Below are 55,209 nucleotides of genomic sequence, written 5' to 3'. Positions count from 1 at the left end.
TGCCGCGGGTCTCGCCGACCCCGATCCAGCCGGCGACCGCGTTGCCGAGGACACCGCCCAGGATGCCGAACACCGTGGTGAGCCAGAGCGGCTGGTGCTGCTTGCCGGGCAGGATGGCCCTGGCAATCAGACCCAGCACGAATCCGACGATGATCGCCCACAACCAGCTCATGTCGCCTCCTCGCGCGCGCTGATGCGCATGTGCGGCCAGTCTCGTCCGGTCCGCCGAATGCCGCATGTCGGGCACGTCCGTCCGGGGGACGGCGGAGGGTGCCTGCGCCGTCGGCGGTACCCCCCTCTCCTCGTCCCCGCCGGCCCGGCGTACCGTGGAGGGGTGTCCGGACAAGGGAGTGTCCGGCGTGCGGAACGGGTGGTGCAACGATGCGGAAGCGGAACGGAGCCGAGGTCTTCCGGATCACCGGGGCCCGGCAGGGACTGGCCGAGGACGTGCGCGGCCGCCAGCGCCGTTACGTCATCTCCATGGGCATCCGGACCATCTCGGTGATCCTCACGGTGGTGCTCTGGAACGTGGAGCGGCACATCGCGGTCGTGACGCTGGTCGCGGGCGCGCTGCTCCCCTACGTGGCGGTGGTCATCGCCAACGCGGGCCGCGAGCGGGCGCCTTCGCTGCCCTCCCACTTCGTCCCGGCGCCGGTGCGCCCGGCGCTGGAGGCGGGAAACCTCAAGAAAAGCTCAGATCAATCATGAAGTTCCGGTGCACCGCACCGGGTCCTGCGTGACATACTGCCTACGCGCTCCGCATCCCCCGTCGGAGCGACAGACCGACGCCGGGCAGCTCCCCCCGTGGCTGCTCGGCGTCGTCGTTTCGTCTTCTAGGGTTGAGGCGTGATCTCCCCCACCGAATCCCCCTCCGAACCGATCTGCTCCGCCAAGGGCTGCCGCGCGCCGGCCGTCTGGGTGCTGGCCTGGAACAACCCGAAGCTGCACACGCCCGAGCGGCGCAAGACGTGGCTGGCCTGTGAGGAGCACCGCGAGCACCTGTCGCAGTTCCTCGGCGTGCGCGGCTTCCTGAAGGACGTGGTGGAGCTGTCGGAGTGGCGGGAGCCGGAGGCGCCGTAGCCGGTGGTCCCGGGTCAGCCGCCGATCGCCGACATCGGCCGGTCGGGCTGGAGGAAGGACGGGTCATCGAGTCCGGAGCCGGCCTTCTTCCCCCACATCGCCACCTTCCACAGGCGGGCGATCTCCTCGTCCGGGGCGCCCGAGCGCAGTGCGCCGCGCAGGTCCGACTCCTCGGTGGCGAACAGGCAGGTGCGCACCTGGCCGTCCGCGGTGAGCCGGGTCCGGTCGCAGGCCCCGCAGAAGGGCCGGGTGACGGAGGCGATGACGCCCACGGTCGCCGGGCCCCCGTCGACGATCCAGCGCTCGGCGGGGGCGGAGCCGCGCTCCTCGGAGCCTTCCTCGGTGAGGGTGAAGCGCGTGCGCAGCGAGGCGAGGATGTCCCCCGCGGTGATCATGCCGTCGCGCTTCCAGCCGTGCTGGGCGTCCAGCGGCATCTGCTCGATGAAGCGCAGCTCGTAGCCCTCGGCGACGGCCCAGGCCAGCAGGTCGGGGGCCTCGTCGTCGTTGAGGCCGGGCATCAGGACGGCGTTGACCTTGACGGGGGTGAGGCCGGCGTCGCGGGCGGCGGCCATGCCGTCGATCACGTCGTGGTGGCGGTCGCGGCGGGTGAGGGTCTTGAAGACCTCGGGGCGCAGGGTGTCGAGCGAAACGTTCACGCGGTCGAGGCCGGCGGTCTTGAGGGCCGTGGCGGTGCGCTTGAGGCCGATGCCGTTGGTGGTGAGGGACATCCTGGGGCGCGGCTCCAGGGCGGCGCACTGCTCCACGATGCCGACCAGGCCGGGGCGGAGCAGGGGCTCGCCGCCGGTGAAGCGGACCTCGGTGATGCCGAGGTGGGTGACCGCGATCCGGACCAGGCGGACGATCTCCTCGTCGGTCAGCAGGTCGGACTTGCCCAGCCACTGCAGGCCCTCTTCCGGCATGCAGTACGTACAGCGCAGGTTGCACCGGTCGGTGAGCGAGACACGCAGGTCAGTGGCCACTCGGCCGAAGGTGTCGATGAGCACTGTGGGCCCCCTCCCGTGTCCGGAATCTGTAGAGGATCACTACATGTTCGAGCCTACGCGACGCGTGTTACAGGGAGAGGTGCCCAAAGGAACGAGACGTGGCGCGACCGCGTCGTAGAGAAGTACGACGCGGTCACGCTGGGTGTGCGGGCGGTGTCAGTGGGCTCCGGTGCCGGTGAGGGAGCGCACCTCCAGCTCGGCGTACTTCTGCGGGTCGGCGGGTTCCTTGGAGAGGACGGTGCCGAGCCAGCCGAGCAGGAAGCCCAGGGGGATGGAGATGATGCCGGGGTTCTCCAGGGGGAACCAGGAGAAGTCGGCGTCCTTGAACATCGAGGTGGGCTTGCCGGAGACGACCGGGGAGAAGAGCACCAGGACGACCGACGAGATCAGGCCACCGTAAATCGACCAGAGAGCGCCCTGGGTCGTGAAGCGCTTCCAGAAGAGGCTGTAGAGGATCGTCGGCAGGTTGGCGGAGGCGGCCACGGCGAAGGCGAGCGCGACGAGGCCGGCGACGTTGAGGTCGCGGGCGAGCGCGCCGAGGCCGATCGCGACGGCGCCGATGCCGACGGTGGCCCAGCGGGCGGCCCGTACCTCTTCCTTCTCGGTGGCGTTGCCCTTGCGAATCACGTTGGCGTAGAGGTCGTGGGCGAAGGACGAGGAGGAGGCCAGGGTGAGGCCGGCGACCACGGCGAGGATGGTCGCGAAGGCCACGGCGGAGATGACGGCCAGCAGGACGGCGCCGCCGGTGGAGCCGGCCCCGCCGCCGACGGCCTCGGCGAGCATGGGCGCCGCGGTGTTGCCGGCCTTGTTGGAGGCGATGATCGCGTCCCGGTCGAGCAGGGCGGCGGCGCCGAAGCCGAGGGCGATGGTCATCAGGTAGAAGGCGCCGATGATGCCGATTGCCCAGTTCACCGACTTCCGGGCGGCCTTGGCCGTGGGGACGGTGTAGAAGCGGATCAGGATGTGGGGCAGGCCGGCGGTGCCGAGGACGAGGGCGATGCCGAGGGAGATGAAGTCGAGCTTGGAGAGCGCGGTGGCGCCGTACTTCAGGCCGGGCTCCAGGAAGGCGGCGCCCTTGCCGCTGTTCTCCGCGGCCTTGCCGAGCAGCTCGGAGACGCTGAAGTCGAACTTGAGCAGCACCAGGAAGGTGATGAGCAGGGCGCCGGCGATCAGCAGGACGGCCTTGACCATCTGGACCCAGGTGGTGCCCTTCATGCCGCCGATCGTCACGTAGACGATCATGAGTACGCCGACCAGCGCGACGATCGCGACCTTGCCGCCGTCGCTGGTGATGCCGAGCAGCAGGGAGACGAGCACGCCGGCGCCGGCCATCTGCGCGAGCAAATAGAAGATGGAGACGACGATGGTGGAGACGCCGGCGGCGGTGCGTACGGGCCGCTGGCGCATCCGGTAGGCGAGGACGTCGCCCATCGTGTAGCGGCCGGAGTTGCGCAGGGGCTCGGCGACCAGCAGCAGGGCCACGAGCCAGGCCACCAGGAAGCCGATGGAGTAGAGGAAGCCGTCGTAGCCGAAGAGCGCGATGGCTCCGGCGATGCCGAGGAACGAGGCGGCGGACATGTAGTCGCCGGAGATGGCCAGGCCGTTCTGGAAGCCGGTGAACTGGCGGCCGCCCGCGTAGAAGTCGGCGGCGTCGCGGGTCTGGCGGCCGGCCCAGACGGTGATGATCAGGGTGGCGACGACGAAGAGCCCGAAGAGCGTGATGATCAGGGGGCGGTGCTCGGTCGCCGATCCGGTCGCGAGCGGGACGGCCGGGGCGAGGAGGGGGTGGCTCATTCCGTGCCTTCCATGCGGGACTTGATGGCCTCGGACTTGGGGTCCAGGGCGGTCGCGGCGTGCCGGGAGTACCACCAGGCGATGAGGAAGGTGGTCGCGAACTGGGCGAGGCCGAGCACCAGGGCGACGTTCACGTTGCCGTAGATCTTGATGCCCATGAAGCCGCCCGCGTAGTTGGACAGCAGCACGTACAGCAGGTACCAGGCGATGAACGCCACGGTCAGGGGGAAGGCGAAGGACCGGTACGAGCGGCGCAGCTCGGCGAACTCCGGGCTCTCCTGGACGGCCGCGAACTCCTCGGGGGACGGGCCGGGCGGGCGGCCGTCCTCGGTGCTGCGGGGCGGGGGCGCTTCGGTGCTCACGGGTTCTCCCTGCGGGGCGGGTGCGGTGGGAACGGACAAAACGACCTCCGAGGGGGGACGGAATGGCGCCCTCCCCCTGTCAACGGCACGGCTGACGGGGCAGGACGGTTCAACACCCGATTTTTCTTTCGGAATTCATTGCTTGTGCGGGAAGATCGGCGCTAGCTTCACTCGTCATGTACCCGTCCAACGCGACCTGCGTGAGGACGGCTTTTTCACGGATGATGTGGAGAACCCATGGCTCATCTGGGATCCAGACGACGGCGCGCCCTCGCGCTGCCGGTCGGCCTGGCGCTCACGGCCTCGCTCGGTTTCCTGCCCTCGGTGTCGGCCTCCGCCGCCACCCTGGACGAGGTCACCGCGGCCGCCTCCGACACCACCGGTCCCAAGCTCTCGTACGTGGTGAACCTCGACCGCTACGGCCCCGGCACGTCGAAGCACGTACAGCGCGCGATCGAGCTGGCCGGCGGCACCGTGGTGACGGCGTATGAGCAGATCGGCGTCATCGTCGCGCACTCCCAGAACCCGGACTTCGCCCGGCAGGTCCGCGCCGTCAAGGGCGTGAGCTCCGCGGGCGCCACCCGTACGGCCCCGCTGTCGGTCGTGCAGACCACCGACGAGGGCGCCACCCAGGTGCTGAGCGCGGAGGACGCCGCCAAGGCGGCCGCCGAGGCCGCCCCGGGCGAGGAGCCGCTGGAGCCCAACCAGTGGGACCTGCGGACGATCAAGGCCGACGAGGCGCACAAGATCAACGATGGCAGCCAGTCGGTCACCGTCGGCGTCATCGACACGGGTGTCGACGACACCCACCCCGATCTGGCCCCGAACTTCTCCAAGGAGCAGTCGGCCAACTGTGTCGGCGGCGTCGCGGACACCACGGACGGCGCCTGGCGCCCGTACGCGGACGGCAGCGACCACGGCACGCACGTGGCGGGCACCATCGCCGCCGCGCGCAACGGCATCGGCATCAGCGGCGTCGCGCCGGGCGTGAAGGTCGCGGGCATCAAGGTCTCCGAGCCCGCCACCAGCCTGTTCTACACCGAGGCGGTCGTCTGCGGCTTCGTCTTCGCCGCCGACCACGGCATCGAGGTCACGAACAACAGCTACTACGTCGACCCGTGGTACTTCAACTGCAAGGACGACGCCGACCAGAAGGCCCTGGTCGAGGCGATCGGCCGCGCCACGAAGTACGCCGAGCGCAAGGGCACGCTCAACGTGGCCTCCGCCGGCAACTCGAACTGGGACCTGGCGGCGGACTCGATCGAGGACACCACCAGCCCGAACGACACCACCCCGGTGCCGCGCACGATCGACCCGAGCAAGTGCCTGGACCTGCCCACGCAGCTCCCGGGCGTCGTGTCGGTCTCGGCCACGGGCGTCCAGGGCCTGCGCTCGTACTACTCGTCGTACGGCCTCGGTGTCATCGACGTCGCCGGCCCCGGCGGCGACAAGTGGCAGATCCCGGACACCCCGGACAAGAACGGCCGCGTGCTGTCGACCCTCCCGGGCGGCGGCTACGGCTACAAGCAGGGCACCTCGATGGCCGGCCCGCACGTGGCCGCCGTCGCCGCGCTCATCAAGAGCAAGCGCCCCTGGCTGACGCCGGGCCAGGTGCAGGGTCTGATGAAGGCGCAGGCCGACCAGGCCGAGTGCCCGGACAAGATCTACAACGCCGCCGGCGTGCTGGTCGACGCGACCACCTGCGAGTCGTACGGCACCCAGACGGGCTACTACGGCGCGGGCATCGTCAACGCGCTGCGCGCCGTCGAGTAGCAGTCGGGCCACGGCCCCGGCGACGGGACCGGCACGACGGGACCACGGCTCTCTGGAGGGACGGCGCCGGCACACCGCCGGCGCCGGCACGAGCCGGGTGACGGAACACGAGGGGCCCGGGCGGGATGCGATCCCGCCCGGGCCCCTCGCCGTGCGTCGCCGTGTCCCGGGCCGGTCAGGGCTTGATGAGGACCTTCAGGGCGCTGCGGTCGTCCATCGCGCGGTAGCCGTCCGGCACCTCGTCGAGGGAGACGGCGCGGTCGAAGACCGGGGACGGGTCGATGGTGCCGTCGAGGACGTCCTTCAGCAGCTCGGGCAGGTAGGCGCGGACCGGTGCCACGCCGCCGCGCAGGGTGATGTTGCGGTCGAACATCACGCCGAGGTCCAGGCCGGTGCCGCTGCCGTGCGGGACGCCGACGTAGCCGACGGCCCCGCCGTCGCGGGTGATGTTCACGGCGGTCCGCATGGACTGCTCGGTGCCGACGGCCTCGATGACGCAGTGCGCGCCCTGGCCGCCCGTCAGCTCCCGCACGGCGGCCTCGGCGGCCTCGCCGCGCTCGGCGACGACGTCGGTCGCGCCGAACAGCTTGGCGATGTCGGTACGGGCGGCGTGCCGGCCCATGGCGATGATGCGCCCGGCGCCCAGCCGCTTGGCGGCGAGCACGCCGCACAGCCCGACCGCGCCGTCGCCGACCACGGCGACGGTGGCGCCCTCGCGGACCCCGGCGCCCAGCGCCGCGTGGTGGCCGGTGCCCATGACGTCGGAGAGGGCGAGCAGGGCGGTGAGCAGGTGGTCGTCGGAGGCGGCGTCGGCGGGCAGCTTCACGAGCGTGCCGTCGGCATGCGGGACGCGGACGGCCTCGCCCTGGCCGCCGTCGTAGCCGACCGAGCCCCAGAAGCCGCCGTGCACGCAGGAGGTGTGCAGGCCCTCGGTGCAGTAGTCGCACACGCCGTCGGACCACATGAAGGGCGCGACGACGAGGTCGCCGGCGCGGAAGCCCGAGACCTCGGAGCCGGTCTCCTCGACGATGCCGAGGAACTCGTGGCCGATGCGCTGCCCGGGCTGGCGCTGGGCCTCGCCGCGGTAGGCCCACAGGTCGCTGCCGCAGATGCAGGCGCGCAGGACGCGGACGACGGCGTCCTTCGGCTCGCGTACGGCTGCGTCCGGCACCTCCTCCACGCGGATGTCGTGCGGGGCGTGGATGACGGTGGCGCGCATGTTCGGCGTTCCTCGGGGTCGGTCGGGGTGTCGGGGTGTGACCTCCCTACCGTACGCCCCGCCGCGCGGTGAGGGTTCCGGCGGCCAGCAGGTACTGGGCCGCCAGGTACGTGGCCATGATCCAGACGCCGGTGCCGGGGAGCTGGGGCCACCCGGCGACGCCGGTCGCGATCAGGGTGTCGGAGAGCAGGAAGAGGGCTCCGCCCGCGGCGGCGGTGCGGCCGAGGGCGCCGGACCGCCAGGCCATGGCGGTGAGCAGCAGGCTGTACCCGGCGACGGGGCCGCGCAGCTCGGCGGGGAGGCCGGACCAGAGCAGGGCGACGGTGGTGACCAGCGCGACGGCGTACCCGGCGCCGACGAGCGGGTGGACGCGGCTCCTGCCGGGGCCGGTGCCGAAGAGGAAGAGGTAGCAGACGTGGCCGAGGGCGAAGGAGCCCATGCCGACGAGGAAGGCCGCGTCGGCGTCGAAGAGGAGGGCCACGTCGCCGCCCCAGCCGAACGCGAGGGCCGCGACCAGCAGGCGCGGGGCGCGGCGGGTGAGTACGTACGCCACGAGCAGCGGCATCAGCAGCGGCTTGGCGATCAGGTGCCCCGGGTGCCAGCCGGCCAGCAGTGCGGCCAGGTCGAGGGCGCTCGCGGCGCCGAAGGCGTACAGCAGGGCGCGGCCGACGCTCTCGCGCCGCCCGGCGAGCCGGGGCTGGGCCCAGGAGGGGATCCGGGGCCCGGCGGGGCGCGGGGCGGAGGGGGCTGGGGCGGTCATGCGGGGGACTCCGTGGGGGTGGGCGCGGGGGCGGGGGCGATGCGGGGCCCGGCGGTGGGGACGGGCTGGGCCGTGGGGACGGGCTCGGCGGTGAGGACGGGCCCGGCCGTGGGAACGGGCCCGGCGGTGGGGACGGGCTCGGCCGTGGGGACGGGCTGCGGCTGCCAGCCGGGGCCGGCGAAGAGGCGGCCGGCGCGCTCGCGCCAGGAGGCGGCGGTCCGTACGTCGCGGGCGATGGCGGCGTACTCGTGGGTGGCGACGCGCAGCGGGTTGTAGGTGGTGATGTTCTTGGTCAGGCCGTAGACGGGCTTGGCCGTCTCGCCCGTCCAGGTGCCGAAGACGCGGTCCCAGAGGATGAGGATCCCGCCGAAGTTCCGGTCCAGGTAGCCGCCCTGGGAGGCGTGGTGGACGCGGTGGTGCGAGGGGGTGTTGAAGAGGTACTCGACGGGGCGGGGCAGCTTCCCGATCCGCTCGGTGTGGATCCAGAACTGGTAGACGAGGTTGACCGAGTAGCAGAAGGCCAGGGCCGCCGGGTGCACGCCGAGGGCGATCAGCGGCAGGTAGAAGGGCCAGGAGGTGGCGCCGGTCCAGGGCTGCCGCAGAGCGGTGGAGAGGTTGAACTTCCGGCTGCTGTGGTGGACCACGTGAGAGGCCCACAGGAGGCGGACCACGTGGTGGCCGCGGTGCTGCCAGTAGTAGCAGAAGTCCTGCGCGAGGAGCATGAGCGGGACGGTCCACCAGAGGAACGGCACGCGCAGCGGGGTCAGTTCGTACACCGCGCCGTAGACGGCGACGACGGGGACCTTCCAGAGGAGGTCGAACCCGAGGCTGCCGAGCCCCATGGTGATGCTGGTGGCCGCGTCCCTGGCCTCGTAGCCGGCGGCCTCGTCGTCGGGACGGATCCGGTAGCTCACCACCTCGACGACCGTGAGCAGCACGAAGGCGGGTATGGACCACAGCACCACGTCGGGCAGGTTCGGCATGAGCGAAAGATAGAGCCGCCGCTGCGGGGGCGCCAGGGGTTGTTACCGATCGGTATCCGGCGGGGTTACCGGGGGTTCGGGATACGGGGGCACGGCCGGCCGCGGGGCGGGGCGCGTCCCGCGGGAGCGGCTCGGGTACGGGGCTCGGGCCGCTCCGCGCGGGACCCTCACCAGACCCGGACCGAGCCCCCCACTGCGAAGGCCGGGCTGGTGGCTTCCGGTGGGGTGCGGGTCAGCGGCTCGGCGATCTCCGCGACCGTCGGGCCGTGTTCGGCGGCCAGGGCGTCCAGCAGCGTGAGGTCGAAGCCGTAGACGCGGGCCGCGTTGCCGCCGGCCATGGCCGCGACCTCCTCCCGCGGGAGGCCCGCGTAGGCGATGCGGAGGCCTTCGCGGGAGTACGGCGTGGTGCCCTCGTCGTGCGGGTAGTCGCTGCCCCACATGATCTTGTCCAGGCCGATCCGCTCCCGCAGCGGCACCTCGTGCGGGCGCATGAAGCTCGCCCCCACGAAGCAGTTGTCCCGCCAGACCTCGCTCGGGCCCTTGCCCATCGCGTCCGCCAGGCCCGCGCCGAACTTGGACTCCGCGGTGGCGGCCCGGGTCGCGGCGGAGACCAGGCGGCCGTGGTAGTAGTCCAGCATGTCGAGCACGCCCGGGATCCAGCCGGAGCCCTGCTCGGTCAGCACCAGCCTGAGCTCCGGGTGGCGCCGGAAGGCGCCGCCGAAGACCAGGTGCCACAGGGCGCGGTGCGAGAACCAGGTGGTCTCCACCATGAAGACCGCGCGGGCCGCGGGTTCCGGGCCGAGGGGCGGCGAGGCGGAGCCGCCGTGGTGGTTGACGGGGACGTCCAGTTCGGCGCAGACCGCCCAGATCGGGTCGTAGACCTCGGAGTACAGCTCGGGGACGGCCGAGCCGGGCGGGACACCCGGCAGCAGGATGCCGCCGGTCAGGCCGGCCTCGCGGGTGCGGCGGATCTCCGCCACGGCCGCGTCCACGTCGTTCAGGAGGATCTGGACCACACCGGCGCGCCGGCCCGGCGCCTGCGCGCAGAAGTCGGCGAGCCAGCGGTTGTGGGCCTGCAGCCCGGCCCAGCGCTGCTCGTACTCGGCGCGGGTGGGCGGCTGCGCCATCAGGGAGGCGTTGGGGAAGAAGGGCGGGATGGTGTTGGGGAACACGACCTCCGCGACGATGCCGTCCGCCTCCAGTTCGGCGAGCCGGCGGTCGGAGTTCCAGTTGCGGTCGGCGGTGTCGGCGAGGAGGTCCTCGTACGGGTTGACGTACGTGGCAGCCCAGGCGTCGAAGTCGTCGTGGTGCTTCTTCTCCAGGTACGGCTTGTAGTCGAGGAGGTCGGCGCCGGCGTGGCAGTCCGCCGAGATGACCGTGTAGCGCTCGTCGCCGGTGCCGTCCGGGCGGGCGGCCGTCATCCGTTCACCCCCAGGACCGGGAAGTCGCCGCCGGTCAGCCAGTGGCGGCCGGTCTCGCGGGAGCGGGCCCAGGAGGCCTCGACGGCAGGCTGGTCGGGCGACTGGCCGAGGTCCGCCGGGGTGGGGCCGATGCGGCGGGCGAGGGGCGCGAGCTCGGCGGTGTCGAAGCCGAAGACCTCGGCGGCGGCGAGGCCGAGCATGCGCCGGGTCTCGGCGACCGGGATGTCGTGGAAGGTGTTGCGGAGCCACTGGCGGGTGGTGGGCCAGGTGCCCTCGGGGTGCGGGAAGTCCGAGCCCCAGAGGATGTTGTCGACGCCGATCTCGTAGCGCTGGGCGAGTTCGCGGCGCTTGGTGTTGGTGGCGCAGACGAACACCTGGCGGTCCAGGTATTCGCTCGGGGGGCGCTTCAGCTCGGCGAAGGGCGAGAGCTTCTTGCCGCCGTGGGCGCCGAGGTAGAGGCGGTCCATGAACCACAGCTGGTTGGGCAGCCACCAGCAGCCGGACTCGGCCACGCCGAACTTCAGGCCGGGGTGGCGCTCGAAGACGCCCGACCAGAGCAGGAACCACAGCGGGCGGGCGGGCCACCAGGTGACCTCGGAGACGTAGATGCCGAGGTGGTCGCCGTACTCGTGGCGGGGCGCGGCGCCGGAGTGGGTGACCACCGGCATGGCGGTCTCGGCGGCGGCGGCCCAGATCCGGTCGTAGCGGCGGTCGTGGTACGGGGCCTTGTCGACCCACATCGAGGGGATCATCAGGGCGCCGAGGCCGGACTCCTTGGCGCGGTGGATCTCGGCGACGACCGCGTCGGGGTCGCCGGTGACGGGGAGCAGGGCGACGCCGCAGTGGCGTTCGGGGTGCTCGGAGACGAACTCGGCGAGCCAGCGGTTGTGCGCCTGTGCGCCGGCCATGCCGAGGTCGGGGTCCTGGTCGCCGGAGAGGCCGAGGCCGACGCCGAAGGGGGCGGCGGTCTGGCTGTCGACGGCGTCCGCGTCGGGGAAGACGACCTCGCCGGCCACGCCGTCGCCGTCGAGCTCCTTCAGGCGCTGGGCGGTGTCCCAGCCGCCCCTGAGGCCCTCCTCGTTGTCCTGGAACCACTTCTCGGCGAAGGCCTCGTTGCGGATGCCCAGCCGGGTGGCCTCCTCGCGGCGGGCGTCGCGCTCGCCGAGGAACTCGTCGAACTGCGGGTGGAAGCGGGAGTCGAGGTACGGGCGGTACTGCTCGGTGGGCAGGCCCGCGTGGCAGTCGGAGGAGATGATCAGGTAGGGGTCTTCGTACGTGCCGTCGTGCGCGGTCTCGTCGTTCACGGGGGCCTCTCAGTCGAGGATGAAGCTCTCCAGGTACGCGGGGTTGGCGCGGTCGAGCATCGACTGCGACCGGGCGCGGATCTGCCGGTCGCTGTGCTCGCTGGCCGGGAGCATCCAGAAGCGGTCGGCGCGGATGCCGTCGACGACGTGCTCGGCGACCTCCTCGACCGGGGTGAAGTGGACCTCGTGGCCGGCCGCGCGCATGGCGGCCTCGTACTGGTCGAGGCTGCGGTACGGGGTCTTGCGCGGGCGCTGCTTCGCGTACCGCTCGGGGCGGTTGCGGTGGGACTCCCACAGGCCGGTGCGCAGCATGTGGGGTCCGGGGAAGAGGACGGAGGCCCCGATGCCCGCGCCCTCGGCCTTGAGGTGGGCGTACAGCGACTCGGTCATGGTCACGACGGCGGCCTTCGTGACGGCGTAGACGGAGGCGGTGGGCAGCGGGGCGATGCCGCCGTCACCGGAGGAGGTGTTGACGACGTGCCCGGGGGCGCCGCCGGCCAGCATGCGCGGGACGAAGGCCTGGATGCCGTGGAAGACGCCCCAGACGTTGACGGAGAAGGCCCACTTCCAGTCGTTGGGCTCGTGCTCCCACATGCGGCCCTCGGCGCCGGAGCCGACGCCGGCGTTGTTGCACAGGACGTGGACGGCGCCGAAGGTCTCGTACGCGGCGTCGGCGAGCGAGACGACGGAGTCGCGGTCGCTGACGTCGACCACGTTGGCGAGCACCTCCGCGCCGTCGGCGGCGAGTTCGCCGGCGGCCTTGGCGAGCGCGCCCTCCTCGACGTCTCCGAGGACGACCCGGAGGCCCTCGGCGGCGAAGCGGCGGGCCATGGCGAGTCCGATGCCGCCGGCGGCGCCGGTGACGACGGCGGTCTGGCCTGCTTCGAGGCGCATGTCACACGCTCCCTTCCGCACTTCCCGGAGGGGGTGCGTCGAATGCCTGCTGCGGGTCGTCGTAGCGCTGGTGGAGGTACGGCAGGAGGGCCTGGGCGCTGACCCGCTCGACGACGCGGCCCTGCTGGTCGGTGGTCTTCTCGCCGATGGTGATCTCGACGAGGCGGCGGACCGGGAGGTCGGCGACGGGGTCGTACATCGACTCGCGGAGCACCACGTCACCGGTGACGCTCTCCAGCCTGCGGACCTTCTCGTTGCGCGTGCAGTGCACGAGCACGGGGTCGGCGTCGAAGCCGGAGCCGTCGACGGCGGGCAGGAACTTGAAGTAGAAGTCGGTCTTCCGGACCGGCTCGGGGAGCGGCAGGGCGCCGCCGACGGCACCGCGCACCTCCACGAAGGCGATGCCGTGCCGGGCGAGTGAGGCGCGTACGACGAGGCCGTCGCGCTCGACGGTGACCTCGCCCAGCTTCTTCGGCTCGCCGAACACCTCGCGGCCGCCGGTCAGCGCGCGCTCGTGGGTCATCGGCATCACCAGCGGGTACCAGCCGTCGACGCCTCCGTGCCGGGCGGCGACGGCCACCGATCCGGCGCCGAGGGGGTAGCCGGGGAGGTCGACCTTGCTGATGTTGGCCCGCACCAGGGGGCGCTCGGCCGGCTTGAGGGGCGGCGGCAGGACGGCCGCCACCACGTCGGGGTCGGTCTCCCAGACGGCCACCACGCCGGTGGACCAGATGTCGGGGAGCTGGGAACTCTTGGCGCGTGACGCGGCGATCTCGGCCTCGGTGCGCGCTCCGTACCGTACGCGTGCCATGGGTGTACCACCCCTTCGTCGTCGGTTCTGTAACACAGTTACACCGGCACCGATGAAGGGTAAAGACCGCTGCACGCACCAAAACTGACGCTCCGCCAGATCCGGCCGCCGTCGCGGGCCGGAGCCACCGGGAGGCACGATGGCCAGAAGCTCGCTGACCCGCGACGAGGTCCTGGAGGCCGCCGCCGCGCTGGTCAAACAGCACGGTCCGGCCGCCCTGACGATGCGCAAGCTGGCCGCGGAACTGGGCACGGCCGTCACGTCGATCTACTGGCACGTCGGCAACCGCGAGTCGCTGCTCGACGCCCTGGTCGCACGCACGGTCCAGGACATGGGCGCCATCTCCCCCACCGGCCGCACCCCCGCCGAGCGCGTGGTCTCGGTGGCCCGGCGGCTGCGCCGCGAGCTGCGCGCGCGGCCCCACCTGATCGCGATGGTCCACGAACGCGGCCTGACGGAGCGGATGTTCCTGCCGGCCCAGCAGGCCCTGGTGCACGAGGTGCGGGCGGCCGGTCTGCACGGCACCCGCGCCGCGGACGCCGTACGGGCCATCCAGTTCCAGGTCGTCGGCTTCGTGCTGGTGGAGCGCAACCGCGAGCGGTCCCCGGTCCAGTCCCCCGCCGAGACCGACCTGTGGGAACCGGGCGCCCTCCCCGGCGACCCTGCCCTCTCCCGCGCCCTGTCCCGCCCGCCCGACCCCGAACGCCTCTTCCTCCTCTCGGTCGGAGCCCTGGCGACGGCCCTGCTCGGCCCGCCGTCCCGGTGAGCGCCGGGGGCTCGTCGCGGAACCCGGCTGCCTGATGCGGGCAGCGGGGTGTCGGTGGGGGCCCGTATCCTCTGTGACCATGCTCGACGACCGTACGACCGCAGAGACGACGTGGCCGGCCGCGTACCCGCAGGGGTACGCGGTCGTCGACGTGGAGACCACCGGGCTCGCTCGCGACGACCGGATAGTGTCCGCCGCCGTCTACCGGCTCGACGCGCAGGGCAACGTGGAGGACCACTGGTACACGCTGGTCAATCCCGAGCGGGACCCGGGACCGGTGTGGATCCACGGACTCACCAGTGAGGTGCTGGAGGGCGCGCCGCTCTTCCGGGACATCGCCGAGGAGTTCGCCGAGCGGCTGGCCGACCGCGTGCTCGTCGCGCACAACGCCATGTTCGACTGGCAGATGATCGCCCGCGAGTACGCGCGGGCCGCCGGGGCGGCACCGGTGCGGCAGCGGCTGTGCACCATCGCCCTGTCGAAGGAGCTGCGGCTGCCGCTGCCCAACCACAAGCTGGAGTCGCTGGCCGCCCACTTCGGCGTCGTCCAGCAGCGCGCGCACCACGCGCTGGACGACGCCCGGGTGCTGGCCGAGGCGTTCCGGCCGTCGCTGCACGCGGCCGCCCGGGACGGCGTGCGCCTGCCGCTGCTGGAGTGCCGGCCGCTGACGGAGTGGTCGGACACCCCGGTCACCCCCCGCATCGGCCACCAGGCCTCCTACCGGTCCGTCAGCTGGCGGCCCTCGCGCAAGCGGCCGCCGTGCCCGCACCCGAACCCGGGGCGGTACGAAGACGGCAAACCGCTCAAGCAGGGCATGCGCATCGCCTTCTCGGGTGACACCTCGGTGGACCGGGACCTGCTGGAGGACCGGACCGCCGAGGCCGGACTGCACGTGGCGACGAGTGTGTCGCGGCTCACCAGCCTGCTGGTGACGAACGACCCCGACTCGGCCACCTCCAAGATCCTCAAGGCCAGGTCCTTCGGCACGCCCGTCGTCGACGAGGCCGCCTACACCCAGCTGCTGCGGGACGTGGCTCCGGCAGACGGGTGACGGTCGGACGACTCGCCGCCGCGCGCCGGGCGGCCGCGACCCGCGGGTCCCACCCTGTGGCGCATGGCACGTTGTGAGGTCTGCGGAAACGATTACGGCATGTCCTTCGAGGTGCACGCGCAGGGCGCCGTGCACGTCTTCGACTGCTTCTCCTGCGCCATCCACCGCATGGCGCCCATCTGCGAGCACTGCCGGGTCCAGATCATCGGGCAGGGCGTCGAGGTCGAGGGCCACTGGTACTGCGGCGGGCACTGCGCCCGCGCGGAGGGGAAGGTGGGCATCGTCGACCACGTGTGACGGTCCCGGGCCGCCGCACGGGCACCCGATCGCGACCCCGGAGGACGGTCTCCCGCCCCACCGCCCAGCAGGTGTGGGTGGGGGCCGCTCGCCGGGGTCTTCCGCGCTCCGGGTACCGTCGGTGGCGTGTACCGCTTTGTACTGACCCGGCAGTGGGTGTGCCTCACCCTCCTCGCCCTCCTCCTCGTCCCGGTGATGATCGAGCTGGGCTTCTGGCAGTTCCACCGCCACGAGAACCGGGTCGCGCAGAACGGGCTGATCGCGCGGAACCTCGCCGCGCCGCCCGTTCCGGTCACCTCCCTCACCTCCCCCGGCCACACCGTGCCGCGCGCCGACCTCTGGCGCCGGGTCACCGCCACCGGCACGTACGACACCGCGCACGAGGTCGTCGTACGCCGCCGCACCTCCTCCGACGACCGGCTCGGCGTCCACGTGCTCACGCCCCTGGTCCTGACGGACGGCCGGGTGCTGCTCGTCAACCGCGGCTGGGTGCCGGCCGCGGACGACCAGCGGGCCTACCCGGCCGTACCGCCCGCCCCCCGGGGGCAGGTGACCGTGACCGGGCGGCTCAAGGCGGACGAGACCACCGGCGCCAGCGGCATCAAGGACCTCAAGGGCCTGCCCGACCGCCAGGTCATGCTCATCAACAGCGCCCAGCAGTCCGCGCTGCTGCACGAGCCGGTGCTCGGCGGGTACGTCGAACTCACCGACCCGGTGCCGGCCGCCGGCGGACCCGAGCCCATCGGGGAGCCGGACCACGACTCCATCGGCCCGCACATGGCCTACGCCGTGCAGTGGTGGCTGTTCACGGCGGGCGTGCCGCTGGGCTGGGTGATCCTGGTACGGCGTGAGAAGCGGGACCGCGAGCAGGCGGCGGCAGCTGCGGCCGGTGCCGGTGCGTCAGGTGCCGACCCGTCCGGCGGTGACCCGTCCGGTGGCGCGGAGCAGCCCGCCCCGGCGTGACGCCCGTCCGGCGTCCCCGGGTCACCCCCGTCCGGCGTCCCCGGTTCACCCCCGTCCGGCGTCCCGGGCGCCCGCGCCGCTCCCTTCGCGGAGGCGGACACGGCAGGATGGGGCCATGGATCTTGGACTGAAGGACCGTGTGTACGTCGTCACCGGGGCCTCGCGCGGCCTCGGCCTGGCCACCGCCCGCGAGCTGGTCGCGGAGGGCGCGAAGGTGGTCGTCACCGGGCGTGACGCCGAGGGGGTCGCGCAGGCCGCCGCCGGTCTCGGCGCGGACGTGGCCCTCGGCGTCGCGGCCGACAACGCCGACCCGGCCGCCGCCGGGCGCCTGATCGCCGCCGCCCGCGAGCGGTTCGGCCGCTTCGACGGGGTGCTCGTCAGCGTCGGCGGCCCGGCGCCGGGCTTCTCCGCCGACAACACCGACGAACAGTGGACGGCGGCCTTCGAGTCCGTCTTCCTCGGCGCGGTGCGCCTGGCCCGCGCGGCCGCCGCCGAGCTGGAGAAGGGCGGGGTCATCGGCTTCGTGCTGTCGTCCTCGGTGTACGAGCCGATCCCCGGGCTCGCCATCTCCAACGGCCTGCGCCCCGGGCTCGCCGGGTTCGCCAAGTCGCTGGCCGCCGACCTGGGGCCGCGCGGCATCCGGGTGGTGGGCCTGCTGCCCGGGCGGATCTCCACCGACCGGATGCGGGCGCTGGACGAGCTGTCCGGCGACGCCGAGGCCAGCCGCGCCCGGAACGAGGCCGGCATCCCGCTGCGCCGCTACGGCACCCCGGAGGAGTTCGGCCGTACGGCCGCCTTCCTGCTGTCCCCCGCCGCCTCGTACGTGACCGGCGTCATGCTGCCGGTGGACGGCGGAGCCCTGCGCGGCTTCTGACGGGGCGACCGGACACCGCGCCCGGCCGGTCAGGTGACGCGTCGGGCGTGGTGGGACTCCGCGTCGAAGCGGGCCTCCGCGGGCAGCTCCGCGAGGCCCGTCGCCTCGCGCGCGTGGGCGAGGGCCTGGTCGGCCAGCACGTCCAGGGCGTCCGCCGGCACGGCGTGCGGGGCGAGCAGCACCCGTACCCGCGCCGAGGGCGCGCTGCGCCGGCCGTGCAGGGTGACATGCGACCGTGCCACGCCGTCCACCGCGGCCAGTTCCGCCGACACCACCCGCTCCATGGCCTTCCCCCGCAGCAGGGCGAAGGCCCCGTCGCCGGTGTCGACCAGCAGCGCCGCCAGCCGGGACCGGCGCAGCTGGGACAGGAACCACCACAGGGCGAGCAGGACGCACAGCGCCAGTCCGCCCAGCACCGCCCACCACCACCAGCCCTCGGCCTGGTACCGCTCCCGCTCCGCCTGGCTCAGCACGACGTCGGCGCGGCCGGACCAGGGCCACAGCCCGCCCAGCAGCGCCGCGCCGAGGGCCACCAGGAGCAGGCCCAGCAGCCCGAGCACGATCCGGTTGACCACCCCGAGCCGCCGCATCCGCTCACCTCTTCCCCGCGGGACGGGTGACCCGTACGTGCAGCCGGGGGGCGTGCGCCAGCCCGAGCTCGGCCATGCCGACGGCCAGTACGTGGTCCAGGTCCTCGCGTACGTCGTCCAGTTCGCGGAAGTGCGAGGCGGCGCGCACCGTGACCCGCTTCCGGCCCACCGCCACCCGCGCCGACTGCACCCCGGACACCTCCATGGCCCGGTCCCGCAGCACCAGGGACGCGGCCTTGCGGGTGAGCCCGGCACGCACCCCCGGCAGCGAACGCATCGGCAGCAGGCGGCGCAGCCCCGGGGTGAGGGCCAGGACCAGCAGCAGCACGCCGGCCGCGACCAGCACCGCGGCGCCCGCCGTCACGGCCGTATCGTCGAGGGTGTGCCGCTCCAGGAAGTCGGCGAGGGAGTGCCGCCACTCCATGCCGGGGCGGTCGGCGCGTACCGCGGCCACGTCGTAGAGGAGGAGGGCGGACCCGCCGAGCAGGACCAGCGCGGTGAGGGCAGCCGGGATCCGGCGGGCGGACCAGAACCGCCGGGCGCGGGCCGGGGCCGGGGCCGCGGCGTCCTCCGCCGTCTCCGGCCCGCCGAGGGTCGGGACCGGGCCGGTCACCGGAGCCCGGCCCGCGGTGACGGCTGGGTGTGGACGGAGTGCAGGTGCTCGACGTCGATGTCCACCTCGGGCACGGCCATGCCGGCGAGCTCCTCGACGCGGGCGGCGACGTGCCGGCGTACGGCGGCGCACTGGGCACCGAGGTCGCCGGGGTACGGCAGTTCCAGGCTGATCCGTACGCGTGCGATGTCGTGGTGCACGGTGACGGTCGCGTGCGGTGCCGTGCCGACGCGCGCCGCCCTGGGCAGCGCCTCGCGCGCGGCCTGGGCGGCGATCTTGGCGACGACGCGGTCGGCGATCCGGGTGGACCCGCGCTCGGCGACCGGGACGGCGGCGGTGCGGGAGGGCCGGGGTGCGGGCGTGGACGTGGTCACCCCGTCACCTGCGCCGGTCGTCGCGGGGGCGGAAGAAGTCGCCCGGTTCCAGGTCCCCGTCGAGGAACCGGCCCAGTACGAAGCCGACGGCGCCCAGCGCCGCCACCAGCAGGAAGGCACCGAAGCCGCCGAAGTACCCGGCGAACCCCAGCCCCATCCCGGCCAACAGGCCGACCACGGCCATGCTCATCGCGAGAGCTCCTCTCGGCGGGTCACGCTCTTCGGCGGACGGCGTTCCGGCGGGTCAGGCCCGCCGCGATGTCGGTGCGCTACTGGAGCCGGGACTCCGGCTCCTCGTCTTCCTCGTCGGGCAGCTTGACGTCGGTGACGGCGATGTTGACCTCGACGACCTCCAGGCCGGTCATCCGCTCCACCGACGAGATGACGTTCTCACGGACGGCCCGGGCCACGTCCCTGATCGACACGCCGTAGTCGACGACGATCTCCAGGTCGAGCGCGGTCTGCACCTCGCCGACCTCGGCCTTGACGCCGCGCGAGACGGATTTCGCCGCCCCGGGGACGCGGTCCCGTACGGCGCCGAAGGTGCGGGACATCCCGCTGCCCATGGCGTGGACGCCGACCACCTCGCGGGCCGCCAGTCCGGCGATCTTCTCGACCACGCCGTCGGCGATGGTGGTGCGCCCGCGGCTGCCGGGCTCGGGGAGGCGCTTGCCCGTGTCGCTTTCGGTCATCGCGATCCCTCCTGGGTGTTCGGGGCTCCACCCACCGTAAGCGCGGTTGCCCGGACGCGCCTCGCGAAAACCTCGGACGGCCGCGAACGCGCGCGTGCCGGCGGACCGGCGGTGCGGTCCGCCGGCACGCGCGGCGGTGGTACGGGCGTCCGGCCCCGGACGCCCGTACGGCGGCCGGGACCGGGTCCGGGGTCAGTCCGAGAGGCCCGCCAGGTCGCGCAGGCGGCGGGCCTGTGCGGCACGCTCGGCGGCGCGCTGGTCCTCGTACGAGCGCGCGACGGCACCCCGCAGCAGGTTCTTGGTCTCGATCACCGCGTCCCGCGGGGCGGCGAGCAGCGCGGCGGCGAGGTCCTGGACCGCGGCGCCGAGCTCCTCCCCGGGGACGACCAGGTTGGCGAGGCCGATCCGCTCGGCCTCCTCCGCCTGGACGAAGCGGCCGGTGGCGCAGATCTCCAGGGCGCGGGCGTAGCCCACCAGGGAGACCAGCGGGTGCGTGCCGGTCAGGTCCGGCACGAGGCCCAGACTCGTCTCGCGCATGGCGAACTGCACGTCATCGGCGACGACGCGCAGATCGCAGGCGAGGGCCAGCTGGAAGCCCGCGCCGACGGCATGCCCCTGTACGGCGGCGATGGTGATGATGTCGTTCCGACGCCACCAGGTGAAAGCCTCCTGGTACTCGGCGATGGTCGCGTCGAGGCGCTCGTCCGAGCCCCGGGCCAGGTCGAGGAAGGACGGCTCTCCCTCGAAGCCCTCGGGCGTGAACCCCTGCCGGTCGAGTCCGGCGGAGAAGGACTTGCCCTCACCGCTCAGGACGACGACCCGCACGGTACCCGGCAGCAGCCGTCCGGCCTCCGTCAACGCCCGCCAGAGCGCGGGGGACTGAGCGTTTCGCTTGGCCGGATTGGTCAGTGTCACCGTGGCGACCGTGTCTTCGACGGTAAGCCGTACGCCGTCCTTGTCGAGCAGAGCCATCAGCGCCTCCGGGAGAGCAGCCACACGTATAAGTGACTGCACAGTAACCACCCAGCCGACCGTGGGGGCGGCCGGGGGTCACCGAAGGTCGTGACGGCGGGTTGTGATCCGCGGCTGGTCGCGGCCCGGTCAGGCCGTGGCAGCCTTCTTGCCGCGCGTGGCGCCACCGCGACCGCGCAGCGTGACTCCGGACTCGCTGAGCATCCGGTGGACGAAGCCGTAGGAACGGCCGGTCTCCTCGGCCAGCGCCCGGATGCTCGCACCGGAGTCGTACTTCTTCTTCAGGTCTGCCGCGAGCTTGTCGCGCGCGGCGCCGGTCACCCGGCTGCCCTTCTTCAGAGTCTCGGCCACCCGTGCCTCCTCATGGGAAGTGCGCTCTGGACTTCTCATGATCACCCCTCGTGGCCTTCCTGGCCACCCATTCGACAAGGTCCGTCGGGGGGCTTTTTCCGCGGGTGCTGCGGCCGTCACGAGCGGAATCAACTGCTCCGGATCTTTGACGGCCCTGACCTGGTGATTCTTTTCCCCGCCGGGAGGCGGGGAGCGACGCCGTGCACGCAGAGGTACCAGACGGTCTCACTCAGATGATGGATCACGCATGAGCCGAATGATCCAGAACGCTCTGGATCATTCGGCAGGGAGGCGGCACCGGCCGCAGCCGGGACCCGGGCGCCGGGACCCGGGGCCGCCGCCGGGACTCAGGCGAGGGCGACCAGGTCCTTGTAGTCCGGACCCCACAGGTCCTCGACGCCGTCCGGCAGCAGGATGATCCGCTCCGGCTCCAGGGCGTCCACGGCGCCCTCGTCGTGCGTGACGAGGATGACGGCGCCCTTGTACGTGCGCAGCGCGCCGAGGATCTCCTCGCGGCTGGCCGGGTCGAGGTTGTTGGTGGGCTCGTCGAGCAGCAGCACGTTGGCGGAGGAGACCACCAGCGTGGCCAGGGCCAGCCGGGTCTTCTCGCCGCCGGAGAGCACGCCGGCCGGCTTGTCCACGTCGTCGCCGGAGAACAGGAACGAGCCCAGCACCTTGCGGACCTCGACGAGGTCGAGGTCCGGCGCGGAGGAGCGCATGTTCTCCAGGACGCTCCGCTCGGGGTCGAGGGTCTCGTGCTCCTGGGCGTAGTACCCGAGCTTCAGGCCGTGACCGGGGGTGACCTGGCCGGTGTCCGGCTCCTCGACGCCCCCGAGGAGGCGCAGCAGCGTGGTCTTGCCGGCGCCGTTGAGGCCGAGGATGACGACGCGGGAGCCCTTGTCGATGGCCAGGTCGACGTCGGTGAAGATCTCCAGGGAGCCGTAGGACTTCGACAGGCCCTCGGCCGTCAGCGGGGTCTTGCCGCAGGGCGCCGGCTCGGGGAAGCGCAGCTTGGCGACCTTGTCGGAGACGCGTACGGCGTCCAGGCCGGCGAGCAGGCGGTCGGCGCGCTTGGCCATGTTCTGGGCGGCCACGGTCTTGGTGGCCTTGGCACGCATCTTGTCGGCCTGGGCGTTGAGGGCCGCGGCCTTCTTCTCGGCGTTCTGGCGCTCCCGCTTGCGGCGCTTCTCGTCGGCCTCGCGCTGCTGCTGGTAGAGCTTCCAGCCCATGTTGTAGACGTCGATCACCGAGCGGTTGGCGTCAAGGTAGAAGACCTTGTTGACCACCGTCTCGACCAGCTCGACGTCGTGGGAGATCACGATGAAGCCGCCGCGGTAGGTCTTGAGGTAGTCCCGCAGCCAGGTGATCGAGTCGGCGTCGAGGTGGTTGGTCGGCTCGTCGAGGAGCAGGGTGTCGGCGTCCGAGAACAGGATCCGGGCCAGCTCCACGCGGCGGCGCTGACCGCCGGAGAGCGTGTGCAGCGGCTGGCCGAGCACCCGGTCGGGCAGGCCGAGGGCGGCCGAGATGGTGGCGGCCTCGGACTCGGCCGCGTACCCGCCCTTGGTGAGGAACTCGGTCTCCTGGCGCTCGTACTGCTTGAGGGCCTTGTCTCGGGTGGCGCCGGTGCCGTTGGCGATGCGGTCCTCGTTGGCGCGCATCTTCTTGAGCAGCACGTCGAGGCCGCGCGCGGACAGGATCCGGTCGCGGGCGAGGACGTCGAGGTCGCCGGTGCGCGGGTCCTGCGGGAGGTAGCCGACCTCGCCGGAGCGGGAGATGGTGCCGCCGGCGGGCTGGCCCTCGCCGGCCAGGCACTTGGTGAGGGTGGTCTTGCCGGCTCCGTTGCGGCCGACCAGGCCGATGCGGTCGCCCTTGGCGACGCGGAACGAGGCGTTCTCGATGAGGATGCGGGCGCCGGCGCGCAGCTCGATGCCGGAAGCGGTGATCACGGAAATACTCCAGTGCGGACGGGACGGAAGGGGGCGGGAGCGAGCTTCGACGCCGCTAATCCGCGAGGAGATTTGCCATGGGGTTAAGTCTAACGGCGGTGCGCAACTGCTTTTCGGGGCTGTGAGTGGCCTCACGCGGGCGCTCGTTGCCGAGCGGGCGGCGGGTCGGGCTGACGCGGCCCAGCGCATCGACGGCGACCAGGCCCTCGGTCCAGGGGCGGGCCGGGTCCCGGCAGGGGCGCGGGACGAGCAGGACCCGGCCGAGACGCAGCAGGCCGCGGGGCCGGAAGGCGCAGTCGGCGGGGGCGGGGAAGGTCCACCGCAGGTCGCCGTCGTCGGTGCGGTACGCGGTGACGCGGCCGGGCGTGACCACGGCCAGCATCCGCGTGCCGGGGTCGAGGGCCCACAGGGCGCCCTCGGCGGCTCCGGGCACGACCCGGTGCCAGCGGACCGCCCCGCGCGGGTCGGTGTCGGTGACCATGCCGTCGTCCCAGAGGGCGAGGGCGTGGCCCGGGGCGGCGAGGACGGCCACCGGGGTCCTGGCCTCGCGCCGGTACGTCCACAGGGGGGTGCGGCCGGGCCCGGGCCCGTAGGCGCGTACGGCCGGGCCCTCGATGCGCAGCACGGGCGCCCCCGCCGCGGCGGCCGGGGCGGGGTGCCGGGTGAGCCGGTCCCCGTAGGGGGTGGCGCCGGAGCGGTGGACGGCACCGGCGACGGGGAGCGCGAGCAGGAGCGCGAGGAGCGCGGGGAACGCGGCCCTGGCGCCTCGGGGAAGGGCGGACACGGGCGCCGAGCCTAGTGGCGCCGGCGGGGCCGGGGCGCGCCCCGGCCGGGCCGTCCGGTGCGCGCGGGTCCGGGGTCCCCCGTTCGGGTGCCCGTCCGGGGCCGTGCGGCGCCGGGCGGCCCAGGATGAGGGGGTGGGTTACCCGAGCGAGGGCGGTGCGGGATGCAGTTCGACGACGACGCCGACCTGGACACGTCGGAGGTCCAGGATGTGCGCGGCAGCCGTATCCCCGGCGGGAAGGCGACGATCGGGGGCGGCATCGGCGCCCTGATCGCGCTGGTCCTGGGGATGATCTTCGGCGTGGGGCCGGAGCAGCTGGGCCTCTCGTCCGGCGACTCCGAGCCGCAGGCCACGGCGTCCACGGTCTCCGAGGTGCAGCAGGCCTGCCTCAAGGGGCGGGACGCGAACGCGCGGGAGGACTGCCGGATGGTCGCGGTGGTCAACAGCGCCCAGGACTTCTGGCGGCAGGAGTTCACCCGGCGCGGCGGGGAGTACAGCCCGGCGCGGACGGTGTTCTTCGCGAACCGGGTGGGCACCGCGTGCGGCGCGGCCACCTCGGCGGTGGGCCCCTTCTACTGCCCGGCGGACCGGAAGGTGTACCTCGACCTCGGGTTCTTCGAGGAGCTGCGGACCAAGTTCGGGGCGTCGGGCGGGCCGTTCGCGCAGGCGTACGTGGTGGCGCACGAGTACGGGCACCACATCCAGAACCTGACCGGCACGCTGGCCAAGGCGCAGGACGGGCGGCAGGGGGCGAACAGCAACGCGGTGCGGGTCGAGCTGCAGGCCGACTGCTACGCCGGCGTGTGGGCGCACCACGCGACGCGCACGCCGGACGAGAAGGGCCGGACGCTGATCACCAGGCTGACGGACGAGGACATCCAGGACGGGCTGAGCGCGGCGGCGGCCGTGGGCGACGACCGGATCCAGGAGAAGTTCCAGGGCCGGGTCATGCCGGAGGCGTGGACCCACGGCTCGGCAGAGCAGCGCCAGCGGTGGTTCTACCAGGGGTACCGGACGGGCGACATGGCCCAGTGCAACACCTTCCGCTGACTGTCACACCCGGCTGGCAGACTGTGCCGTGGGTCACGTTCACGAGAGGAAGTGACGTCATGGCAGGCAGTCCCTCCATCTGTCCGACGGTGCTGTACGCGGACGCCAAGGCCGCCCTCCAGCTGCTGACCGAGGCCTTCGGCTTCACCCGGGTCGCGGTGTACGAGGGGGACGACGGCGCGGTGGCGCACGCGGAGCTGTCGTACGGGAACGGCGTGGTGATGCTCGGCAGCAAGGGCACGGGCAGCGCCTTCGACAAGGCCATGGCCGGGGCCGGCCCGACGGGCGTGTACGTCGTGGTGGAGGACGTCGACGCGCACCACCGCCGGGCCGTGGAACACGGCGTGGAGATCCTCATGGAGCCCACGGACCAGGACTACGGCTCGCGGGACTACCTGGCCCGCGACAAAGAGGGCAACGTCTGGAGCTTCGGCACCTACGTGCCCTCCTTCTAGGGCTCCCTCGCCTCCGGGCGCCTGAATGCCCGGAAGGGGGTCCGGCCGTGCAGGCACGCCCGTTCCTCACGGGCCCGCGCGGCCGGCCCCCTCGCCGGGGCCCCTCCGGTCCACTCGCGGGGTGGCTCCGGCGCAGGACACGGAGCCGCCGCAGGGGGCGCGGCGGTGTCAGACTCCCCCGGTGTGGACCTGGAAGGCCGCGCGGCGGACCGCCTTGGCCAGGGCCGGGTCGGGGTGGGCGGCGGCGAGGGCGACCAGGACCTGCACGGTGCGGGGGTGGCCGACGGCCCGTACCTCGTCGAGCAGGTGGGGCACCGTGGTGCGCACCGCCGAGTCCAGGTGGCGGACCAGGAGTTCGTTCTCGCCGTGGTCGGCGACGGCCGCGGCGGTGTCCACCCAGAGCCAGGTCTGCTCCTCGCGCGTGAGCACGTCCTGCGCGTCCTCGGGGTCGGCGCCCTCGTGCTCGGCGAGCCAGAGCAGCGCGTACGGGCGGAGCGCCGGCTCCCCCAGCGCGGCCCGCACCTCGGGTTCGGCGGGGGCGCCGACCACGCGCAGGGCCTCGAAGGCCAGGCCGCGCAGCAGGGCGTCCTCGCCGCGGGCGGCCTGGAGGAGTTCGGCGATGGCGCTGCCGACCGGCCGGGCGGCGAGCCACGCGCGGTACTCGGCGCGGGCCGGGCCGGGGGTGAGCCGGGCGCAGCCCAGGAGCATGTTGGCGGCGGGCTGTTCGATGTTCCCGGCCGGGCTCTGGGCGGCGACGCAGATCTGCTCCAGCTTGACCCAGACCGCCCAGCTGCCGAGGGGGGTGAGGGTGGCGCGGGCGGGCCCGAGGGTGAGCGCGTCCACGGCCGCGAGGGCGCCGAGGGCCCAGCGCAGCAGGCGGGAGAGGGTGGCGGTGTCCGGGGCCGGCCCCGCGGCCTCGTCCTCGGGGCCCTCGTACGGGACCTCGCACCGCTCGTCGTGGAGTTCGGCGACGCGCTGGCCGAGGAGGTCCAGGAGCGCGGGGACGGTGACCGGCCCCGCGGAGAGCTGGAGGAGGGAGAGCAGCTGGGGCATCGCCTCGACCACCTCGGCGACCGCCGCGGGGGCGACGCCGTCGGGCGCGGGGTGGATGAGGGACCAGGCGTCGAACAGCGCGACCCAGCCGCGCAGTACGGCGGCGTCGTCGCTGTCCCAGGCGCGCAGCCGCCAGCCGGGGCGGGCGCTGGTGCCGTGGACCTCGACGAGTCCGGCGAGGCGGGCGCGGTCCCAGGCGGCGCGGATCTGGCCCGGGGTCAGGCGCAGCTCTCCGGCGGCGCGTTCGACCGCGTCGGAGGGGAGGGTGCCCGTGGTGCGCGGGTGGGGTGCGCCGGTGCCGCCGCCGAGGTGCTCGGCCGCCCAGCGGGTGAGGCGTACCTCGTCCGCGAGTGAGGCTCTGGCGCGGTTGGCGAGTTCGGCCGGGCCCGGGGTGCCCGCGGGCGGGCGGGGGGCCGGCCGGGTGCGCCGGTTCGTCACCGCCTTGCGGGCGGTGGCCACCGAGCGCGGGGAGACGAGTCGGAGTCTGGAGTCGCGCGCCAACTGCTCATCAGGCTTTCGGGACGTCACGGGGAGCAGTCTCGCCCTTCACCGGCCGAAAGCCCAAACGGAACCGGCCGTTACCACGGGCGTGTTCACGCCAACTGTGGCGGGCGGGGTCACATGAGGGGCGTGAGGAAGCGGCGCAGGGCCTCTTCGTAGCCGGCGGGGTCCGCGTTCCACATCGCCCCGTGGGGTGCGTCCCGGACGGTGTGGAGGGTGACGAGCGAGGGGCGGCGGTCGGCCAGGTTCCGCGACAGCTCGTAGGGGGCGAGGGCGTCGTCGGGGCCGTGGAGCACGAGGACGGGGACGCGCAGCCCCGCGGGGTCGGCGGCTTCCGGCAGCCGGTCGCCGCGCAGCCCGGTGCGGCCCTCGGCGGCGCGGACCGCGAGGGGAATCAGCGGGGCGGGGGTGCGGCGGGCGGCGGCGAGGTTGCGCAGGGTGCGGTGCCAGTCGAGCACGGGCGAGTCGAGGACCAGGCCGGCGATGCGGTCGCGGAGCGCGGAGCGGGCGGCGGCGTGCAGGGCCATCGAGGCCCCGGTGGACCAGCCGTGGAGGACCACGCGGTCGGCGCCGAAGCGGACGGCGTAGCGGATGGCCGCGTCGAGGTCCCGCCACTCGGACTCGCCGAGGTGGCCGAGGCCGTCCGGGGAGGCGGGGGCGCCGAGGTCGTTGCGGTAGGCGAGGTCGAGCACCGGGAGCCGTGCGGCGTTCAGGAACGGCATCAGGTTCATCGGGTGCTCGCGGGTGGCGCCCAGGCCGTGCACCGTGATCACCCAGGTGCGGCGGGGGGCGGGCACGAACCAGGCGGGCAGCGCGCCGAGCTCCCCGGGCACGTCGACGTCGGCGTACTCCAGGCCGAGCGCGGAGCCGGGGTCGCCGACGTGGAGCGCGGGGGTGAAGTGGACCCGGCTGCCGGTGGCGAGGCTGCCGTGGGTGACGCGTTCGAGGTGGCGGACGACCGTGTCGGGGTCGTGCGGGGCCTCCGCGAGCACCTGGCCGACGACGGCGTGCACGCCGGGCGCGACCAGTCCGTACCGGCCGGGACGCAGGGCGGCCAGGGAGCGGGTCAGGGACACCTGCCCGTCGGCCGCGCCGTGGACGCTGAGCCGGGGGCCGCCGGGGAGGGGGCGGCCGGGGGCGGGGCGGAGGGCCGCGTCGCCGACGTACCTGCCGACGGCGACCGCGGCCGCTCCGGCACCTATGAGCGTGGTGACGGCCGCTGCCGTCGCTGTAGCGGTGCGCACGGCTCCAGTGTCGGCGGGCGGGGGCCGGGCGGCCAGCGGAGCGGCTCGGGAGGGTGGGGCGGAAGGGAGGCGCCGCATGACGGTCACCGGCCGGAGCGGTCCGGTTACGGCTGGTCGGAGGGCCGCCGGCAGCCGCGTGATCTGCGTCTCCCGCGGGCCTCGCGGCGGCCCTCCGATGGTTCCGTTTCCATCACGGGAGCGGGCCGCTCACCTCGCCCTGACGTGCATATTTACGGACATCGACCAGACAATCGGCACAAAATGTCCCGTGGGGCGCCGATCCGGTACACCGGTCCGCCCGCCTCAGTTCATCTTCCGTTCACTCAGGTTGCCTACGTTCAACGAAGCCACTGACCTCAAACAGAAGCCTGGGTAAATGGAGCACATAACGCTTCTCCTCGGGATCGTGATCGTTACCGCTCTCGTCTTCGACTTCACGAACGGTTTCCACGACACCGCCAACGCGATGGCCACCACCATCTCGACTGGCGCTCTCAAGCCCAAGACGGCGGTGGCCATGTCCGCCGTGCTCAACCTCGTCGGCGCGTTCATGTCCGTGGAGGTCGCCAAGACGATCTCCAAGGGCCTGGTCAACGAGGAGGGCATCCAGCCCGAAGTGATCTTCGCCGCCCTGGTCGGCGCGATCCTCTGGAACCTGCTGACCTGGCTGGTCGGACTGCCGTCCAGCTCCTCCCACGCCCTGATGGGCGGTCTGATCGGTGCCGCGGTCGCGTCCGCGGGCATCGGCGCCGTCAATGGCGGCGTCGTCGTCACCAAGGTCCTCATCCCCGCCGTCGCCGCCCCGATCGTGGCCGGCGTGGCAGCGATGCTGGCCACCAAGGTCACGTACAAGCTGGGCAGCCAGGTCGGCGAGAAGACCTCCGCGAAGGGCTACCGCGCCGGGCAGATCGCCTCCGCGGGCCTGGTCTCCCTGGCGCACGGCACCAACGACGCGCAGAAGACGATGGGCATCATCACCCTGGCCCTGATCGCCGGCGGCGCCATCGCGCCCGACGCGAACCCGCCGGTCTGGGTCATCGTCTCCGCCGGTCTGGCCATCGCCCTCGGCACCTACCTCGGCGGCTGGCGCATCATCCGCACCATGGGCAAGGGCCTGACCGACCTCCAGCCGCAGCAGGGCTTCGCCGCCCAGACCTCGGCCGCGAGCGTCATCCTGGCCTCCTCCAACCTGGGCTTCTCCCTCTCCACCACCCACTCGTGCTCCGGTGCGGTCATGGGCGCCGGCCTCGGCCGCAAGGGCGGCGTGGTCCGCTGGTCCACCGCCACCCGCATGTTCGTGGCGTGGGGCCTGACCCTGCCGGCCGCCGCGCTGGTCAGCGCCGGCGCCGAGCTGGTCACCCGCCAGGGCGACTGGGGCGTCGCCGCCGTCGCGGTCTTCCTCGTCGGCTCCTGCCTCGCCATCTGGCTGGTCTCCCGCCGCCAGGTCGTCGACCACAACAACGTCAACGACGTGGACGCCGAGGAGCCCGGTGTGGTCACCACCGCCATCGCGGCCGTGACCCCGCCGCCGGCCGGCACCACCGCCGCCGTCGCGGACGAAGACCTCAAGGCCACCATCCCGGCCCCCTCCCAGCACCCCGAGTCCCCGGCGGCCCCGGCCGCCGCGGTCTGAACCACAGAGGATCAAGCGGTATGGACATCGACTGGGCAGCCCTCGGCTCCGTCTTCGGCGTGAGCCTGTCGGCCACCGTGCTCCTGGTGACGCTGTTCACCCTCGGCATCGTCGGCCTCTCGAAGCACGAGGCGGCCACCGAGCAGGGCGATGGGGGTACCTCCCAGGCCGAAGGCCGAGGGGGAGCAGCTCTGGCCCGCACGGGCGCGTACGCCTCCTTCGCGCTCTGCGCGGCGGCCGTGGCGTACGGCATCTACCTCATCGTCAGCTGACCTGACGGCCCGAACTCCCCCGCGGGACACCCGCGGGGGAGTTCTTTTGCGTGCCGCGGCGCGTCGTCCCGGTCGGGCCCGCACTCCCCCGGGCGTTCCCTTAAGGGCAGGTCAACGGCAAGTTGACGGGCTGTCGCGGTGCGTGGTGGACTGCCCGAGCCATCACGGCGGCAGGAGAGGAAGTCCGGTGCGAATCCGGCGCGGTCCCGCCACTGTCACCGGGGAGCACACCAGCCCCGGGAGCCAGGAACTCTCACCGCCGGTTTACGTCGAACCAGGGCGCGGACCCTGAGTGAGGACATACCTGCCATGCGTGCCGACCGCGTGTTCGCGTACGGCGCGGCGGCGGGCCTGATCGGCGACCGGATCCTCGGTGATCCGCGCCGCGGGCACCCCGTCGCCGCCTTCGGTCGCGCCGCCGCCGCAGTGGAACGCGCCCTCTGGCGCGACCACCGGGGCCGCGGCGCACTCCACACACTCCTCTGCGCCGGTGGTGCGGCGGCCCTGGGCGCGCTCGGCGCCCGCGCCGTGCGCTCCCGGCCCGCCCCCCTCCGTATCGCGCTGACCGCCACCGCCACCTGGGCGGTGGTCGGCGGCACCTCGCTGGCCCGCGAGGCGCGGGCCATCGGCGGGGCGCTGGCCGCCGGCGACACCGACGTGGCCCGCGAACGCCTGCCCCACCTGTGCGGGCGCGACCCGCACGCGCTGGACGAGCAGCAGATCGCGCGGGCGGTCGTGGAGTCGGTCGCCGAGAACACCTCGGACGCCGTGGTCGGGGCCCTGGTCTGGGGCGCGGTCGCGGGCGTGCCGGGACTCGCCGCCTTCCGCGCGGTGAACACCCTGGACGCCATGGTGGGCCACAAGTCGCCCCGTTACCTGCGCTACGGCTGGGCCTCGGCCCGGCTGGACGACCTCGCGGGCTGGCCGGGAGCCCGGCTCACGGCCGCCGCGGCGGTGCTGGCGGGCCCGGATCGTCGGGGGGCGGTCCGGGCCTGGCGGCAGGACGCCGCCAAGCACCCCAGTCCCAACGCCGGACCGGTCGAGTCCGCCTTCGCGGGGGCGCTCGGCGTACGGATGGGCGGCACCCTCGCGTACGGCGGACGCGTCGAGCACCGGCCGGTGCTCAACGGCGCGGCCGGCCGCCCGGTCGCCGTCCCGGACATCGAACGGGCGGTACGGCTCTCCCGGCGGGTCACCTGGCTGGCGCTGGGCGCCTGCGTGGCCGGCCGGACCCTCGCGGCGCGCGTCGCGCGCACCCACCAGGAAGGCAGGGCATGAGCGGCTCCTCGGCACGGCTCGGCGGCGGACTGCTGGTCGCCGGCACCACCTCGGACGCGGGCAAGAGCGTCGTCACGGCCGGCATCTGCCGCTGGCTCGCCCGGCAGGGCGTGAAGGTCGCGCCCTTCAAGGCGCAGAACATGTCCCTCAACTCCTTCGTCACGCGCGAGGGCGCCGAGATCGGCCGCGCCCAGGCCATGCAGGCCCAGGCGGCCCGGGTGGAGCCGACCGCGCTGATGAACCCGGTGCTGCTCAAGCCGGGCAGCGACCGCTCCAGCCAGGTCGTGCTGCTGGGCCGCCCGGTGGGCGAGATGAGCGCGCGCGGCTACCACGGCGGCCGCCAGGAGCAGCTGCTCGGCGTGGTGACGGACTGCCTGGAGCAGCTGCGGGGCACGTATGACGCCGTGATCTGCGAGGGGGCCGGCAGTCCGGCGGAGATCAACCTGCGGCGCACGGACATCGTCAACATGGGCATCGCGCGGGCCGCCCGGTTCCCGGTCGTCGTGGTCGGCGACATCGACCGGGGCGGGGTGTTCGCGTCGTTCTTCGGCACCACCGCCCTGCTCGGCGCCGAGGACCAGGAGCTGGTGGCCGGCTACCTGGTCAACAAGTTCCGGGGCGACGTCTCGCTGCTGGAGCCTGGCCTGGAGATGCTGCGCGGGCTCACCGGCCGGGCGACGTACGGCGTGCTGCCGTTCCGGCACGGGCTGGGCATCGACGAGGAGGACGGGCTGCGCGTGTCGCTGCGCGGCGCGGTCCGCGAGTCGGTGGTGGCCCCGCCGGTCGGCGAGGACGTTCTGCGGGTCGCGGTCTGCGCGGTGCCGCTGATGTCGAACTTCACGGACGTGGACGCGCTGGCCGCCGAGCCGGGCGTGGTGGTGCGGTTCGTGGACCGTCCCGAGGAGCTGGCGGACGCCGACCTGGCCGTCGTACCGGGCACCCGCGGGACGGTGAAGGCGCTCCAGTGGCTGCGCGAGCGCGGGCTGGCCGACGCCCTGCTGCGGCGGGCCGCCGAGGGCCGGCCGGTGCTCGGGATCTGCGGCGGCTTCCAGGCGCTGGGCGAGCACATCGAGGACGAGGTGGAATCCCGGGCCGGCTCGGTCCAGGGGCTCGGGCTGCTGCCCGTACGGGTGCGCTTCGAGCGGGAGAAGACCCTGGCGCGGCCGGTCGGCGAGGCGCTGGGCGAGGCCGTCGAGGGGTACGAGATCCACCACGGCGTGGCCGACGTGCGGGGCGGCGAGCCGTTCCTGGACGGGTGCCGGGTGGGTGCGGTGTGGGGCACGCACTGGCACGGCTCGCTGGAGTCGGACGGCTTCCGCCGGGCGTTCCTGCGGGAGGTCGCGGCCCAGGCCGGGCGGCGGTTCGTGCCGTCCCCCGACACGTCCTTCGGGGCGCTGCGCGAAGAACAGCTCGACCTCCTCGGCGACCTGGTCGAGGAGCACGCCGACACCGCCGCGCTGCTGCGGCTCATCGAGACCGGCGCTCCGGCCGGTCTCCCGTTCATCGCTCCGGGGGCGCCCTGATGACCGTCCAGACCCACTACCCCTTCACCGCGGTCGTCGGGATGGACGACCTGCGGCTGGCGCTGCTGCTGAACGCCGTCAGCCCGGCGGTCGGCGGCGTGCTCGTCCGGGGCGAGAAGGGCACCGCCAAGTCCACCGCCGTGCGCGCGCTGTCGGCGCTGCTGCCCGAGGTGGCCGTGGTGGGCGGCTGCCGGTTCAGCTGCGATCCCGCGGCGCCCGACCCGGGCTGCCCGGACGGACCGCACGGCGACGCGGCCGGCGAGGCGCGCCCCGCGCGGATGGTCGAACTGCCCGTCGGCGCCTCCGAGGACCGTCTGGTCGGCGCCCTGGACATCGAACGGGCCCTGGCGGACGGCGTGAAGTCCTTCGAGCCGGGCCTGCTGGCCGACGCCCACCGCGGGATCCTGTACGTCGACGAGGTCAACCTGCTCCACGACCACCTGATCGACCTGCTGCTCGACGCGGCGGCGATGGGTGCCTCGTACGTGGAGCGGGAGGGCGTGTCCGTGCGGCACGCGGCCCGCTTCCTGCTGGTCGGCACGATGAACCCGGAGGAGGGCGAGCTGCGGCCGCAGCTGCTCGACCGGTTCGGGCTGACCGTGGAGGTGGCCGCCTCCCGGGAGCCGGAGCTGCGCGTCGAGGTGGTGCGCCGCCGGCTGGCGTACGACGAGGACCCGGCCGGTTTCGCGGTGCGCTGGGCCGGCGCGGAGGCGGAGCTGCGCGCCCGGGTGGTGGCCGCGCGGGCGCTCGTACCGCGGGTGCGGCTGGGCGACGGGGCGCTGCTGATGATCGCGGCGACCTGTGCGGGCTTCGAGGTGGACGGCATGCGCGCCGACATCGTGATGGCGCGCACCGCGACGGCGCTCGCCGCGTGGGCGGGGCGGACCGACGTGCGCAAGGAGGACGTGCGGCAGGCGGCGCTGCTGGCGCTGCCGCACCGGCGGCGCCGCAACCCCTTCGACGCGCCGGGGCTGGACGAGGAGAAGCTCGACCGGATCCTGGACGGCTTCCCCGACGACGAGCCGGAGCCCGAGCCGGAGCCGGAGGGGCCGGGGGACGGTGACGGCGGCGGCGACGGTCCGGAGGGCGGTCCCGGGGGTCCCGGTGACGGCGGTCCGGACGGCGGCGGCGTGCCGCCCCAGGGCGGCGGTCCCGAGGAGACGGGCGCCGACGGTGCGCCGGAGCCGCCCGCGACCGGCGAGCCGGCCCCCGGCGAGACCGCCCCCGCCCCCGCGGCGGCCGGCGCGCCCGAGCAGGCGGCCGTGGGGGCCGCCGAGCCCTTCCGCACCCGGATGCTGAGCGTGCCGGGGCTCGGGGAGGGCGCGGCCGGGCGGCGGTCCAGGGCGCGTACGGCGCACGGGCGGACCACCGGGTCCCAGCGCCCCCGGGGCCAGCTGACGAAGCTCCACCTGGCGGCCACCGTACGGGCCGCGGCCCCGCACCAGCGGGCCCGCGGGCGGTCCGGGCCCGGCCTGGTGGTGCGCCGGGACGACCTGCGGCAGGCGACGCGGGAGGGCCGCGAGGGCAACCTCGTGCTGTTCGCGGTCGACGCGTCGGGGTCGATGGCGGCCCGGCAGCGGATGGGCGCGGTCAAGGGCGCGGTGCTGTCGCTGCTGCTGGACGCCTACCAGCGGCGCGACAAGGTGGGGCTGATCACGTTCCGGGGTGCCGGGGCCGAACTCGCCCTGCCGCCCACCTCGTCGGTGGACGCGGCGGCGGCCCGGCTGGAACTGCTGCCGACGGGCGGCCGCACCCCGCTCGCCGCGGGGCTGCTGAAGGCCCACGAGACGCTGCGGATCGAGCGGCTGCGCGACCCGTCCCGGCGGCCGCTGCTGGTGGTCGTCACCGACGGGCGGGCCACCGCCGGCCCGGACGCGGTGGGACTGGCCGCGCGCGCCGCACGGCTGCTGGCCGGCGAGGGGACCGCCTCGGTGGTCGTGGACTGCGAGACCGGCCCGGTGCGGCTGGGCCTGGCCGGGCGGCTGGCCGCCGACCTGGGCGGGACGGCCGTGACCCTGGAGGGGCTGCGGGCCGACGCCCTCGCGGGCCTGGTGAAGGACATGCGTACGGACGGGCGCGCCGACAGGCGGGCGCCCGGTTTCCACCACACGGACAGGAGGGCCGCGTAATGCCCCAGGGACAGCCGACCGTCATCCCGGACGACGGTCTGACCACGCGCCAGCGCCGCAACCGCCCGCTGGTCTTCGTGCACACCGGCCCCGGCAAGGGCAAGTCCACCGCGGCCTTCGGCCTGGCGCTGCGGGCCTGGAACCAGGGCTGGCCGATCGGGGTGTTCCAGTTCGTCAAGTCCGCGAAGTGGAAGGTCGGCGAGGAGAACGCCCTCAAGGCCCTCGGCGAGACGGGCAAGGGCGGCACGGTCGTCTGGCACAAGATGGGCGAGGGCTGGTCCTGGGTGCAGCGCGACGCGCAGCTCGACAACGAGCAGGCGGCGCGGGAGGGCTGGGAGCAGGTCAAGCGCGACCTGGCCGCGGAGACCCACCGGCTGTACGTGCTGGACGAGTTCGCGTACCCGCTGCACTGGGGCTGGATCGACGTGGACGAGGTCATCGAGGTGCTGCGGGACCGGCCGGGGCAGCAGCACGTGGTGATCACGGGCCGCAACGCGCCGGAGAAGCTGGTGGAGTTCGCGGACCTGGTCACCGAGATGACCAAGGTCAAGCACCCGATGGACGCCGGCCAGAAGGGCCAGAAGGGCATCGAGTGGTGAGGATCCCGCGTCTGGTCGTCGCCGCTCCCTCGTCGGGGAGCGGCAAGACCACCGTCGCGACGGGGCTGATGGCGGCCTTCGCCGAGCGCGGGCTCGCCGTCTCCCCGCACAAGGTGGGCCCCGACTACATCGACCCCGGCTACCACGCGCTGGCCACCGGCCGGCCGGGCCGGAACCTGGACGCCTTCATGTGCGGGACCGGCATGGTCGGCCCGCTGTTCGCGCACGGGGCGGCCGGCTGCGACCTGGCCGTGGTCGAGGGCGTGATGGGCCTGTACGACGGTGCGGCCGGGCAGGGCGAGCTGGCGTCCACCGCGCAGGTGGCGAAGCTGCTGCGGGCGCCGGTGGTCCTGGTCGTGGACGCGTCCTCGCAGTCCCGGTCGGTGGCGGCGCTGGTGCACGGTTTCGCGTCCTTCGACCCGCAGGTGCGGCTCGGGGGCGTGATCCTGAACAAGGTCGGTTCCGACCGGCACGAGGCGATGCTGCGGGAGGCCCTGGAGGAGGCGGGCGCCACGGTGCTGGGCGTGCTGCGGCGCGCTCCGCAGGTGGCGGCGCCGTCCCGGCACCTGGGTCTGGTGCCGGTGGCCGAGCGCCGTGCGGACGCCCTGGACTCCGTACGGGCCCTGGCGGACCAGGTGCGGGCGGGCTGCGACCTGGAGGCGCTGCTGGCGCTGGCCCGGTCCGCGCCGCCGCTGGCGGAGGAGGCGTGGTCGGCCGGGGAGGCGGTGGCGTCCGTCGCGGGTGCCGCGGATGGCGCTGGTGCCGCGGATGGCGCGGGCACCCCGGCCGGGCGGCCGGTCGTGGCCGTGGCCGGCGGGCCGGCGTTCACCTTCTCGTACGCCGAGCACACCGAGCTGCTGCGCGCCGCCGGGGCGGAGGTCGTCGCCTTCGACCCGCTCGGGGACGAGGCGCTGCCCGAGGGCACGAGCGGTCTGGTGATAGGCGGCGGCTTCCCCGAGGTGTACGCCCCCGAGCTGGCCGCCAACGAGCCCCTGCGGAAGGCCGTGGCCGAACTGGCGGCCTCCGGTGCTCCGGTGGCCGCGGAGTGCGCCGGCCTGCTCTACCTGGCCCGTTCCCTGGACGGCAAGCCGATGTGCGGGGTGCTCGACGCGGACGCGCGGATGTCGGAGCGCCTCACCCTGGGCTACCGCGAGGCCGTGGCCCTCACCGACAACGCCCTGGCCGCGGCCGGCAGCCGGCTGCGCGGGCACGAGTTCCACCGGACAGTGGTCGAGCCCGGCGCGGGTGCCGAGCCGGCGTGGGGGTTCACGCACCCGGAGCGGCGCGTCGAGGGCTTCGTACGGGGCGGGGTGCACGCCAGCTACCTGCACACGCACTGGGCCGCGGCGCCCTCGGTGGCGGTGCGGCTGGCCGCGGCGGCGGGCCGTGCCGCGGCGGACGGGCCCGGCCGGGCGAGACCGGCGGGATCCTGATGCCCGGTGGGGGGCCCGCGGCCGGAGGACCGCGGGCCGGCGGGGCGCTCCGGTCCGGCTCCGGCGTGACCCGCGGCGGGGCGCTCCGGTCCGGGGGCGGCGTGACCCGCGGCGGGGCGCTCCGGTCCACGGGCGAGGCGGTCGGGGCGATCCGCCCGTTCCGGTCATCCCACCCGTTCTGCCCCTCCCACCCGTTCCGCTCCTCCCGGTCGCTCCGCTCATTCCGCGATGCCGACCACCAGCCAGATGACGCCCACTCCCCCGGTCGTGCACAGCAGCGTGGAGAGGGCGGGGTGATCGTGGTGCGCCTCGGGCAGGATCTCGGCCGCCGCGAGGTAGAGCAGGGCGCCGCCGAAGAAGCCGAGGTACGCGCCGAGGGGTTCCTCCGGGAGGGTGAACAGCAGGGTGGACGCGGCGCCGACGACCGGCGCCAGCGCGTCCGCCACCAGCATGGCCGTGGCCTTGCGGCGGTCGTTCCCGTACAGGCTGGCCAGCGTGTACGTGTTGAAGCCGTCGGCGAAGTCGTGGGTGATGACGGCCAGCGCCACGGCCACGCCCATGCCGCCGCCGACCTGGAAGGCCGCGCCGAGCGCCACGCCGTCCATGAGGCTGTGGCCGACCATCGCGGCGGCAGCCGTGAGGCCGACCTGGGGCGCCCTGTCTCCCCTGCCGCCCCCGCCCCCGGTCCCGTCCTGGGCGCCGTGGGCGGCCTGGCGCACGGCCAGCAGGCGCTCCACGACGTGCGTCGTCAGGAAGCCCGCCACGAAGAGCAGCAGGGCGGCCGGCACGCCGAACACCTCGGTGCCGGCCGCGTCGAGCGCCTCCGGCAGCAGGTCGAGGCCGACCACGCCCAGCATCAGCCCGCCCGCGAGGCCGAGCACGAGGTGGCGGCGGTCGGTGACGCGCTGCGCCGTCCACCCGCCCGCCAGCGTCATCAGGAACGCGCCCAGCGCGACGATCACCGCCATGGGCCCCTGCTTACCGATCCGCGGCGATTCGCGCACCTCCGGGCGGCGACACGGCGGGGCACCCCGTTGACCGGCGGGTTGACGCCGGTGAATCATCGCTGAACCCGATCCCCCCCCACAGTTTCGAGAGGACCACTCGATTGATCGGTCTCATATCCCGCGCGGGCGCCGCGCGGGTCGTCGTCGGTGTCGGTGCCCGCGAGGGCGTGTCCGTGGACGAGGTCTGCGGTGTGGTCGAGGAGGCCCTGCGCGGGGTGGGGCTCACGCCCGCCGCCGTGACGGCGCTCGCCACGGTCGAGGGGAAGGCGGGCGAGGCGGGGATCGTCGGTGCGGCCGCCCGGTTCGGGGTGCCCGTGGTGGCGTACGACGCGCGGACCCTGGCCGGGGTGCCGGTGCCGCATCCGTCGGCCGCCGTGGAGTCGGCCGCGGGTACCCCGTCGGTGGCGGAGGCCGCCGCGCTGGCGGCGGGGGGCGAACTCCTCGTACCGAAGCAGCGGTCGGAGCGGGCCACCTGCGCGGTGGCGACCGCGGCCGGGTCCGGCGGGGACGGCGGGCCCGACCTGCGGCACCACGGGGACGCGGAGGTGCGCGGGATCGCGGGCCTGGTGGACCTGGCCGTGAACGTGCGGGCGGACACCCCGCCGGAATGGCTGAGACGTCACATCGCCCTGTCGCTGGACACCCTGGCCGCGTATCCCGACGGGCGCGAGGCGCGGGCCGCGGTGGCCGAGCGGCACGGGCTGCCGGTGGAGCGGGTGCTGCTGACTGCGGGCGCCGCGGAGGCGTTCGTGCTGCTGGCACGGGCGCTGCGGGTGCGGCGGCCGGTGGTGGTGCACCCGCAGTTCACCGAGCCCGAGGCCGCCCTGCTGGACGCCGGGCACCGGGTGGAGCGGGTGCTGCTGCGCGAGGAGGACGGCTTCCGGCTGGACCCGGCGGACGTGCCGGAGGAGGCGGATCTGGTGGTGGTCGGCAACCCCACCAACCCGACGTCGGTGCTGCACCCGGCCGCCACGCTGGTGAAGCTGGCGCGGCCGGGGCGGGTGCTGGTGGTGGACGAGGCGTTCATGGACGCGGTGCCGGGCGAGCGGGAGGCCCTGGCGGGCCGGACGGACGTGCCGGGTCTCGTGGTGCTGCGGAGCCTGACGAAGACCTGGGGGCTCGCGGGGCTGCGGATCGGCTACGTGCTGGCGGAGCCGGAGACGATCGCCCTGCTGGAGCGGGCGCAGCCGCTGTGGCCGGTCTCGACGCCGGCGCTGGCGGCGGCCGAGGCGTGCGTGTCGGAGCGGGCGCTCGCGGAGGCGGAGGAGGCGGCCCGGCAGATCGCGGTGGACCGTGACCACCTGCTGGCGGGGCTGGCGGAGTTCGAGGAGATCCGGGCGGTGCGGCCGGCCGAGGGCCCGTTCGTGCTGATCCGGGTGGACCGGGCGGACGAGGTGCGGGCGCGGCTGCGGACGCTGGGCTTCGCCGCCCGGCGCGGTGACACCTTCCCGGGACTGGGCCCCGACTGGCTGCGGCTGGCGGTGCGGGACCGGGCGACGACCGGGCGGTTCCTCCAGGCGCTGGACCAGGCGCTGACGCTGACGACGCGGTGACGCCGGCGGCCGGCGTGACGCCGGAAGCGCGGTGCCGCCGTGACGCCATGACGCCGTGAGCACCGTGCCGCCGTGACGCGGTGACGCGGTGACGCGGTGACGCGGTGACGCGGTGAACATGCCGAGGGGGAGGGCGCCCTGTACCGGCGCCCTCCCCCTCAGCTCCCCTGCGATCCCGTCACGGGATCCCCCCTCGGGCCGGTCAGGCGCCGCTGTTCCCCCGGCCGCGGCTCATGACGAGCGCCCCCGCGCCGACGCCGAGCAGGATGAGGGCGCCGCCGGCGACGTACGGCGTGACCGAACTGCCGCCGGTCTCGGCGAGGTTGGCCTTGCCGGGGCCGGTCTGCGGCTTCACGCCGGGCTTGGGCGGGGTGTGGGTCACGGTCGGGGTGGGCGAGGGGCTCGCCCCGCCGGCCGGGGTGGCGCAGGTGGCCTCGGCCAGCACCAGTTCGCCCTCCACCTCGGCGACGTTGAGCTTGAGCGGGTTCACGGAGACCTTGAGCTTCAGCGCGGTCGCGGCGGCCGTGCGGGAGGTGGTCTCGGTGCCGGACAGGTCGAGCCGTACCTCGCCGACGCCGGGCACCTCGACCTTGGTGGTGCCGCCCGCGGAGAGCGTGACCTTCTTGCCGAGCACGGTGACGGCGCCGAGCACGTTGGACTCGGCCGTGGGCTTGCGGCCCTTCACGCAGACGGCCTCGGCGGTGACCTTCTCGACCTGGATCACGGAGAGCAGCGGCAGGCCGGGGACGTGCACCCGGGCGTTGGCGAGGGTGACGGAACCCTCGGCGCGGCGCTTGTCCGCGGTCGCCCTGGCGCTGGCCACGTCGGCGCGCAGGACGCTGACCGGGCGGCCCTGGTCGACCCCGTCGAGGGTGACGGTGAGCGCGGTCTTCTCGGCACTGGCCGGGGCGGTGACCTCGTTCAGGGTGGCCTTGAGGGGCACGTGGACGGTCTTGTTGAGCAGTCCGACGTCGAGCCCGGTGCGCAGTACGACGGCGCTCGCCCGGCCGTCCCGTCCGGCCCCTCCGGTGGCGTGCGCGGGTGCGGCGGCCAGCAGCGCGGTGGGACCCGCGACGAGGGCCGCGGCGGCCAGGGCGGCGGAGGAACGGCGTGCGGGCAGGCGGAAGGTGTTGCTGTTCAAGGTGGTGGAACCCCCAACGAGATATGGAGCCCTCGGCGGCGCCAATGGGGGACATTGCGCGCGCCGACGGCCTCGACCACCGGAATCCTTACGCACTGAGAGTGAACGGGTGGCGACCTGGCGTGAGTTCACTCCAAAGGGGGGTTTCCGTGCGGGCTTTCGAATCTCGGGGTCCGCGCTTCCCCGTACGTCCCGCCCGTCACACGGAACGGGCGCGTACGCCGGGCCGCACGCGGCACCGCCGGGCGAGCACAACGACCGCGCGGGGCCGGTGGTAACGGTTCGTCAACCGGGCCCGTAACGCGCGGGCGGGCCCGTGACCTGCGCTCGTTGGACGGCGCGCGTCAGGCGACGACCCGGCCGTCGAGGACGATCCGCCGGGGCGCGGCGAGCACCCGGACGTCCGCCCGCGGATCGGTCCCGTAGACGACGAGGTCGGCCGGGGCGCCCTCGTCGAGGCCGGGGCGGCCCAGCCAGCGGCGCGCTCCCCAGGCGGTGGCCGAGAGGGCGTCGAGGGCGGGGATGCCGGCCTTGACGAGTTCGGCGACCTCCTCGGCGACCAGGCCGTGCGGGAGGGAGCCGCCCGCGTCGGTGCCGACGTAGACCGGGACGCCCGCGTCGTAGGCGGCGCGCACGGTGTCGTAGCGGCGCTCGTGGAGCCGGCGCATGTGGGCGGACCAGCGCGGGAACTTGGCCTCGCCGCCCTCGGCCAGCCGGGGGAAGGTGGCGATGTTGACGAGGGTGGGGACGATCGCGACCCCCCGCTCCGCGAAGAGCGGGATGGTCTCCTCCGTCAGGCCGGTGGCGTGCTCGATGCAGTCGATGCCCGCCTCGACGAGGTCGCGCAGGGAGTCCTCGGCGAAGCAGTGGGCGGTGACGCGGGCCCCGAGGCGGTGGGCCTCGGCGATGGCCGCCTCGGCCTCGGCACGGGGCCAGCAGGCGGTGAGGTCGCCCGCGTCGCGGTCGATCCAGTCGCCGACGAGCTTGACCCAGCCGTCGCCGCGCCGCGCCTCCCGGGCGACGTACGCGACCAGGTCCTCGGGCTCGATCTCGTGGGCGTAGTTGCGGATGTAGCGGCGGGTGCGGGCGATGTGGCGGCCGGCCCTGATGATCTTGGGGAGGTCCTCGCGGGCGTCGATCCAGCGGGTGTCGGAGGGCGATCCGGCGTCACGGATCAGCAGCGTGCCGGCGGCGCGGTCGGTGAGGGCCTGCTCCTCGCTGGTGGTGTCGTCGACGGGACCGTGGCGGTCGAGGCCGACGTGGCAGTGGGCGTCGACCAGGCCGGGCAGCGCCCAGCCCTCGACCGTGGTGATCTCGCGGGCGGCGCGCGGGCGTTCGTACGAGACCCGGCCGCCGACCACCCACAGCTCGTCGCGGACGTCGTCGGGCCCGACGAGCACCCGCCCCTTCACGTGCAGTACGGCGTGATCGCTCATGGCGGCACTTTACGCACGCGCGGGCTAGGGTCGACCGGGTAGTCCCCGACGAAGAGAGCACCGCCGTGAGCCACCCCCTCCTTGACCTGGCACCGCTGACCGCGGAGCGTTTCGCGTCGATCGAGAGGGGGGTCGCCGCGCTGCTGGGCACCGGGCAGGACGTGGTGGTCACCCAGGGGGAGGCGCTGCTGCCGCTGGAGGGGTGCATCCGGTCCGGCGCGCGGGCGGGGTCGACGGCGCTGAACGTGGTGACGGGTCCGTACGGGAACACCTTCGGCAACTGGCTGCGGGACTGCGGGGCGCGGGTGGTGGACCTGGCCGTCCCGTTCGACACCGCGGTGACGGCGGAGCAGGTGGACGCGGCGCTGACCGCGCATCCGGAGACCGACTTCGTGTCGCTGGTGCACGCGGAGGCGGCGACGGGCAACACCAATCCGGCCGCCGCGATCGGTGAGGTCGTACGGGCCCACGGCGCCCTGTTCATGCTGGACGCCGTCGCGTCGGTGGGCGCGGAGCCGCTGCTGCCGGACGCGTGGGGCGTGGACCTGTGCGTGATCGGCGCGCAGAAGGCGATGGGCGGGCCGGCGGGCGTCTCGGCGGTGTCGGTCTCGGAGCGGGCCTGGGAGCGGTTCGCGGCCAACCCGGCGGCCCCGCGCCGCTCCTACCTGTCGCTGCTGGACTGGAAGGAGCGCTGGATCGACGGGGGCCGCAGGGCGCTGCTGCACGCGCCGGCGCAACTGGAGATGCTGGCGCTGGAGGCCTGCCTGGACCGGATCGCGGCGGAGGGGCTCCCGGTGGTGATGCGGCGGCACGCGGCGGCCGCGGCGGCGACCCGGGCGGGCGCGGAGGCCCTGCCGGGGCTGGCCCCGTACGTGGGCGCGGCGGAGGCTGCTGCGCCGGTGGCCACGACGCTGCGTACCGCGCCGGGGCTGGACGCCGCGGCCGTGGTGGCGAAGGCGCTGGCCGCCGCCCCGGCCGTGCCGCTGGCCGCGGGCGGCGGGGCGCTGGCCGCGGAGATGCTGCGGGTGAACCACTACGGGCGGGACGCGAGCCTGGCGGTGGTCACGGACTCGCTGACGGCGCTGGCGGCGGCCCTGGAGGTGCCCGCGGAGGGCGCGGTGGCCGCGGCGGCCGACGCGTGGGCGGCGCTGCAGGCCTGACGGTCGGCACCGGCCGCGGACGGGAAGCCCCGGAAGCGGGCGGCAGGCCCCGGAAGCGGGCGGCAGGCCCCGGTGGCCGGCGGGGGCCGCCCGGCCGCGGCCCCGGCCGCTTCCGCACCCGCTACGCGGACAGGGCGTCCAGCAGGCGGTCCACCTCCGCCTCCGTGTTGTAGAGGTGGAACGAGGCCCGCAGGTGGCCGGCCCGGGCGGCGGTGAGGATACCCGCGGCCGCCAGCTCCGCCTGCCGGTGCCCCAGCCCGGGCACGGAGACGATCGCCGAGCCGGGGGCGGGTACGGGCGCGTGCCCGAGCGACTCGAGTCCGGCGCGGCAGCGCGCGGCGAGCCGGGTGTTGTGGGCGTGCACGGCCTCGACGCCGACGGACGCGAGGAGCTCCAGCGAGCGCTCCGCCGCGTGGTAGGCGAGGAACGCGGGCGATTCGTCGAACCGCCGGGCGTCGTGGGCGAGTTCCCGCATCGGGCCGTAGGTGGCGTCCCACATGGACGCGGCGGCCACCCAGCCGGCGTGCAGCGGGACGAGGCCCGGCTGGGCCTCTTCACCCACCGTGAGGTACGAGGCTCCGCGCGCGCCCAGCAGCCACTTGTAGCCGGCGGTGACGGTGTAGTCGTACCTGCTCGCGTCGAAGGGCAGCCAGCCGGCCGCCTGGGTGGCGTCGACCAGGGTGCGCGCGCCGTGGGCGGCGGCCGCCCCGCGGACGGCGTCGAGGTCGGCGATGCGGCCGTCGGCGGACTGGACGGCGCTCAGGGCCACCAGGGCCGTGGTCGGCCGCACGGCCTCGGCCAGGCTCTCCAGGGGCGCGAAGCGGGTCTTGAGGTCGCCGCGGAGGTGGAAGGGGTTGATGACGGAGGCGAAGTCCCCTTCCGCGAACAGGACTTCGGCTCCGGCCGGCAGGGAGGCGGCGATCAGGCCGGTGTGCGTGGCGACGGCGGAGCCGACGGCCACGCGCGCGGCGGGGACGCCCACGAGCCGGGCGAAGGCGGTCCGGGCGGCGGTGACGGAGTCGAAGCTGCCGAAGCCCTCGGGGCGGCCGGCGGCGGCCGCCCCGGCGAGCTCCCGTACGGCCGCCAGGGCCCGCTGGGGCAGCACGCCGCAGGTGGCGGTGTTGAGGTAGGTGGTCTGCTGCGCGAACTCCGCGCGGGTCACGTCGGCAAGGGGAAGTCGCTCCATGGCGCCAGCCTGCGCCAGGAGCGACTAAAAGTCTATTGACGAGTTTTACATGCCACCAATAAGGAAGTCTTATGACTGCGGGACGGCACACGCCCCGTCCGGCTCGCAGACCTCGCCCTCCGGCGCCGCCGGGGCGAGCACCTGACGGCCCTGCCAGGCCTGCTCCAAGGCCTGGGTGAACACCTCGGCGGGCTGGCCGCCGGAGATCCCGTACCGCCGGTCCAGGACGAAGAACGGCACGGCGTTCGCGCCGAGTTCGGCCGCCTCGCGCTCGTCGGCGCGCACCTCGGCGGCGTACGCGTCCCCGTCGGCCAGCACCGCGCGGGCGGCGGCCTCGTCGAGGCCGGCCTCGACGGCCAGGGCGACCAGGGTGTCGTCGTCGAAGACGGAGCGCTCCCCGGCGAAGTTGGCCCGGTAGGCGAGGTCGAGCAGCGCGTCGCGGCGGCCGTGCGCGGCGGCGAAGTGGAGCATCCGGTGGATGTCGAAGGTGTTGCCGTTGACCCGGCCCTCGGTGCGGTACTCCAGGCCCTCGGCGCGCGCCGTGCCGGCGACGTGCTCCTGCATGGCGCGGGCCTCGTCGAGGGTGCGGCCGAACTTCCTGGCCAGCATCTCCAGGGTGGGCACCGCCTCCTGGGGGGCGTTCGGGTCGAGCTCGAAGGAGCGGTGGACGATCTCGACCTCGTCGCGGTGGGCGAAGGCCGCGAGCCCCTGCTCGAAGCGGGCCTTGCCGATGTAGCACCACGGGCAGGTGATGTCGCTCCAGATCTCGACGCGCATGTTCCTTCTCGTCTCCCGGTCGTCGGACGCGGAGGGATCGCCTCCGTCACTGGTGGGCAACCTCCGGGGCGGGCCGCTCATTCCGTGGCGCGCGTCACGTCCAGCCAGAGCGTCCGGTGCGATCCGGTGCGCGGGGCCGGGTCCGGGCCGGGGCGCCAGCCCTGGGCGGCGTAGAAGGCCCGGGCGCGGAGGTTGTGCTCGTAGACCTCCAGCCGGGCGCGGGCCACACCGGTGTCGCGCCAGACGGCGACGCAGGCGGCGTGGAGCGCCCCGCCGATGCCGAGCCGCCAGTGGACGGGGTCGACGTGGAGCTGGGTGAGGGTGGTGGCGCCGTCGACGGTGCGGAAGGCGGCGACGCCGGCTATCTCGCCGTCGCGTTCCGCGCAGAGCACCCCGCCGTCGGCGCGCTCGATGGCGCGGGCCCAGCCCTCGCGGGTGCGGGCCTGTTCGGCGTCGCCGAGGTAGGCCTCCTCCGGGATGCGGCCGGAGTAGTAGGTGGCCCGGGCCCGGGTGTGGAGGGCGGCGATGGGGTCGAGGTCTGCGGGGTACGCGGTCCTGATCATGGGTAGAGGAACGCGCCGGGCAGCGGTGCGGTTCCCGGCGCGCTCCCCCGTCCGCCCCGCCGCCCGGGGCCGCGGGCCTACGTGCCGAGGGCGGCCGCGATCATCTTCTGGGCGACCGGGGCGGCCAGCTTGCCGCCGCCGATCTCGGAGCGGTCGGTGTCCGAGTTCTCGATGATCACGGCGACGGCGACGGACTTGCCGCCCGCCTTGCCGTAGGCGGTGAACCAGGCGTACGGGTTCTTGCTGTTGTTCACGCCGTGCTGGGCGGTGCCGGTCTTGCCGCCGACCTCCGCGCCGTCCACCTGGGCGGGCTTGCCGCCGCCCTCCTCGACGACGGTCTTCATGGTCTCGCGGAGCAGCTCGGCGGTCCGCTCGCTGACCACCTGCTTCGTCGCGGCGTCCCGGTGGCTCTCCAGGACGTTGCCGTCGGCATCGGTGACCTCGGAGACCATGTGCGGGGCGACGAGCTTCCCGCCGTTCTCCAGGGCCGCCGCGACCATCGCCATCTGGAGCGGGGTGGCGGTGACGTCGAACTGGCCGATGCCGGTCTGCGCGACCAGGTCGGGCGAGGCCTTCTTCTCGGGGTAGACGCTCGGGTAGGCGCGGACGGGGGTGTCCTGCTTCCGGTCGTTGAACCCGAACTTCTCCGCCATCTCGCGCATCTTGTCCTGGCCCAGCTTGTAGGCGATGTTCGCGAAGACGTTGTTGCACGAGTAGCGCATGGCGGTGCGCAGGGTGGCGTTCTCGCAGGGTGCGGACCTGTTCTCGTTCTGCAGGACCGTGCGGGTGCCGGGGAGGGTGTACGGGTTGGGGCTGTCGGTCGGGGTGTCGACCGAGTCGTACAGGCCGTTCTCCAGGGCGGCCGCGGCGGTGACCAGCTTGAACGTGGAGCCGGGCGACAGCGGCTGGCGCAGGGCGCGGTTGGTCATGGCGGCGCCCTCGTGGGCGGACAGCTCGGCCCAGGCCTCCTTGTCGTTGCTGCCGGAGATCCGGCCGGGGTCGTAGGAGGGGTTGCTGACGACGCCGAGGATCTCGCCGGTGGCGGGGTCGATGGCGACGGCGGCTCCGGTCTTGCCCTTGAGCGCCGCGTAGCCGGCCTTCTGGACCTCGGGGTCGATGGTGGTCAGGACGTTGCCGGGGTCGGCCCGCTTGCCGGTGAGGGCGTCGAGCGGGTTCTTCAGCCGGTTGTCGGAGCCGTTGAGGACGTCCTGGTAGAGCTTCTCCAGCTGGGTCGCGCCGTAGACCTGCGAGCTGTATCCGGTGACGGGCGCGTAGAGCGGCCCGTCCGTGTAGGTGCGTTTGTAGGCGAAGTCTCCCGCGTCCACCTTCTTCGATCCGGTGATGGCCTTTCCGCCCACGATGATGTTCCCGAGCGGGGCCGCGTACTGCGCGATCTTCGTCCGGCGGTTGTTCTTGTTCTCTGCGAGGGCCTTGCCTTCGTACGCCTGCACCCAGGTGACCCGCACCAGCAGGGCCAGCACCAGCAGCAGACAGAAGACCGAGGCGCGCCTGATCGTCTTGTTCATCCCTGGGGAGGACGCGTCGGGTGGGCCCCGCGTTCCGTTCTGCACCGGTTGTGGCGGAGTTCTCAGGTTTTCTTCATCCGGGCGGGCCGGCCGTCCTCCTCACCCGGGCGTGATGAAGCCCGTCTCGTAGGCGGCGATCACCGCCTGGGTGCGGTCGCGCGCCCCGGTCTTGGCCAGGACCGCCGCCACGTGCGTCTTGACCGTGGCCGGGCCGACGCCGAGCCGGGTGCTCATCTCGGTGTTGGTCAGGCCCTGGGCGATCAGGCGCAGGACGTCCGCCTCGCGCCCGGTGAGCCGGGCCGCCCAGGCTGGGGCGGCGGGTGAGCGGCGCGCGTGCGCGGCGGCCAGGCCGCGCACGGCGGCGGGGTAGAGCAGCGAGTCGCTCCGGGCGACCAGCCGGACCGCGGCGATCAGCTCGTCGGGCTCGGCGCGCTTCAGGAGGAACCCGGCCGCGCCCACGCGCAGGGCGTCGTAGACGTAGGCGTCGTTCTCGAATGTGGTGACGACCACGACCCGGGGCGGGTCCGGCATCGAGCCGAGGATCTGCTCGGTGGCGCGGATGCCGTCGACCTCGGGCATCCGGACGTCCATCAGGACCACGTCGGGGCGGTGGGCGCGGACCACGGAGACGGCCTCGGCGCCCGTGGCGGCCTCGGCGACGACCTCCAGCCCGGGTTCCGCGTCGAGGATCATCCGCAGCGCGGTGCGGACCATGCGCTCGTCGTCGGCCAGCACGATGCGCACGGGCGGGGGCGTGCCCTGGGCGGGGGCGCCGCCCGCGGGGCCGCCCTCGGCGCCCTGGGCGGAGGCGCCCTCTGCGGGGTCCGTCTGCGTGCCCTGGCCGTGGGTTCCTGGGGGTGGGGTCATCGGGGGTCTCCTGAGGGGGTGCCGAGGGGCAGGGAGGCGCGCAGGCGCCAGCCGCCGTCGTGCTCGCCGGCCTCGGCGCGGCCGCCGAGCAGGGCGGCCCGCTCGGCTATGCCGCGCAGCCCGCGCCCGCCGCCCGCGCGGGGCCGGCCGGTCGCCGGGGTGGCCAGGGGGTTGGTCATCGTGATCTCCAGTTCCGTGCCGGCCGCGGCGATCCGCAGCCGCACCGGTCCGCTTCCGTGTTTCAGCACGTTGCTCAGTCCCTCCTGGACGATGCGGTAGGCCTCGCGGGAGGCGATGGCGGGCAGCCGCCCCCAGTCGCCCACGGGGCCGGGATCCTCTTCCGCCGCCACCTCGACCCCACCGGCCCGGGTGCGGCCGAGCAGCCCGGCGAGGTCGGCGGCGAGGGTGGGGGCGGGCGCCCCCGGCCCGGCCCGCTCGTCCCCGTCGCGCAGCAGGCCGAGGACCGCGTCCAGCTCGCCGACGGTGCGCCGGGTGGTGTCCTCGATCGCGGCCAGGGCCTCCCGTACGAACCGCGGGTCCGTGTCGAGCACCCGGCGGGCCGCCGCGGCCTGGAGGGTGACGGCACTGAGGGCGTGGCCGACGGAGTCGTGCAGCTCCCTGGCGAGCCGGTTGCGCACGGCCAGGTCCGCAGCCCGCTCCTCGGCCGCGGCCAGCCGGTCGGCGGGGGTGGGCCCGAGCAGCACCGGGGCGAGGCGGGCCAGCAGGGCACCGGCGGCCGCCGCGCACAGCGCGAGCACCACCAGCAGCGCCGCACCGAGGAGCGGGGCGACCAGCCGGCCGGGCAGGGCCGACAGCCAGGGGTACAGCTCGTACTCCGACTCGCGCAGCGCCGCGGAGAACGGCGTGGCCAGCAGCACCAGCGCCATCGGCGGCACCGCCAGGGTCATGCCGCTCAGCACGGCGCCGGTCCCCAGGTGGGCCGTCCACCAGGCGGCGGTCCTGGCCCGCGCGGCCCAGGTCCCGGCGGGCCCCTCGGCCAGCAGCTCGGCGGGCACCGCGCACAGCATCCGCACCGCCGCCACCGACATGGGCCGGGCCGGCGGGAACAGGGCGCTCACGGCTGCCAGGGGCAGGGCCACCGCGTACGAGGTCAGCATCACCGGGAGGGAGGAGAACGCGTCCGCCCCGTCGTTCAGGGCGCCCACCACCACCGAGGCCAGCAGGAAGTACGGCATCAGCAGCGCCCCGCCGAGGATCAGGTGGACCCAGCGCAGCCGGGCCCGGGGCCCGAAGAACGGCCTCACTCCGCCTGCCGGGCCGTCAGACAGCGGGCCAGCACCCCCGCCACGAGCAGTCCAGTGATCATCTGACCAGCGTAGGTCAGGTACATCTCAAGCGTGCTCTGCTTGGCGGGATCGGTGACCGAGAGCGACGCCAGCGTCAGCCAGGCACCCCAGGTCAGCGAGGAGCCCGCCCCGATCCAGGCCAGCGCCAGCGGCCCCCGCACCCGGCGCAGGCCGAGCCGCGCCCCGTACACCAGCAGCACCCCGCCGACGGCCGCCGCCAGCGCCAGCAGCCCGTACGTGCCGCACAGCACCGCGGTGTTCCAGTCGCGCCGGTCCCGCATGCCCGCGTCCAGCCCCGCGGAACCGCCCAGCGCCCAGTAGCCCTGCACCCCGGCGACCGCCAGGCCGGTCAGCGCGGCGAGCACGGCCGCCGGCCGCGTCGCCCGGCCCCCGGGTATCGCGGCCCGCCCCTGCCAACGCCGCCCCCACCGCCGCCGGGCGTACGGCAGGAACAGCCCGGCCAGCGCCAGGGCCTGGAGCCCGAACCCGGTGTAGACGACGTCGTGCACCCAGCCGTCCAGGAAGGGCTCCCGGGCTGCGGCGGCCTCCGACGCCCCGCCGCCGACCAGCCCGCCCAGCAGCTGCGCGGGGAAGGCGATGACGATCGGGGCGAGCAGGCCGGCGGCCACGAACACCGGCACGGTCAGCAGCCAGGCCCGTATCCGCATCCCCCAGGCCTGGGTCAGCAGCAGCACGAGCACCACGAGCGTGGCGTCCATGGCCAGCGTCACCGCGTTGGCGACGGTGAAGAACAGGCCCGGCTCGCGCAGCACGCTGCCCTCGGGTATGCCGAGGTGACTGCCCGCGAGCCAGGCGGACTTGAGCAGGAGGTACGGGACGGTGGCGGCCACGGCGACCGCGCGCAGGGCCCGCAGCCCCCGGCCGGGCACCCAGCCCCCACCGGAACCTCCGCTGCCGGAACCTCGGCCGTCCGAGCGGGAGTTGGAAGAGTCGTCGCCGGCATCCGGGGCCGTGGCGCCGGACCGGTCGTGAGCGGTTCGTGTCGTCATGGCCCCACGATCCCGCCGGCCCCCGCCCCGCCACCTCCCCCGCCATGGGGAACCCCCTCCCCCGTGCGGGGGAGACACCCGTCACCCCCGCGCCGGGGCGCGCCCCGCGCCTTCCCCCGGCCGCGACAGGGAGTGACCCCTTCCGCTTCTCCCGGACCCGCGCTAGGGTCCCGCACGGGCCTCCCCCGGCCGGACCGGCGCGACGCGCCGTCACCGGCAGCCCGAGGCGGCCCGGTCCACCCCGTCGTCACGCGGAAAGGTGCGGGTGATGGAGCTGTTCCCGCCGCTCGCGGCCCGTGTCGCCCACTCCAGCATCGGCGCCGCGCTCGCCGCCGGAGGCGCCGCGTACGCGGCCCAGGCCGAGGGCCGGGCCCTGGCCGTCGCACTCTGCGTGGTCCTCGCCTGCCTGGGCCTGGCGCTGCGCGGCTACCGGGTGGGCGTGCGCTGCGGCCCGCACCAGGTCACGGTGCGGGGCCTGTTCCGTACGCGGGTGATCGACCGCGCGGCGGTCACCGCCGTCACCGACTTCCCCGCCATCCGCTGGACCGGCCGCTCCGGCCGGGCCCGCTGGACCCCGCTGACCGCCTTCCAGGCCGGCCCCGGCGAGCTCGCCAGGATCACGGCGGCCAAGCGCCACCAGGTGGCCCGCATCCGCCGCTGGGCCGCCCGCGGCTGACGCGCCGCGACGCCCTCGAAGCCGCAGCGACGCCCTGGAAGCCGCAGCGACGTCCCGGAAGCCGGCGCGACGTCCCGGAAGCCGGCGCGAGGCCCTCGAAGCCCGGGCCGGCGCGACGTCCTCACATCCTCCGGGACGCCCTCAAAGCCGCCGCGTCGCCATCAGCAGGCGGTCCCGCGCGTCGAACAGCGCCGCCCGAATGGCCTGTTCGTGCCCGCCGGTCAGCCGCGCCACCGGCACCGAGCAGCTGATCGCGTCCCGCGCCGGGGTCCGGTACGGGATCGCCACGCCGAAGCAGCGCAGCCCCAGCGTGTTCTCCTCCCGGTCCACCGCATACCCCTGCTCCCGCACCAGCGCCAGCTCCGCGATCAGCACCTCCCGGTCGGTGATCGTGTGCTCGGTCACCGGCTCCAGCCGCTCCGGCAGCAGGGCCCGCACCTCCTCGTCCGTGTGCGTGGCCAGCAGCGCCTTGCCGAGCGCGGTGGAGTAGGCCGGCAGCCGCCGCCCCACCCGCGTGAACGGCCGCAGGAAGTGCTGGGACTGACGGGTGGCCAGGTACACCACGCTGGTGCCGTCGAGCCGGGCCAGGTGGATGGTCTCGGTGGTGTCGTCCGAGAGCCGGTCCAGCGTGGGGCGTGCCGCGGCCACGACCTCGTCGCCCTCGATGTACGAGTTGCCGACGAGCAGCGCCCGGACGCCGATGCCGTAGCGCGTGCCGGTCGCGTCGGTCTCGACCCAGCCCAGGTCGACCAGGGTGCGCAGCAGCATGTAGAGGCTGGACTTGGGGTAGCCGAGCCCCTCCTGCACCTCGGCCAGGCTGTGCAGCCCGGGCCGGGACGCGAACCACTCCAGCAACACCACCGTGCGCACGGCGGACTTCACCGGCGCCGCGCCGGACTCGGCAGACGTCATGTGCGCCCTTGCCCCTCTTGTCAATCTCGATCGCGCGGAAATAGAGTCCGCAGCATATTCAACTGATTCACCTATCGGAACGTCGTTCAGAATACTGAACGACGTCCACCGGGGTCAGCGACGATCCAGGAGGCAGTGCGCGATGGCAGCAACACCAGTCTGGAGTGTGGACCCCCGCACCGGGAAGCAACGCGAACAGGTTGCGGTGGAGGCCACATCCCAGGAGGTGGACGCCGCCGTGCGCGCCGCCCACGACGCCCGCCCCGCCCTGGCGGACCGCACCGCCCGCGTCGCCTTCCTGCGCGCCGCGGCGGACCTGCTCGACGAGGCCGCCGGGCAGGTGGTGGAGGCCTCCGACGCCGAGACCGCCCTCGGCCCCGTCCGGCTGACCGGCGAACTCGCCCGCACCACCTACCAGCTGCGCGCCTTCGCCGACGCCGTCGAGGAGGGCTCCTACCTCGACGTCCGCATCGACCGCCCGGACCCCGCGCTCACCCCGCCGCGTCCCGAGCTGCGCCGCTACAAGGTCCCGCTGGGCGTGGTCGCCGTCTACGCGGCCTCCAACTTCCCCCTCGCCTTCTCCGTGCCCGGCGGCGACACCGCCAGCGCCCTGGCCGCCGGCTGCCCCGTGGTGGTCAAGGCCCACCCGGACCACCCCGCGACCTCCGAGCTGTGCGCCGCGCTGCTGCGGCGCGCGGCCGCCACGACGGGCCTGCCCGAGGACGTGGTGGCCGTGGTCCACGGGTTCGACGCCGGCCTGGAGCTGATCCGCCACCCGCTCGTCGCCGCCGCCGGGTTCACCGGCTCCGTCCGCGGCGGGCGGGCGCTGTTCGACGCCGCCGCCGCCCGGCCGGTGCCGATCCCCTTCCACGGTGAGCTCGGCTCCCTGAACCCCGTCCTCGTCACCCCCGCCGCCGCCGCGGAGCGCGCCGAGGAGATCGGCGCCGGGCTGGCCGGCGCGATGACGCTCGGGGTCGGCCAGTTCTGCGTGAAGCCGGGCCTGGTCCTGGTGCCCGAGGGCGAGCACGGCGACCGGCTGGCCGCCGCGCTGACCAAGGCGGTCAGCGAGACGGAGGCCGGCGTGCTGCTCGACCACCGGATGCGGGACAACTTCATCAGCGGCGTACGCGAGCGGGGCGCGCTCCCCGAGGTCACCTCGCCGGTCACGCCCGGTGCGGGCGGCGAGCACACGGTCGGCGCCGGCTTCCTGTCCGTGCCCGCCCGGCGGCTGGCCGAGGGCGACGGGCACGAACTGCTCCTGGAGGAGTGCTTCGGGCCGGTGACGGTCCTCGCACGGTACGCCGACCAGGCCGAGGCCGGAGCGGTCCTGTCCCGGCTGCCCGGCAACCTCAGCGCCACCCTCCAGCTGTCGGCGGCCGAGGCCGAGGGCCGGGAGGGCACGGCCGCGGACCTGCTGGCGCAACTGACCACGCTGGCCGGCCGGGTGCTGGTGAACGGCTGGCCGACCGGTGTCGCCGTGGCCCCCGCCCAGCACCACGGCGGCCCGTACCCCGCCGCGACCTCCCACTCCACCTCCGTGGGCGGCACGGCCATCGAGCGGTGGCTGCGCCCCGTGGCGTACCAGTCCGTGCCGGACCCGCTGCTCCCGCCGGAGCTGCGCGAGGCCAACCCGCTCGGCCTCCCGCGCCGCGTCGACGGGCGCCCCGAAGCGGTCTGACCGTCCCCGGGGCGGCACCGGGCCGCACCCCGGGACCGCCGGGGGCGCCACGGCCCCGGCGGTCGGAGGCCGACCGGACCGGCCGTGCGGGGCCCGGTCCGGTCACCGCCCGCCGCGGCGCCGCACGCACCCGCCCCGCACCCCACCCGCCCCGCCCGGAATTCCGTTGCCCGGCCCGGGCCGGTGCCGCCAGGCTGGGCGGCATGTCACGAGCCTCCGGATTCACGTACGAGCAGCGCGGCGACGGAACCGTCGTCATCACCCACCGCGGACGCGCCGCGGGCACCCTGCGCGGCGCGCGCGCCGACAAGTTCCTCGCCGAGGTCGAGGCGGGCGACGGCCAGACGGTGATGGCCCGCTGGACCGGCGCGTACAAGTTCGGCAACGAGCGCCTGGCCCGCAACCACCCGCGCAACCGCCGCTGAGCACCCCGCGGCGCCCGCGCGACCCCGCTGGAGGACCGCCGGAGAATTCACCTGGGCGGCCTCAAGGCGGGGGAACGGCGGCGACCACTCGGTCGTTGACCTGGCATGACCGCTATGACCCCTGGCTCGAACCTGCCGCTGAACTCCGTCCGCGTGACGGTGGACGTGGCCGCTCCGGTACGACTGGACGTATCGGGACTCCTGCTCACCGCGGACGGCAAGGTGCGCTCCGACGCCGACTTCATCTTCTACAACCAGCCGTCCGGCCCCGGAGTCAGCTACCGGTCCGGCGGCGGGGCCGCGCCCGACGCGATCACCGTCGACACCTCGGCCGTCCCCGCGGGCATCGAGAAGATCGTGGTCACCGCCAGCCCGGACGCGGCGGGCCAGACCTTCCAGGGCATCGAGCCCACCGCCACGGTGCGCAACGCCGACGACAACAGCGTGATCGCCACGTTCACGCCGCCGCAGCTCGGCACCGAGACCGCCCTCGTGGTCGTCGAGGTCTACCTGCGCGGCGGGGTGTGGAAGGTCCGCGCGGTCGGCCAGGGGTACGCCAACGGGCTCGCCGGCATCGCCACCGACTTCGGCGTCTCGGTGGACGAGGAGCCCGCGGCGGCCGCTCCGGCCCCGGCGGCACCCCAGGCACCGCCGGCCGCCCCGCCCGCCCCGCCCGCCGCGACCCCGGCCTGGGGCTCCCCCGCCGCGGCCGCCCCGCCCGCCCCGCCGGCACCCCCGGCCGCGCCCCCCGCCGGCACCGGGGGCAAGATCAACCTCGACAAGGGCCGGGTCAGCCTCCAGAAGAACCAGACGGTCTCCCTGGTCAAGGGCGGCCGCCCGCTGCTCTCCCAGGTCAAGATGGGCCTGGGCTGGGAGCCCGCGTTCCGCGGCCGCGACATCGACCTCGACGCCTCCGTGATCGCCTACGGCCCCCAGCGCAACCACCTCGACAGCTGCTACTTCGGCCGGCTCTCCATCCTCGGCGGTGCCGTCAAGCACTCGGGCGACAACCTCACCGGCGAGGGCGCCGGGGACGACGAGGTGATCGTGGTCGACCTGGGCCGGCTGCCCGCCGAGGTGACCGGCCTCGTCTTCACCGTCAACTCCTTCTCCGGGCAGAAGTTCACCGAGGTGGCC

At 74.4% G+C, this 55,209-nt stretch carries 56 protein-coding genes and 1 riboswitch (2 of these 57 only partly in view); of the genes, 23 read left to right on the top strand and 33 right to left on the bottom strand.

The window, feature by feature from the left end; translation table 11 throughout:
* On the bottom strand, nt 1–172 hold the 5' portion of the coding sequence (locus tag ACIQUR_RS10320; RefSeq protein WP_403661317.1) for a GlsB/YeaQ/YmgE family stress response membrane protein. The gene continues 104 nt to the left of window position 1, outside the view; the window shows 172 of its 276 coding nt (coding positions 1–172); it begins with the start codon at nt 170–172; its stop codon lies off the left edge, out of view.
* A 209-nt stretch (nt 173–381) separates the two neighbouring features.
* Here ACIQUR_RS10320 and ACIQUR_RS10315 point away from each other — a divergent pair, with 209 nt between their 5' ends.
* A complete protein-coding gene (locus tag ACIQUR_RS10315; RefSeq protein ID WP_399940410.1) occupies nt 382–708 on the top strand; it encodes a DUF3099 domain-containing protein in 327 nt (108 codons plus the stop codon).
* 138 nt (nt 709–846) lie between these two features.
* The gene (locus tag ACIQUR_RS10310) at nt 847–1,080 is read left to right on the top strand and encodes a hypothetical protein (RefSeq protein ID WP_403661314.1); all 234 of its coding nucleotides are present in this window, start codon (nt 847–849) and stop codon (nt 1,078–1,080) included.
* 14 nt (nt 1,081–1,094) lie between these two features.
* Here ACIQUR_RS10310 and moaA read toward each other — a convergent pair whose 3' ends face one another.
* The 3 genes from moaA to ACIQUR_RS10295 all read right to left on the bottom strand — a co-directional run bounded on the left by moaA (nt 1,095) and on the right by ACIQUR_RS10295 (nt 4,240).
* Entirely contained in the window at nt 1,095–2,084 is a 990-nt protein-coding gene (gene moaA / locus ACIQUR_RS10305; RefSeq protein ID WP_403661311.1) for a GTP 3',8-cyclase MoaA, read from the bottom strand.
* Nucleotides 2,085–2,240: 156 nt separating this feature from the next.
* The gene (locus ACIQUR_RS10300) at nt 2,241–3,878 is read right to left on the bottom strand and encodes a cation acetate symporter (protein ID WP_403661308.1); all 1,638 of its coding nucleotides are present in this window, start codon (nt 3,876–3,878) and stop codon (nt 2,241–2,243) included.
* Nucleotides 3,875–4,240, bottom strand: coding sequence for a DUF485 domain-containing protein (locus tag ACIQUR_RS10295; protein ID WP_403661305.1), 366 nt, complete (start codon nt 4,238–4,240; stop codon nt 3,875–3,877). The genes ACIQUR_RS10300 and ACIQUR_RS10295 overlap by 4 nt, the downstream gene beginning before the upstream one ends.
* Before the next feature lie 237 nt (nt 4,241–4,477).
* On the opposite strand from ACIQUR_RS10295, the gene ACIQUR_RS10290 reads away from it, so the two are divergent.
* Complete coding sequence (locus tag ACIQUR_RS10290; RefSeq protein WP_403661302.1) at nt 4,478–6,013, top strand: S8 family peptidase; 1,536 nt, start codon at nt 4,478–4,480, stop codon at nt 6,011–6,013.
* A 175-nt stretch (nt 6,014–6,188) separates the two neighbouring features.
* On the opposite strand, the gene ACIQUR_RS10285 is transcribed toward ACIQUR_RS10290, so the two are convergent.
* The 7 genes from ACIQUR_RS10285 to ACIQUR_RS10255 form a co-directional block, all read right to left on the bottom strand.
* Nucleotides 6,189–7,232, bottom strand: a complete 1,044-nt coding sequence (locus ACIQUR_RS10285; RefSeq protein WP_403661299.1) for a zinc-dependent alcohol dehydrogenase family protein — start codon at nt 7,230–7,232, stop codon at nt 6,189–6,191.
* Between the two features lie 46 nt (nt 7,233–7,278).
* A complete protein-coding gene (locus ACIQUR_RS10280; protein ID WP_403661296.1) occupies nt 7,279–7,992 on the bottom strand; it encodes a lysoplasmalogenase in 714 nt (237 codons plus the stop codon).
* Entirely contained in the window at nt 7,989–8,975 is a 987-nt protein-coding gene (locus tag ACIQUR_RS10275; protein WP_403661293.1) for a sterol desaturase family protein, read from the bottom strand. The genes ACIQUR_RS10280 and ACIQUR_RS10275 overlap by 4 nt, the downstream gene beginning before the upstream one ends.
* 167 nt (nt 8,976–9,142) lie before the next feature.
* A complete protein-coding gene (locus ACIQUR_RS10270) occupies nt 9,143–10,396 on the bottom strand; it encodes an amidohydrolase family protein (protein ID WP_403661290.1) in 1,254 nt (417 codons plus the stop codon).
* A complete protein-coding gene (locus ACIQUR_RS10265; RefSeq protein WP_403661286.1) occupies nt 10,393–11,700 on the bottom strand; it encodes an amidohydrolase family protein in 1,308 nt (435 codons plus the stop codon). The genes ACIQUR_RS10270 and ACIQUR_RS10265 overlap by 4 nt, the downstream gene beginning before the upstream one ends.
* Nucleotides 11,701–11,709: 9 nt before the next feature.
* Entirely contained in the window at nt 11,710–12,594 is an 885-nt protein-coding gene (locus ACIQUR_RS10260; RefSeq protein WP_403661283.1) for an SDR family NAD(P)-dependent oxidoreductase, read from the bottom strand.
* 1 nt (nt 12,595) lies between these two features.
* Nucleotides 12,596–13,405 (bottom strand): acetoacetate decarboxylase family protein, encoded by an 810-nt coding sequence (locus ACIQUR_RS10255; protein WP_403661280.1) that lies wholly within the window; start codon nt 13,403–13,405, stop codon nt 12,596–12,598.
* 139 nt (nt 13,406–13,544) lie between these two features.
* Between ACIQUR_RS10255 and ACIQUR_RS10250 the strand changes: the two genes are divergently transcribed.
* From ACIQUR_RS10250 to ACIQUR_RS10230, 5 genes are all read left to right on the top strand, one after another.
* On the top strand, nt 13,545–14,171 hold the full coding sequence (locus ACIQUR_RS10250; protein ID WP_403661277.1) for a TetR/AcrR family transcriptional regulator: 627 nt from the start codon (nt 13,545–13,547) through the stop codon (nt 14,169–14,171).
* 73 nt (nt 14,172–14,244) lie between these two features.
* On the top strand, nt 14,245–15,222 hold the full coding sequence (locus ACIQUR_RS10245; RefSeq protein ID WP_403661274.1) for a DEDDh family exonuclease: 978 nt from the start codon (nt 14,245–14,247) through the stop codon (nt 15,220–15,222).
* 63 nt (nt 15,223–15,285) lie between these two features.
* Nucleotides 15,286–15,519, top strand: a complete 234-nt coding sequence (locus ACIQUR_RS10240; protein WP_399940366.1) for a hypothetical protein — start codon at nt 15,286–15,288, stop codon at nt 15,517–15,519.
* 126 nt (nt 15,520–15,645) lie between these two features.
* On the top strand, nt 15,646–16,482 hold the full coding sequence (locus ACIQUR_RS10235) for an SURF1 family protein (protein ID WP_403661271.1): 837 nt from the start codon (nt 15,646–15,648) through the stop codon (nt 16,480–16,482).
* Nucleotides 16,483–16,597: 115 nt separating this feature from the next.
* Nucleotides 16,598–17,356, top strand: coding sequence for an SDR family oxidoreductase (locus ACIQUR_RS10230; RefSeq protein WP_403661268.1), 759 nt, complete (start codon nt 16,598–16,600; stop codon nt 17,354–17,356).
* A gap of 29 nt (nt 17,357–17,385) precedes the next feature.
* Here ACIQUR_RS10230 and amaP read toward each other — a convergent pair whose 3' ends face one another.
* From amaP to ACIQUR_RS10185, 9 genes are all read right to left on the bottom strand, one after another.
* Entirely contained in the window at nt 17,386–17,946 is a 561-nt protein-coding gene (gene amaP / locus ACIQUR_RS10225) for an alkaline shock response membrane anchor protein AmaP (protein ID WP_403661265.1), read from the bottom strand.
* Between the two features lie 4 nt (nt 17,947–17,950).
* Nucleotides 17,951–18,559, bottom strand: a complete 609-nt coding sequence (locus ACIQUR_RS10220) for a DUF6286 domain-containing protein (RefSeq protein WP_403661262.1) — start codon at nt 18,557–18,559, stop codon at nt 17,951–17,953.
* Nucleotides 18,556–18,933 carry an Asp23/Gls24 family envelope stress response protein gene (locus ACIQUR_RS10215; RefSeq protein ID WP_403661259.1) on the bottom strand — a complete coding sequence of 126 codons (378 nt, stop codon included), beginning with the start codon at nt 18,931–18,933 and terminating at the stop codon, nt 18,556–18,558. The genes ACIQUR_RS10220 and ACIQUR_RS10215 overlap by 4 nt, the downstream gene beginning before the upstream one ends.
* A gap of 4 nt (nt 18,934–18,937) precedes the next feature.
* Nucleotides 18,938–19,123 carry a hypothetical protein gene (locus ACIQUR_RS10210; protein ID WP_399940348.1) on the bottom strand — a complete coding sequence of 62 codons (186 nt, stop codon included), beginning with the start codon at nt 19,121–19,123 and terminating at the stop codon, nt 18,938–18,940.
* Nucleotides 19,124–19,202: 79 nt separating this feature from the next.
* The gene (locus tag ACIQUR_RS10205) at nt 19,203–19,625 is read right to left on the bottom strand and encodes an Asp23/Gls24 family envelope stress response protein (protein WP_399940345.1); all 423 of its coding nucleotides are present in this window, start codon (nt 19,623–19,625) and stop codon (nt 19,203–19,205) included.
* 192 nt (nt 19,626–19,817) lie between these two features.
* Complete coding sequence (locus ACIQUR_RS10200) at nt 19,818–20,597, bottom strand: enoyl-CoA hydratase/isomerase family protein (protein ID WP_403661472.1); 780 nt, start codon at nt 20,595–20,597, stop codon at nt 19,818–19,820.
* A gap of 129 nt (nt 20,598–20,726) precedes the next feature.
* Nucleotides 20,727–20,948 carry a helix-turn-helix domain-containing protein gene (locus tag ACIQUR_RS10195; protein ID WP_018518904.1) on the bottom strand — a complete coding sequence of 74 codons (222 nt, stop codon included), beginning with the start codon at nt 20,946–20,948 and terminating at the stop codon, nt 20,727–20,729.
* Nucleotides 20,949–21,295: 347 nt separating this feature from the next.
* Nucleotides 21,296–22,894, bottom strand: a complete 1,599-nt coding sequence (locus ACIQUR_RS10190; protein WP_403661254.1) for an ABC-F family ATP-binding cassette domain-containing protein — start codon at nt 22,892–22,894, stop codon at nt 21,296–21,298.
* 55 nt (nt 22,895–22,949) lie between these two features.
* A complete protein-coding gene (locus ACIQUR_RS10185; protein WP_403661251.1) occupies nt 22,950–23,678 on the bottom strand; it encodes a hypothetical protein in 729 nt (242 codons plus the stop codon).
* Nucleotides 23,679–23,840: 162 nt separating this feature from the next.
* Here ACIQUR_RS10185 and ACIQUR_RS10180 point away from each other — a divergent pair, with 162 nt between their 5' ends.
* Both ACIQUR_RS10180 and ACIQUR_RS10175 read left to right on the top strand, forming a co-directional pair.
* The gene (locus ACIQUR_RS10180; RefSeq protein WP_403661248.1) at nt 23,841–24,728 is read left to right on the top strand and encodes a neutral zinc metallopeptidase; all 888 of its coding nucleotides are present in this window, start codon (nt 23,841–23,843) and stop codon (nt 24,726–24,728) included.
* A 59-nt stretch (nt 24,729–24,787) separates the two neighbouring features.
* Nucleotides 24,788–25,183: a VOC family protein gene (locus ACIQUR_RS10175; RefSeq protein ID WP_403661245.1), complete on the top strand. Its 396-nt coding sequence runs from the start codon at nt 24,788–24,790 to the stop codon at nt 25,181–25,183.
* Nucleotides 25,184–25,351: 168 nt separating this feature from the next.
* On the opposite strand, the gene ACIQUR_RS10170 is transcribed toward ACIQUR_RS10175, so the two are convergent.
* Complete coding sequence (locus ACIQUR_RS10170; RefSeq protein ID WP_403661469.1) at nt 25,352–26,674, bottom strand: hypothetical protein; 1,323 nt, start codon at nt 26,672–26,674, stop codon at nt 25,352–25,354.
* Between the two features lie 179 nt (nt 26,675–26,853).
* A complete protein-coding gene (locus tag ACIQUR_RS10165) occupies nt 26,854–27,981 on the bottom strand; it encodes an alpha/beta hydrolase (RefSeq protein ID WP_403661242.1) in 1,128 nt (375 codons plus the stop codon).
* A gap of 376 nt (nt 27,982–28,357) precedes the next feature.
* Between ACIQUR_RS10165 and ACIQUR_RS10160 the strand changes: the two genes are divergently transcribed.
* The 7 genes from ACIQUR_RS10160 to ACIQUR_RS10130 all read left to right on the top strand — a co-directional run bounded on the left by ACIQUR_RS10160 (nt 28,358) and on the right by ACIQUR_RS10130 (nt 36,848).
* A complete protein-coding gene (locus ACIQUR_RS10160; RefSeq protein WP_403661239.1) occupies nt 28,358–29,614 on the top strand; it encodes an anion permease in 1,257 nt (418 codons plus the stop codon).
* Nucleotides 29,615–29,634: 20 nt separating this feature from the next.
* Nucleotides 29,635–29,886, top strand: a complete 252-nt coding sequence (locus ACIQUR_RS10155; protein WP_403661236.1) for a hypothetical protein — start codon at nt 29,635–29,637, stop codon at nt 29,884–29,886.
* A 128-nt stretch (nt 29,887–30,014) separates the two neighbouring features.
* Nucleotides 30,015–30,160: riboswitch (cobalamin riboswitch) on the top strand.
* Between the two features lie 35 nt (nt 30,161–30,195).
* Complete coding sequence (locus tag ACIQUR_RS10150) at nt 30,196–31,164, top strand: cobalamin biosynthesis protein (protein WP_403661233.1); 969 nt, start codon at nt 30,196–30,198, stop codon at nt 31,162–31,164.
* Nucleotides 31,161–32,687 (top strand): cobyric acid synthase, encoded by a 1,527-nt coding sequence (locus tag ACIQUR_RS10145; protein WP_403661230.1) that lies wholly within the window; start codon nt 31,161–31,163, stop codon nt 32,685–32,687. Before ACIQUR_RS10150 ends, ACIQUR_RS10145 begins: the two co-directional genes overlap by 4 nt.
* Complete coding sequence (locus tag ACIQUR_RS10140) at nt 32,687–34,816, top strand: putative cobaltochelatase (RefSeq protein ID WP_403661227.1); 2,130 nt, start codon at nt 32,687–32,689, stop codon at nt 34,814–34,816. The genes ACIQUR_RS10145 and ACIQUR_RS10140 overlap by 1 nt, the downstream gene beginning before the upstream one ends.
* On the top strand, nt 34,816–35,415 hold the full coding sequence (gene cobO, locus ACIQUR_RS10135) for a cob(I)yrinic acid a,c-diamide adenosyltransferase (RefSeq protein WP_403661224.1): 600 nt from the start codon (nt 34,816–34,818) through the stop codon (nt 35,413–35,415). Before ACIQUR_RS10140 ends, cobO begins: the two co-directional genes overlap by 1 nt.
* On the top strand, nt 35,409–36,848 hold the full coding sequence (locus ACIQUR_RS10130; protein ID WP_403661222.1) for a cobyrinate a,c-diamide synthase: 1,440 nt from the start codon (nt 35,409–35,411) through the stop codon (nt 36,846–36,848). Before cobO ends, ACIQUR_RS10130 begins: the two co-directional genes overlap by 7 nt.
* A gap of 218 nt (nt 36,849–37,066) precedes the next feature.
* Here the strand turns inward: ACIQUR_RS10130 and ACIQUR_RS10125 are convergent, their stop codons facing one another.
* Nucleotides 37,067–37,816 carry a ZIP family metal transporter gene (locus tag ACIQUR_RS10125; RefSeq protein ID WP_403661219.1) on the bottom strand — a complete coding sequence of 250 codons (750 nt, stop codon included), beginning with the start codon at nt 37,814–37,816 and terminating at the stop codon, nt 37,067–37,069.
* 140 nt (nt 37,817–37,956) lie between these two features.
* Here ACIQUR_RS10125 and cobC point away from each other — a divergent pair, with 140 nt between their 5' ends.
* On the top strand, nt 37,957–39,408 hold the full coding sequence (cobC, locus tag ACIQUR_RS10120) for an Rv2231c family pyridoxal phosphate-dependent protein CobC (protein ID WP_403661216.1): 1,452 nt from the start codon (nt 37,957–37,959) through the stop codon (nt 39,406–39,408).
* 202 nt (nt 39,409–39,610) lie between these two features.
* Here the strand turns inward: cobC and ACIQUR_RS10115 are convergent, their stop codons facing one another.
* Complete coding sequence (locus ACIQUR_RS10115) at nt 39,611–40,549, bottom strand: SCO1860 family LAETG-anchored protein (RefSeq protein ID WP_403661213.1); 939 nt, start codon at nt 40,547–40,549, stop codon at nt 39,611–39,613.
* Between the two features lie 344 nt (nt 40,550–40,893).
* Nucleotides 40,894–41,985: an amidohydrolase family protein gene (locus tag ACIQUR_RS10110; protein WP_403661210.1), complete on the bottom strand. Its 1,092-nt coding sequence runs from the start codon at nt 41,983–41,985 to the stop codon at nt 40,894–40,896.
* A 65-nt stretch (nt 41,986–42,050) separates the two neighbouring features.
* Here ACIQUR_RS10110 and ACIQUR_RS10105 point away from each other — a divergent pair, with 65 nt between their 5' ends.
* Entirely contained in the window at nt 42,051–43,145 is a 1,095-nt protein-coding gene (locus tag ACIQUR_RS10105; RefSeq protein ID WP_403661207.1) for a pyridoxal-phosphate-dependent aminotransferase family protein, read from the top strand.
* A gap of 121 nt (nt 43,146–43,266) precedes the next feature.
* Here ACIQUR_RS10105 and ACIQUR_RS10100 read toward each other — a convergent pair whose 3' ends face one another.
* The 7 genes from ACIQUR_RS10100 to ACIQUR_RS10070 all read right to left on the bottom strand — a co-directional run bounded on the left by ACIQUR_RS10100 (nt 43,267) and on the right by ACIQUR_RS10070 (nt 50,381).
* Nucleotides 43,267–44,331, bottom strand: coding sequence for an aminotransferase class V-fold PLP-dependent enzyme (locus ACIQUR_RS10100; protein ID WP_403661204.1), 1,065 nt, complete (start codon nt 44,329–44,331; stop codon nt 43,267–43,269).
* Between the two features lie 69 nt (nt 44,332–44,400).
* Nucleotides 44,401–45,108, bottom strand: coding sequence for a DsbA family oxidoreductase (locus tag ACIQUR_RS10095; protein ID WP_403661201.1), 708 nt, complete (start codon nt 45,106–45,108; stop codon nt 44,401–44,403).
* Between the two features lie 77 nt (nt 45,109–45,185).
* Nucleotides 45,186–45,671, bottom strand: coding sequence for a GNAT family N-acetyltransferase (locus tag ACIQUR_RS10090; RefSeq protein ID WP_403661198.1), 486 nt, complete (start codon nt 45,669–45,671; stop codon nt 45,186–45,188).
* A gap of 77 nt (nt 45,672–45,748) precedes the next feature.
* The gene (locus tag ACIQUR_RS10085; protein ID WP_403661195.1) at nt 45,749–47,197 is read right to left on the bottom strand and encodes a peptidoglycan D,D-transpeptidase FtsI family protein; all 1,449 of its coding nucleotides are present in this window, start codon (nt 47,195–47,197) and stop codon (nt 45,749–45,751) included.
* Between the two features lie 99 nt (nt 47,198–47,296).
* On the bottom strand, nt 47,297–47,941 hold the full coding sequence (locus tag ACIQUR_RS10080; protein ID WP_403661466.1) for a response regulator: 645 nt from the start codon (nt 47,939–47,941) through the stop codon (nt 47,297–47,299).
* Nucleotides 47,942–48,060: 119 nt separating this feature from the next.
* Entirely contained in the window at nt 48,061–49,329 is a 1,269-nt protein-coding gene (locus tag ACIQUR_RS10075; RefSeq protein WP_403661192.1) for a sensor histidine kinase, read from the bottom strand.
* Entirely contained in the window at nt 49,326–50,381 is a 1,056-nt protein-coding gene (locus ACIQUR_RS10070; RefSeq protein ID WP_403661189.1) for a hypothetical protein, read from the bottom strand. Before ACIQUR_RS10070 ends, ACIQUR_RS10075 begins: the two co-directional genes overlap by 4 nt.
* Before the next feature lie 268 nt (nt 50,382–50,649).
* Between ACIQUR_RS10070 and ACIQUR_RS10065 the strand changes: the two genes are divergently transcribed.
* Nucleotides 50,650–51,057 carry a hypothetical protein gene (locus ACIQUR_RS10065; protein WP_403661186.1) on the top strand — a complete coding sequence of 136 codons (408 nt, stop codon included), beginning with the start codon at nt 50,650–50,652 and terminating at the stop codon, nt 51,055–51,057.
* Between the two features lie 141 nt (nt 51,058–51,198).
* Here the strand turns inward: ACIQUR_RS10065 and ACIQUR_RS10060 are convergent, their stop codons facing one another.
* Nucleotides 51,199–51,969 (bottom strand): IclR family transcriptional regulator, encoded by a 771-nt coding sequence (locus ACIQUR_RS10060; protein WP_403661183.1) that lies wholly within the window; start codon nt 51,967–51,969, stop codon nt 51,199–51,201.
* Between the two features lie 142 nt (nt 51,970–52,111).
* Here ACIQUR_RS10060 and ACIQUR_RS10055 point away from each other — a divergent pair, with 142 nt between their 5' ends.
* From ACIQUR_RS10055 to ACIQUR_RS10045, 3 genes are all read left to right on the top strand, one after another.
* A complete protein-coding gene (locus ACIQUR_RS10055; RefSeq protein ID WP_403661180.1) occupies nt 52,112–53,647 on the top strand; it encodes an aldehyde dehydrogenase (NADP(+)) in 1,536 nt (511 codons plus the stop codon).
* Nucleotides 53,648–53,850: 203 nt separating this feature from the next.
* Nucleotides 53,851–54,072 carry a hypothetical protein gene (locus ACIQUR_RS10050; protein ID WP_403661177.1) on the top strand — a complete coding sequence of 74 codons (222 nt, stop codon included), beginning with the start codon at nt 53,851–53,853 and terminating at the stop codon, nt 54,070–54,072.
* Between the two features lie 114 nt (nt 54,073–54,186).
* Nucleotides 54,187–55,209, top strand: the 5' portion of a protein-coding gene (locus tag ACIQUR_RS10045) for a TerD family protein (protein ID WP_403661174.1). The gene runs 204 nt beyond the window's last position; only the first 1,023 of its 1,227 coding nucleotides appear in the window; its start codon is at nt 54,187–54,189; its stop codon lies off the right edge, out of view.

Origin of the sequence: Streptomyces sp. NPDC101132 (assembly GCF_044759225.1) — a bacterium.
Lineage (GTDB): Bacteria > Actinomycetota > Actinomycetes > Streptomycetales > Streptomycetaceae > Streptomyces.
The sequence above is the reverse complement of the archived record's forward strand: the minus strand, read 5'-3'. Positions and strand labels throughout refer to the sequence as shown.

Excerpts from the sequence above, each read along its gene's own strand:
- ACIQUR_RS10100 (WP_403661204.1), bottom strand. The coding sequence starts at position 44,331 with ATGGAGCGACTTCCCCTTGCCGACGTGACCCGCGCGGAGTTCGCGCAG.
- ACIQUR_RS10255 (WP_403661280.1), bottom strand. The coding sequence starts at position 13,405 with ATGGCACGCGTACGGTACGGAGCGCGCACCGAGGCCGAGATCGCCGCG.
- ACIQUR_RS10055 (WP_403661180.1), top strand. The coding sequence starts at position 52,112 with ATGGCAGCAACACCAGTCTGGAGTGTGGACCCCCGCACCGGGAAGCAA.
- ACIQUR_RS10210 (WP_399940348.1), bottom strand. The coding sequence starts at position 19,123 with ATGAGCATGGCCGTGGTCGGCCTGTTGGCCGGGATGGGGCTGGGGTTC.
- ACIQUR_RS10070 (WP_403661189.1), bottom strand. The coding sequence starts at position 50,381 with ATGACGACACGAACCGCTCACGACCGGTCCGGCGCCACGGCCCCGGAT.
- ACIQUR_RS10140 (WP_403661227.1), top strand. The coding sequence starts at position 32,687 with ATGACCGTCCAGACCCACTACCCCTTCACCGCGGTCGTCGGGATGGAC.
- ACIQUR_RS10125 (WP_403661219.1), bottom strand. The coding sequence starts at position 37,816 with ATGGCGGTGATCGTCGCGCTGGGCGCGTTCCTGATGACGCTGGCGGGC.
- ACIQUR_RS10060 (WP_403661183.1), bottom strand. The coding sequence starts at position 51,969 with ATGACGTCTGCCGAGTCCGGCGCGGCGCCGGTGAAGTCCGCCGTGCGC.
- ACIQUR_RS10260 (WP_403661283.1), bottom strand. The coding sequence starts at position 12,594 with ATGCGCCTCGAAGCAGGCCAGACCGCCGTCGTCACCGGCGCCGCCGGC.
- ACIQUR_RS10290 (WP_403661302.1), top strand. The coding sequence starts at position 4,478 with ATGGCTCATCTGGGATCCAGACGACGGCGCGCCCTCGCGCTGCCGGTC.
- ACIQUR_RS10050 (WP_403661177.1), top strand. The coding sequence starts at position 53,851 with ATGTCACGAGCCTCCGGATTCACGTACGAGCAGCGCGGCGACGGAACC.
- ACIQUR_RS10250 (WP_403661277.1), top strand. The coding sequence starts at position 13,545 with ATGGCCAGAAGCTCGCTGACCCGCGACGAGGTCCTGGAGGCCGCCGCC.
- ACIQUR_RS10180 (WP_403661248.1), top strand. The coding sequence starts at position 23,841 with ATGCAGTTCGACGACGACGCCGACCTGGACACGTCGGAGGTCCAGGAT.
- ACIQUR_RS10200 (WP_403661472.1), bottom strand. The coding sequence starts at position 20,597 with ATGGCTCTGCTCGACAAGGACGGCGTACGGCTTACCGTCGAAGACACG.
- ACIQUR_RS10065 (WP_403661186.1), top strand. The coding sequence starts at position 50,650 with ATGGAGCTGTTCCCGCCGCTCGCGGCCCGTGTCGCCCACTCCAGCATC.
- ACIQUR_RS10095 (WP_403661201.1), bottom strand. The coding sequence starts at position 45,108 with ATGCGCGTCGAGATCTGGAGCGACATCACCTGCCCGTGGTGCTACATC.
- ACIQUR_RS10150 (WP_403661233.1), top strand. The coding sequence starts at position 30,196 with ATGCGTGCCGACCGCGTGTTCGCGTACGGCGCGGCGGCGGGCCTGATC.
- ACIQUR_RS10275 (WP_403661293.1), bottom strand. The coding sequence starts at position 8,975 with ATGCCGAACCTGCCCGACGTGGTGCTGTGGTCCATACCCGCCTTCGTG.
- amaP (WP_403661265.1), bottom strand. The coding sequence starts at position 17,946 with ATGCGGCGGCTCGGGGTGGTCAACCGGATCGTGCTCGGGCTGCTGGGC.
- ACIQUR_RS10285 (WP_403661299.1), bottom strand. The coding sequence starts at position 7,232 with ATGCGCGCCACCGTCATCCACGCCCCGCACGACATCCGCGTGGAGGAG.
- ACIQUR_RS10145 (WP_403661230.1), top strand. The coding sequence starts at position 31,161 with ATGAGCGGCTCCTCGGCACGGCTCGGCGGCGGACTGCTGGTCGCCGGC.
- ACIQUR_RS10110 (WP_403661210.1), bottom strand. The coding sequence starts at position 41,985 with ATGAGCGATCACGCCGTACTGCACGTGAAGGGGCGGGTGCTCGTCGGG.
- ACIQUR_RS10300 (WP_403661308.1), bottom strand. The coding sequence starts at position 3,878 with ATGAGCCACCCCCTCCTCGCCCCGGCCGTCCCGCTCGCGACCGGATCG.
- ACIQUR_RS10085 (WP_403661195.1), bottom strand. The coding sequence starts at position 47,197 with ATGAACAAGACGATCAGGCGCGCCTCGGTCTTCTGTCTGCTGCTGGTG.
- ACIQUR_RS10155 (WP_403661236.1), top strand. The coding sequence starts at position 29,635 with ATGGACATCGACTGGGCAGCCCTCGGCTCCGTCTTCGGCGTGAGCCTG.
- cobO (WP_403661224.1), top strand. The coding sequence starts at position 34,816 with ATGCCCCAGGGACAGCCGACCGTCATCCCGGACGACGGTCTGACCACG.
- ACIQUR_RS10315 (WP_399940410.1), top strand. The coding sequence starts at position 382 with ATGCGGAAGCGGAACGGAGCCGAGGTCTTCCGGATCACCGGGGCCCGG.
- ACIQUR_RS10175 (WP_403661245.1), top strand. The coding sequence starts at position 24,788 with ATGGCAGGCAGTCCCTCCATCTGTCCGACGGTGCTGTACGCGGACGCC.
- ACIQUR_RS10270 (WP_403661290.1), bottom strand. The coding sequence starts at position 10,396 with ATGACGGCCGCCCGCCCGGACGGCACCGGCGACGAGCGCTACACGGTC.
- ACIQUR_RS10240 (WP_399940366.1), top strand. The coding sequence starts at position 15,286 with ATGGCACGTTGTGAGGTCTGCGGAAACGATTACGGCATGTCCTTCGAG.
- ACIQUR_RS10205 (WP_399940345.1), bottom strand. The coding sequence starts at position 19,625 with ATGACCGAAAGCGACACGGGCAAGCGCCTCCCCGAGCCCGGCAGCCGC.
- ACIQUR_RS10280 (WP_403661296.1), bottom strand. The coding sequence starts at position 7,992 with ATGACCGCCCCAGCCCCCTCCGCCCCGCGCCCCGCCGGGCCCCGGATC.
- ACIQUR_RS10160 (WP_403661239.1), top strand. The coding sequence starts at position 28,358 with ATGGAGCACATAACGCTTCTCCTCGGGATCGTGATCGTTACCGCTCTC.
- ACIQUR_RS10230 (WP_403661268.1), top strand. The coding sequence starts at position 16,598 with ATGGATCTTGGACTGAAGGACCGTGTGTACGTCGTCACCGGGGCCTCG.
- ACIQUR_RS10090 (WP_403661198.1), bottom strand. The coding sequence starts at position 45,671 with ATGATCAGGACCGCGTACCCCGCAGACCTCGACCCCATCGCCGCCCTC.